The sequence below is a fragment of the Streptomyces sp. A1277 genome (genome assembly GCF_004795015.1).
GTDB lineage: Bacteria > Actinomycetota > Actinomycetes > Streptomycetales > Streptomycetaceae > Streptomyces.
Genome location: NZ_SSBI01000011.1, coordinates 113,304 through 160,845 on the forward strand (window position 1 = coordinate 113,304; position 47,542 = coordinate 160,845).

Annotated in this window: 33 protein-coding genes (1 of these 33 running past the window's edge); 18 read left to right on the forward strand and 15 right to left on the reverse strand. The window is 71.9% G+C overall.

The features are described 5' to 3' along the window. Positions 1-1,679: the 3' portion of a methylmalonyl-CoA mutase family protein gene (locus tag E6R18_RS10175; RefSeq protein ID WP_136316535.1), read on the forward strand. It extends 22 nt beyond the left edge of the window; the window shows 1,679 of its 1,701 coding nt (coding positions 23-1,701); its start codon lies off the left edge, out of view; its stop codon occupies positions 1,677-1,679. A gap of 25 nt (positions 1,680-1,704) precedes the next feature. Here E6R18_RS10175 and E6R18_RS10180 read toward each other — a convergent pair whose 3' ends face one another. Then, entirely contained in the window at positions 1,705-2,334 is a 630-nt protein-coding gene (locus E6R18_RS10180) for a TetR/AcrR family transcriptional regulator (protein ID WP_136316536.1), read from the reverse strand. A 317-nt stretch (positions 2,335-2,651) separates the two neighbouring features. Here E6R18_RS10180 and E6R18_RS10185 point away from each other — a divergent pair, with 317 nt between their 5' ends. The 4 genes from E6R18_RS10185 to E6R18_RS10205 all read left to right on the forward strand — a co-directional run bounded on the left by E6R18_RS10185 (position 2,652) and on the right by E6R18_RS10205 (position 6,960). Beyond that, positions 2,652-3,626, forward strand: coding sequence for a tetratricopeptide repeat protein (locus tag E6R18_RS10185; protein WP_168712314.1), 975 nt, complete (start codon positions 2,652-2,654; stop codon positions 3,624-3,626). Between the two features lie 626 nt (positions 3,627-4,252). Then, positions 4,253-4,885 (forward strand): DUF6230 family protein, encoded by a 633-nt coding sequence (locus E6R18_RS10195; RefSeq protein WP_136316537.1) that lies wholly within the window; start codon positions 4,253-4,255, stop codon positions 4,883-4,885. Positions 4,886-4,976: 91 nt separating this feature from the next. Beyond that, the gene (locus E6R18_RS10200) at positions 4,977-5,600 is read left to right on the forward strand and encodes a DUF6114 domain-containing protein (protein WP_136316538.1); all 624 of its coding nucleotides are present in this window, start codon (positions 4,977-4,979) and stop codon (positions 5,598-5,600) included. Next, a complete protein-coding gene (locus E6R18_RS10205) occupies positions 5,590-6,960 on the forward strand; it encodes a hypothetical protein (protein WP_136316539.1) in 1,371 nt (456 codons plus the stop codon). The genes E6R18_RS10200 and E6R18_RS10205 overlap by 11 nt, the downstream gene beginning before the upstream one ends. A 78-nt stretch (positions 6,961-7,038) precedes the next feature. Here E6R18_RS10205 and pyk read toward each other — a convergent pair whose 3' ends face one another. The 3 genes from pyk to pta all read right to left on the reverse strand — a co-directional run bounded on the left by pyk (position 7,039) and on the right by pta (position 11,920). After that, complete coding sequence (pyk, locus tag E6R18_RS10210) at positions 7,039-8,469, reverse strand: pyruvate kinase (RefSeq protein WP_136316540.1); 1,431 nt, start codon at positions 8,467-8,469, stop codon at positions 7,039-7,041. A 74-nt stretch (positions 8,470-8,543) separates the two neighbouring features. Further along, on the reverse strand, positions 8,544-9,788 hold the full coding sequence (locus E6R18_RS10215) for an acetate kinase (RefSeq protein ID WP_136316541.1): 1,245 nt from the start codon (positions 9,786-9,788) through the stop codon (positions 8,544-8,546). Between the two features lie 5 nt (positions 9,789-9,793). Further along, positions 9,794-11,920: a phosphate acetyltransferase gene (gene pta / locus E6R18_RS10220; RefSeq protein WP_136316542.1), complete on the reverse strand. Its 2,127-nt coding sequence runs from the start codon at positions 11,918-11,920 to the stop codon at positions 9,794-9,796. 263 nt (positions 11,921-12,183) lie between these two features. Here pta and E6R18_RS10225 point away from each other — a divergent pair, with 263 nt between their 5' ends. Beyond that, positions 12,184-13,209 (forward strand): ATP-dependent 6-phosphofructokinase, encoded by a 1,026-nt coding sequence (locus tag E6R18_RS10225; protein WP_136316543.1) that lies wholly within the window; start codon positions 12,184-12,186, stop codon positions 13,207-13,209. A 51-nt stretch (positions 13,210-13,260) separates the two neighbouring features. On the opposite strand, the gene E6R18_RS10230 is transcribed toward E6R18_RS10225, so the two are convergent. The 3 genes from E6R18_RS10230 to E6R18_RS10240 form a co-directional block, all read right to left on the reverse strand. Then, positions 13,261-13,890, reverse strand: coding sequence for an XRE family transcriptional regulator (locus E6R18_RS10230; protein ID WP_136316568.1), 630 nt, complete (start codon positions 13,888-13,890; stop codon positions 13,261-13,263). Positions 13,891-14,062: 172 nt separating this feature from the next. Further along, positions 14,063-14,737 carry a response regulator gene (locus E6R18_RS10235; RefSeq protein ID WP_136316544.1) on the reverse strand — a complete coding sequence of 225 codons (675 nt, stop codon included), beginning with the start codon at positions 14,735-14,737 and terminating at the stop codon, positions 14,063-14,065. After that, positions 14,734-16,395 (reverse strand): ATP-binding protein, encoded by a 1,662-nt coding sequence (locus E6R18_RS10240; protein WP_136316545.1) that lies wholly within the window; start codon positions 16,393-16,395, stop codon positions 14,734-14,736. The genes E6R18_RS10235 and E6R18_RS10240 overlap by 4 nt, the downstream gene beginning before the upstream one ends. 136 nt (positions 16,396-16,531) lie before the next feature. Here E6R18_RS10240 and E6R18_RS10245 point away from each other — a divergent pair, with 136 nt between their 5' ends. Genes E6R18_RS10245 through trxA form a run of 3 tightly spaced genes read left to right on the forward strand, consistent with a single transcriptional unit; the run spans position 16,532 to position 18,726 of the window. After that, positions 16,532-17,926, forward strand: coding sequence for a cation:dicarboxylase symporter family transporter (locus E6R18_RS10245; protein WP_136316569.1), 1,395 nt, complete (start codon positions 16,532-16,534; stop codon positions 17,924-17,926). Between the two features lie 59 nt (positions 17,927-17,985). Then, complete coding sequence (locus E6R18_RS10250) at positions 17,986-18,390, forward strand: MerR family transcriptional regulator (protein ID WP_136316546.1); 405 nt, start codon at positions 17,986-17,988, stop codon at positions 18,388-18,390. A gap of 3 nt (positions 18,391-18,393) precedes the next feature. Beyond that, the gene (trxA, locus tag E6R18_RS10255) at positions 18,394-18,726 is read left to right on the forward strand and encodes a thioredoxin (protein ID WP_136316547.1); all 333 of its coding nucleotides are present in this window, start codon (positions 18,394-18,396) and stop codon (positions 18,724-18,726) included. A gap of 68 nt (positions 18,727-18,794) precedes the next feature. Here trxA and glgB read toward each other — a convergent pair whose 3' ends face one another. The 4 genes from glgB to E6R18_RS10275 form a co-directional block, all read right to left on the reverse strand. After that, complete coding sequence (glgB, locus tag E6R18_RS10260) at positions 18,795-21,275, reverse strand: 1,4-alpha-glucan branching enzyme (protein WP_136316548.1); 2,481 nt, start codon at positions 21,273-21,275, stop codon at positions 18,795-18,797. 50 nt (positions 21,276-21,325) lie between these two features. Then, a complete protein-coding gene (locus tag E6R18_RS10265; protein ID WP_136316549.1) occupies positions 21,326-22,723 on the reverse strand; it encodes a phosphotransferase in 1,398 nt (465 codons plus the stop codon). 240 nt (positions 22,724-22,963) lie between these two features. Further along, on the reverse strand, positions 22,964-24,670 hold the full coding sequence (gene treS, locus E6R18_RS10270; protein ID WP_136316550.1) for a maltose alpha-D-glucosyltransferase: 1,707 nt from the start codon (positions 24,668-24,670) through the stop codon (positions 22,964-22,966). After that, positions 24,667-26,706 carry an alpha-1,4-glucan--maltose-1-phosphate maltosyltransferase gene (locus E6R18_RS10275; RefSeq protein WP_136316551.1) on the reverse strand — a complete coding sequence of 680 codons (2,040 nt, stop codon included), beginning with the start codon at positions 26,704-26,706 and terminating at the stop codon, positions 24,667-24,669. The genes treS and E6R18_RS10275 overlap by 4 nt, the downstream gene beginning before the upstream one ends. Positions 26,707-27,416: 710 nt before the next feature. On the opposite strand from E6R18_RS10275, the gene glgP reads away from it, so the two are divergent. Next, positions 27,417-30,020 (forward strand): alpha-glucan family phosphorylase, encoded by a 2,604-nt coding sequence (glgP, locus tag E6R18_RS10280; RefSeq protein ID WP_206308254.1) that lies wholly within the window; start codon positions 27,417-27,419, stop codon positions 30,018-30,020. Positions 30,021-30,151: 131 nt separating this feature from the next. Here glgP and E6R18_RS10285 read toward each other — a convergent pair whose 3' ends face one another. The 3 genes from E6R18_RS10285 to E6R18_RS10295 form a co-directional block, all read right to left on the reverse strand. Then, complete coding sequence (locus tag E6R18_RS10285; protein ID WP_136316552.1) at positions 30,152-32,197, reverse strand: M4 family metallopeptidase; 2,046 nt, start codon at positions 32,195-32,197, stop codon at positions 30,152-30,154. Positions 32,198-32,600: 403 nt separating this feature from the next. Beyond that, positions 32,601-34,502 (reverse strand): ABC transporter ATP-binding protein, encoded by a 1,902-nt coding sequence (locus E6R18_RS10290; RefSeq protein ID WP_136316553.1) that lies wholly within the window; start codon positions 34,500-34,502, stop codon positions 32,601-32,603. After that, on the reverse strand, positions 34,499-36,385 hold the full coding sequence (locus E6R18_RS10295; protein ID WP_136316554.1) for an ABC transporter ATP-binding protein: 1,887 nt from the start codon (positions 36,383-36,385) through the stop codon (positions 34,499-34,501). The genes E6R18_RS10290 and E6R18_RS10295 overlap by 4 nt, the downstream gene beginning before the upstream one ends. A 176-nt stretch (positions 36,386-36,561) precedes the next feature. Here E6R18_RS10295 and E6R18_RS10300 point away from each other — a divergent pair, with 176 nt between their 5' ends. The 4 genes from E6R18_RS10300 to E6R18_RS10315 are packed head-to-tail and all read left to right on the forward strand — an operon-like array spanning position 36,562 to position 40,276. After that, on the forward strand, positions 36,562-37,500 hold the full coding sequence (locus E6R18_RS10300; RefSeq protein WP_206308255.1) for an ABC transporter ATP-binding protein: 939 nt from the start codon (positions 36,562-36,564) through the stop codon (positions 37,498-37,500). Between the two features lies 1 nt (position 37,501). Beyond that, positions 37,502-38,290, forward strand: coding sequence for an ABC transporter permease (locus tag E6R18_RS10305; RefSeq protein ID WP_136316556.1), 789 nt, complete (start codon positions 37,502-37,504; stop codon positions 38,288-38,290). A 48-nt stretch (positions 38,291-38,338) separates the two neighbouring features. Further along, on the forward strand, positions 38,339-39,601 hold the full coding sequence (locus tag E6R18_RS10310) for a sensor histidine kinase (RefSeq protein ID WP_136316557.1): 1,263 nt from the start codon (positions 38,339-38,341) through the stop codon (positions 39,599-39,601). A gap of 24 nt (positions 39,602-39,625) precedes the next feature. Beyond that, the gene (locus tag E6R18_RS10315; protein ID WP_136316558.1) at positions 39,626-40,276 is read left to right on the forward strand and encodes a response regulator transcription factor; all 651 of its coding nucleotides are present in this window, start codon (positions 39,626-39,628) and stop codon (positions 40,274-40,276) included. Between the two features lie 9 nt (positions 40,277-40,285). Here E6R18_RS10315 and glgX read toward each other — a convergent pair whose 3' ends face one another. Next, positions 40,286-42,532, reverse strand: a complete 2,247-nt coding sequence (glgX, locus tag E6R18_RS10320; RefSeq protein WP_168712315.1) for a glycogen debranching protein GlgX — start codon at positions 42,530-42,532, stop codon at positions 40,286-40,288. 152 nt (positions 42,533-42,684) lie between these two features. On the opposite strand from glgX, the gene E6R18_RS10325 reads away from it, so the two are divergent. The 4 genes from E6R18_RS10325 to E6R18_RS10340 all read left to right on the forward strand — a co-directional run bounded on the left by E6R18_RS10325 (position 42,685) and on the right by E6R18_RS10340 (position 47,004). After that, complete coding sequence (locus tag E6R18_RS10325; RefSeq protein WP_136316560.1) at positions 42,685-43,905, forward strand: Ig-like domain-containing protein; 1,221 nt, start codon at positions 42,685-42,687, stop codon at positions 43,903-43,905. Positions 43,906-44,159: 254 nt separating this feature from the next. Further along, complete coding sequence (locus E6R18_RS10330) at positions 44,160-45,356, forward strand: Ig-like domain-containing protein (RefSeq protein ID WP_136316571.1); 1,197 nt, start codon at positions 44,160-44,162, stop codon at positions 45,354-45,356. A gap of 113 nt (positions 45,357-45,469) precedes the next feature. Next, positions 45,470-46,237 carry an enoyl-CoA hydratase-related protein gene (locus tag E6R18_RS10335; RefSeq protein ID WP_136316561.1) on the forward strand — a complete coding sequence of 256 codons (768 nt, stop codon included), beginning with the start codon at positions 45,470-45,472 and terminating at the stop codon, positions 46,235-46,237. A gap of 251 nt (positions 46,238-46,488) precedes the next feature. Next, positions 46,489-47,004: an ATP-binding protein gene (locus E6R18_RS10340; protein ID WP_136316562.1), complete on the forward strand. Its 516-nt coding sequence runs from the start codon at positions 46,489-46,491 to the stop codon at positions 47,002-47,004. The last annotated feature ends 538 nt before the right edge of the window (positions 47,005-47,542 follow it).

Sequence of the window (47,542 nt, forward strand, 5' to 3'; positions counted from 1 at the left end):
AAGGCCGCCGCCGCTGGCAGGCCCGTTACGACAAGGCCCGCAAGCGTGACGCGGACTTCACCACGCTCTCCGGCGACCCGGTCGAGCCCGTGTACGGCCCCCGCCCCGGGGACGCGTACGAGGGCTTCGAGCGGATCGGCTGGCCCGGTGAGTACCCCTTCACCCGGGGGCTCCACCCGACCGGCTACCGGGGCCGCACCTGGACCATCCGCCAGTTCGCCGGCTTCGGCAACGCCGAGCAGACCAACGAGCGCTACAAGATGATCCTGGCCGCAGGCGGCGGCGGGCTGAGCGTGGCCTTCGACATGCCGACCCTGATGGGCCGGGACTCCGACGACCCGCGCGCGCTCGGCGAGGTCGGCCACTGCGGGGTCGCCATCGACTCCGCCGCCGACATGGAGGTCCTGTTCAAGGACATCCCGCTCGGCGACGTCACCACGTCGATGACGATCAGCGGCCCCGCCGTCCCGGTCTTCTGCATGTACCTGGTCGCCGCCGAGCGCCAGGGCGTCGACCCGGCCGTCCTCAACGGCACGCTCCAGACGGACATCTTCAAGGAGTACATCGCCCAGAAGGAGTGGCTCTTCCAGCCCGAGCCCCACCTGCGCCTCATCGGCGACCTGATGGAGCACTGCGCGAGCTCCATCCCCGCCTACAAGCCGCTCTCCGTCTCCGGCTACCACATCCGCGAGGCCGGGGCGACGGCCGCGCAGGAGCTGGCGTACACCCTCGCCGACGGCTTCGGCTACGTGGAGCTCGGCCTCTCGCGCGGACTCGACGTGGACGCCTTCGCGTCCGGCCTGTCCTTCTTCTTCGACGCGCACCTCGACTTCTTCGAGGAGATCGCCAAGTTCCGCTCCGCCCGCCGCATCTGGGCCCGCTGGATGAAGGAGACGTACGGCGCGAAGACCGACAAGGCGCAGTGGCTGCGCTTCCACACCCAGACCGCCGGTGTCTCGCTCACCGCCCAGCAGCCGTACAACAACGTCGTACGCACGGCCGTCGAGGCGCTGTCCGCCGTCCTCGGAGGCACCAACTCGCTGCACACCAACGCCCTCGACGAAACCCTCGCGCTCCCCTCCGAGCAGGCCGCCGAGATCGCGCTGCGCACCCAGCAGGTGCTGATGGAGGAGACCGGCGTCGCCAACGTGGCCGACCCGCTGGGCGGTTCCTGGTACGTGGAGCAGCTCACCGACCGCATCGAGGCCGACGCCGAGAAGATCTTCGAGCAGATCAAGGAGCGCGGCACCCGCGCCCACCCCGACGGGCGGCACCCGGTCGGGCCGATGACCTCCGGCATCCTGCGCGGCATCGAGGACGGCTGGTTCACCGGCGAGATCGCCGAGTCCGCCTTCCGCTACCAGCAGGCCCTGGAGAAGGGCGAAAAGCGGGTCGTCGGCGTCAACGTCGCGCACGGCTCGGTCACCGGCGACCTGGAGATCCTGCGGGTCAGCCACGAGGTCGAGCGCGAGCAGGTCCGCGAGCTGACCGGCCGCAAGGCGGCCCGCGACGACGCCAGGGTCCGCGCCGCGCTGGACGCCATGCTGGCCGCCGCCCGCGACGGCTCCAACATGATCGCGCCGATGCTCGACGCGGTGCGCGCGGAGGCGAGCCTCGGCGAGATCTGCGGGGTCCTGCGCGACGAGTGGGGCGTCTACACGGAGCCGCCCGGCTTCTGACGTACGTACGGCCGCCGGGCAGGCCCTAACCGGCGGCGGCCGCGCCCAGGCCCGCCAGCAGCAGCAGCGTGAAGCGCCGGGCCCAGTCGGCATCGACGGGCTCGGCGCTAACCAGTGTCCGGTGCACGACCGCGCCGGCGATCACATCGAAGATCAGATCGGCCGTCAGGGCCGCCGTGGCCTCGTCCGGCTCGACGGGCAGCTCGCCGCGCTCCTGCGCCCGTCGCCGCCCCTGGAGCACCAGGCGCTTCTGCCGGTTGACGATCGAGTCGCGGATACGGGTGCGCAGCGCCTCGTCCCGCGTCGACTCGGCGACCACCGCCATCAGCGCGGTCCGGGTCTCCGGCCGGTCCAGCAGCGCGGCGAACTGCAGGACCACCGCCTCCACATCGGCGGCCAGGCTGCCCAGATCCGGCATCTCCAGCTCGTCGAAGAGCACCGCGACCGCGTCCACGACCAGCTCGTTCTTGCCCGCCCAGCGCCGGTACAGGGTCGTCTTGGCGACCCCCGCCCGCGTCGCCACGTCACCCATCGTCAGCTTCGACCAGCCGAGGTCCACCAGGGAGGCTCTGGTCGCTTCGAGGATCGCCTCGTCCGCCGCGGCGCTGCGCGGGCGTCCCGATCGTGCGGGTTTGGGGTGGCTGCGGCTGAGCATGCCGTGACCATACCCGTCAGTAGGTAAATCCGGCCGACCCCTTCGCCCGTGAGACAGATCACCGAACACTCTTGTGCGTGAGGGCCTCCGGCCAGTTACGCTACGGGTCGTAGCGTAAGAACGACGGCCCCGGCCGGCGTCGCGCTGCGAACGAACGACAGCCACAGGCGCCGGGTGGGGACCGGGCGCCGCACCGGGTCTTCAGGGGCCCAGGGGCCGTGTCTGTCCGTGCGCCTCGCACACCGGCGAGGGTTGCGGACGGGCGCGGTTCGCGTATCGCTTTCCGGAACAGCGCGCCGAGGGGGGAGGATGTACGTATGCAGCCTAGGAACATGTCCATGAGCGGCGTCGTCGACCTCGCCGCGGTGAAGGCGGCCGGTGAGGCCAAGGTGAAGGCGGAGCAGGCCCGCGCCGAGTCCGCCCGGCAGGGCGGCCCCGCGGCCGTGCCCGCCTCCTCCCTCGTGATCGACGTCGATGAGGCCGGCTTCGAGAGGGACGTCCTCCAGCGCTCCGCCGAGGTGCCCGTCGTCATCGACTTCTGGGCCGAGTGGTGCGAGCCGTGCAAGCAGCTGGGCCCGCTCCTGGAGCGCCTGGCCCACGAGTACAACGGCCGCTTCCTGCTGGCCAAGGTCGACGTCGACGCCAACCAGATGCTGATGCAGCAGTTCGGCATCCAGGGCATTCCCGCCGTCTTCGCGGTCGTCGCCGGGCAGGCGCTGCCGCTCTTCCAGGGCGCGGCCCCCGAGGCCCAGATCCGCCAGACCCTGGACCAGCTGATCCAGGTCGGCGAGGAGCGCTTCGGGCTCACCGGCATCGCGGTCGACCCCTCGGCGGACGGGGCCGAGGCCCAGGCCGCCGCCCCCGCGCCCCCCGGTCCGTACGACAGCCTGCTGGAGGCGGCCGCGCGGGCGCTGGACGTCAATGACTTCCCTGGCGCGGTCCAGGCGTACAAGAACGTCCTGTCCGACGACCCGGCCAACACCGAGGCCAAGCTCGGCCTCGCCCAGGCCGAGCTGCTGGCCCGGGTCCAGCAGACGGACCCGCAGCAGGTCCGCAAGGACGGCGCCGAGAAGCCGGGCGACGTGGACGCGCAGCTGGCGGCGGCCGACCTCGACCTCGTCGGCGGCCATGTCGAGGACGCCTTCGGCCGGCTCGTGGAGACCGTACGCCGCACGTTCGGCGAGGACCGCGACCGGGTGCGGCTGCGGCTGCTCGACCTCTTCGAGGTGATCGGTCCGGAGGACCCGAGGGTCGGTGCCGCGCGCACCGCGCTCGCGCGCGTCCTGTTCTGAACCGATTGGTCCGACCCGATTGTTCTGATCTGACAACACGGCCGCGGCTCCCTCCGGGAGTTGCGGCCGTTTTCGCGACCAGGCGATAAGAGTAGGCCCTGCTTTACCAAATCTTGATAAAAGCACGGGCTGTTACTCGCAGTAAATCGATCTTTGCGAACTGTCCCGTTTCGCTCATCCTTCCTCCCTTTCGTCCGTCGCCGCGGGGCCACCCTGTGTGGCCGCCCGGTGCCGCCAGGTCGTGGCCCGGTTATCGGGCCGTTACTAGCGAGTAACGAACCCCCTTGTGCGAGGGCCGGGAATGGACCACGATCGGCCACGCTCGGTCCAATAACGCCAGTCCGGCAGCCAGTCGGTGCGGCGGCTCCGTTGGGTCCCCACCGGGCGGGCCGGCGGCAGTGGCGCCGGCTCCGGACAGGGGGGTTCCTGCCGACCGGCAGGGCCTGTCCGATCAGGTCGCGCGAACGCGTGGCCAGTGGTTGTCGCTCGGGGGTGATCGCCGGTGATTCGGACGCGGTACAAGCCTCCGTTTGCGGGCGCTCTCTTTCCGAGGACGTAGCACTTCTCCCCTCCCAGGTCGGGCAGGATGCCAGACCGGAGATGTACGTCCGAGAAGGAGGAAAAGTATGAGTTCCCAGGTTCGCGGTGGCACGAGATGGAAGCGTTTCGCTGTCGTCATGGTGCCGAGCGTCATAGCCACCGCCGCCGTCGGCGTCGGTCTGGCACAGGGCGCGCTCGCCGCGTCCTTCAGCGTGTCGGGCCAGGAGTTCAAGGTCAGCGCGGATGAGCTGATCGGCGAGAACTTCGTCCAGTACGGCAGCGTCGCGACGGGCAAGGACCTCAAGGGCAACGACCAGGCCGCTCCGGTCGCGGTGTCCGGGTTCAGCGAGGCCACCATCAGCAACATGTGCCAGTCGGTCGTCACGCCCGACCTGCCGTTCGGCCTCGGCAACGTCACGCTGCAGCTCAAGGCGGGCACCGGCAAGGACAAGGTCTACGCCAAGGACATCTACCTCGATGTCTCGCAGCTCGACGCCGACGCCGAGTTCACCAACATCGACATCGGCGTGGCCGCGGGTTCGCTGAAGAACCCGGGCATCCAGCCCGGCACGCAGGCCAACCCGTACGGCTTCTCGCAGCGTGCCGAGCACGCCAAGCTGACGAAGGTGCGCCAGCAGGCGTGGGCCACCACGGCAGGAACGTTCAAGCTGCCGGGGCTGTCCCTGAAGCTGCACAAGGGCGTCAAGGAGTGCTACTAAGCACTCGCCCGGGCGGCCGGGGGCACACAGCGGTTCCCGGCCGCCCACCCTTCTCTTTCACAGCAGTACCGGTTCCAGGGAGCTGTTTTCCATGAGCCCCGAATCCCAAGGGCAGAACGAGCACTACCTCTCCGTCACCCGGCGAGGCTTCCGCACCTGGCGGGGTGACCGGCCGTTCTGGGCGGGACTGTTCACCATGCTGGGCGGTGTACCCATCGCGTACTTCCCGTACGCGAACATGCACCTCGGCAACATGACGCTGGCGATGTCGACCACGGCGGGTGCCGGTTCGCTCATCATCGGGGTCCTGCTGATCACGCTGGGCCTGACCATGTGGTTCCACCACATCGTCCGGGTGTTCGCCGGTGTCGCGGCGATCCTGCTGGCCCTCATCTCCATACCCGTCGCCAACATCGGCGGCTTCCTGATCGGCTTCCTGTTCGCCCTGCTCGGCGGCGCGCTCTCCATCTCGTGGGCGCCGGGCGAGGCGTCGGCGGAAGAGGAGGAGCTTGCCCCGCTCGGAGCCCCTGAAGAGCTTCCTCCGCTCGGCGCCGCTCCCGGCGAAGTGGCCCCGGAAACCCACCCGTTCGCCAAGGACGAGCAGGCCGCCGGTTACCCCGGCGGCGCGCTCCACGGCGCGGGCGTCCCCGAGCAGCAGCCGGCCCCCCGCGACACCACGGTCGAGGCCGACGGCGGGAGGCATCGTGCGGGGTGACGACAAGCAGCTGAACCGCGCGGACGACAGCGGGCTCCAGGAGCGAAGAGGGCCGCGCCACGCCGCCCCGAAGAAGTCCCTGCTGACGAAGCTGCACATGCCCGCGGGCAAGAAGGCGTTCGCGCTCGCCGCGATGCCGACGGCGGTGTTCGTCGGGATGGGGCTCACCCCCAGGCTGGCGATGGCCGACGACAATGCGGACATACCCTTCGCGCCCGGCCCCTGTGTGACCCGCTCCGACGAGCCGAGCGAGTCGGCCGACCCGTCGCCCTCGGCGTCGTCGACGCCGTCCCCGTCGGCGAGCGAGAGCAGCGGGCCGACGCCCGGGACGAGCGACCAGGCGAGCTCGAAGCCGGCGGACACCCCGTCGCCGACCGCCGCGGAGCCGGACTCCGGCCCGGCCGAGGACTCGGCCGGGGACTCCGCCGCCGACACCGCGAAGAAGAGCACCGACGTCGCCCCGGCCGAGACCCCGAGCGCCACCCCGTCGCCCACCAAGTCGACCGACCCGCTCGACCCGCTGGGCCTCGGCGACGCGCTCAAGAAGCTCTTCGAGGGCCCGGACAAGGAGACGGCGATCCCGTCCCCGAGCGCCACCACCACGGCCCCGAAGCCGTCGGCGTCCGCCACCGCGGAGACGACCGACAAGGCCGCCGATGAGACCGCGGACGAGACCGCGGACAAGCCCGTCGAGAAGACGGTCGAGAAGGCCGCGGACGCGGCGAAGGGCACGGCCGACAAGACCACCGAAGCCATCCGCGAGGCGGCCGGCAAGGCGGGCAAGACGGTCGAGGAGCTGGACGAGGACGTCAAGGGCACCGACGCCAAGAAGGACGAGGACATCCCGGACGGCGCCAAGCAGCCGTTCCCGTGCCCGACCGCGGACCCGGAGGCCCTGGCCAACGCGAACCTGGAGCAGGGCATCCCGCGCCTGCCCAACGACCCGTGGATCCTGGAGAGTTCGCTCCTCACCCTGAACGGGCTCGACTACAAGGGCATCGTCGAGGTGCAGAAGGGTGACGGCAGCACGAAGAAGGTGCTGAAGTTCACCGCGTCCTCGATCGACATCAAGGACCTGCACCAGCTGACGGTCGGCCCCCAGGCGGGCGTCACCGGCCACGTGAAGGCGCGCAGCGGCTCCACGTCCACCATCAGGAACGGCACGGTGACGATGTACACGGAGGAGCTGAAGGGCAACCTCTTCGGCCTCATCCCGATCACCTTCAGCCCCGAGACCCCGCCCCCGCTGAACGTCCCGTTCGCCTTCTTCACCAAGGTGAAGGTGACCCAGGCGGGCCAGTTCGGCGGCACGCTGACGGTCCCCGGCCTGCAGAACTACTTCACCAAGGCATCCGGCTGACGCCGAAGCCCTCCGCGCGACGGCAACGGGCCGCACCCCTCGGGGTGCGGCCCGTCGTCGTACGCGGTCCGGGCGCGGTCAGCCCTGGCCCTGGCCGCCCACGTGGTGGACGCGGACCATGTTGGTGGTGCCGGGGACGCCGGGGGGCGAGCCGGCCGTGATGACCATGGTGTCGCCGGCGTTGTAGCGGTTGAGCTTCAGCAGCTCCGAGTCGACCAGGTCCACCATCGCGTCCGTGTTGTCCACGTGCGGGACGACGTGGGCCTCGACGCCCCAGCTGAGGGCCAGCTGGTTGCGGGTGGACTCGTCCGTGGTGAAGGCCAGGATCGGCTGGGCGGCGCGGTAGCGGGAGAGACGGCGGGCGGTGTCGCCGGACTGGGTGAAGGCGACCAGCGCCGCGCCGTCCAGGAAGTCCGCGATCTCGGCGGCCGCGCGGGCCACCGAACCGCCCTGGGTGCGGGGCTTCTTGCCCGGGACCAGCGGCTGGAGGCCCTTGGAGAGCAGCTCCTCCTCGGCGGCGACGACGATCTTCGACATCGTCTTGACCGTCTCGATCGGGTACGCGCCGACCGAGGACTCCGCGGAGAGCATGACCGCGTCCGCGCCGTCCAGGATCGCGTTGGCGACGTCGGACGCCTCGGCGCGGGTCGGCCGCGAGTTGGTGATCATGGACTCCATCATCTGGGTCGCCACGATCACCGGCTTGGCGTTGCGCCGGCACAGCTCCACCAGGCGCTTCTGCACCATCGGGACCCGCTCCAGGGGGTACTCGACGGCGAGGTCGCCGCGGGCGACCATCACACCGTCGAACGCCATGACGACGCCCTCCATGTGCTCGACGGCCTGCGGCTTCTCCACCTTGGCGATGACGGGGACCCGGCGGCCCTCCTCGTCCATCACCTTGTGGACGTCCTTGACGTCGTCGGCGTCCCGGACGAAGGAGAGCGCGACCATGTCGGCGCCCATCCTCAGCGCGAAGCGCAGGTCGTCGACGTCCTTCTCGGACAGGGCCGGGACGTTGACCGCGGCGCCCGGCAGGTTGATCCCCTTGTGGTCGGAGATCACCCCGCCCTCGATGACGATGGTGTGGACCCGGGGGCCGTCCACGGAGACGACCTTGAGCTCGACGTTGCCGTCGTTGATCAGGATCGGGTCGCCCTTGGTCACGTCACCGGGCAGGCCCTTGTAGGTCGTGCCGCAGATCGACTTGTCCCCGGGGACGTCCTCGGCGGTGATGACGAACTCGTCCCCGCGGACCAGTTCGACCGGACCCTCGGCGAACTTCGCCAGGCGGATCTTCGGGCCCTGGAGGTCGGCGAGCACGCCGACCGCCCGCCCGGTCTCGGCGGCGGCCTTGCGGACCCGGTCGTAACGACCCTGGTGTTCCGCGTGGGAGCCGTGACTGAAGTTGAAACGGGCCACGCTCATGCCGGCCTCGATCAGAGCGACGAGCTGCTCATGGGAGTCGACGGCGGGGCCGAGGGTGCAGACGATTTTGGAACGGCGCATGAGGCGGATCCTATCGGTTTGTTTCGCTGCGGAATATTCCGGCTGGTGGAAGATACAAAGGGGCGCGGGGGCGCTCAGTTGTCGACCAGTGCGAAGGTCTGGTTGGCGATCTCCAGCTCTTCGTCCGTCGGCACCACGGCGACCGCGACCCGTGCGTAATCCGGCGAGATCAGCCGCGGCACCCCGGACCGTACGGCGTTGAGATCCGCGTCCACCACCAGGCCGAACTCCTCCAGACCGGCGATCGCAGCTTCCCGCACCGGGCCCGAGTTCTCCCCGACCCCCGCCGTGAACACCACCGCGTCCACCCGGCCGAGGACCGCCGAATAGGCGCCGATGTACTTCTTCAGCCGGTGGACGTAGACGTCGAAGGCGAGCGCGGCACGCTCGTCGCCCTCGTCGATCCGGCGCCGGATCTCCCGCATGTCGTTGTCACCGCACAGCCCCACCAGGCCGCTCTTCTTGTTCAGCAGGACGTCGATCTCGTCCGCCGACATCCCCGCCACCCGCTTCAGGTGGAAGGTGACGGCCGGATCGATGTCTCCCGAACGCGTACCCATGACCAGCCCCTCCAAGGGGGTCAGTCCCATCGACGTCTCCACGCACCGCCCGCCCGCGACCGCCGAGGCCGACGCCCCGTTGCCCAGGTGCAGCACGATGACGTTGACCTCCTCCGGCTCCTTGCCCAGCAGTTGGGCCGCCTTGCGGGAGACGTACGCGTGCGAGGTGCCGTGGAAGCCGTAGCGCCGGATGCGGTGCGCGTCGGCCGTCTCCACGTCGATCGCGTACCGCGCCGCGTACTCCGGCATCGTCGTGTGGAACGCCGTGTCGAACACCGCCACCTGCGGCAGGTCGGGGCGCAGCGCCTGGGCGGTGCGGATGCCCGTGATGTTGGCCGGGTTGTGCAGCGGCGCCACCGGGACCAGGCGCTCGATCTCCTTCAGCACCTCGTCGGTGACCACGGTCGGCTCGGTGAACCGCAGCCCGCCGTGCACCACCCGGTGGCCGATCGCCGCCAGATCGGGGGAGTCCAGGCCGAGCCCGTCCGCGGCCAGTTCGTCGGCGGCCGCCCTCAGCGCCTCGTCGTGGTCGGCGATCCGGCCCTCGCGCTCCCGGCGCTCGCCCCCGCCGCCGGTCAGCGGGGTGTGGACGAGCCGGGAGGTCTCCTCGCCGATCCGCTCGACGAGCCCGGACGCGAGCCGGGAGCGGTCGCGCATGTCGAGCAGCTGGTACTTCACGGAGGACGAGCCGGAGTTGAGCACGAGCACCCGGCTCGGGCTCCCGGCCGCCGCCGCGTCTTCGGTGTTCGGGGTGGTCATGCGGGTCACTCCTCGCCCTGCGCCTGGATCGCCGTGATGGCCACGGTGTTGACGATGTCCTGGACGAGCGCGCCCCGGGACAGGTCGTTGACGGGCTTGCGCAGCCCCTGGAGCACCGGGCCGACGGCCACGGCGCCCGCCGAGCGCTGCACGGCCTTGTAGGTGTTGTTGCCGGTGTTCAGATCCGGGAAGATCAGGACCGTCGCCTGGCCCGCGACCTCGGACCCGGGCAGCTTCGTCGCCGCGACGCTCGGCTCGACCGCCGCGTCGTACTGGATGGGGCCCTCGATCCTCAGGTCCGGCCGGCTCTCGCGCACCCGGTCCGTCGCCTCCCGCACCTTGTCGACGTCCGCGCCGCTGCCCGAGGTCCCCGTCGAGTACGAGAGCATCGCGATCCGGGGCTCCACGCCGAAGCGGGCCGCGGTCGCGGCGGACTGGACGGCGATGTCCGCGAGCTGCTCGGCGTCCGGGTCCGGGTTGACCGCGCAGTCCCCGTACACCAGCACCTTGTCGGCGAGGCACATGAAGAAGACCGAGGAGACGATCGAGGCATCGGGCCTGGTCCCCCCATCGCCCGCCGCCACCCTGCCTGACGAGCTCCGCTCGGCCCCCTTCGTCCTGATGATCTCGAACGCGGGGCGGATCGTCGCCGCCGTGGAGTGCACCGCCCCGGAGACCATGCCGTCGGCCAGGCCCTCCTGGACCATCAGGGTGCCGAAGTAGTTGACGTCCGAGACGACGTCGTACGCCAGCTCGACCGTCACCCCGCGGTGGGCCCGCAGCTGTGCGTACCGCTCCGCGAACGCCTGGCGCAGCTCCGAGGTCTGCGGGTCGATGAGCTGGGTGGCGGCCAGGTCGATGCCGAGGTCCGCGGCCTTCTTGCGGATGACGTCGGGGTCGCCGAGCAGGGTGAGGTCGCAGACGTCGCGCCGCATCAGGACGTCGGCCGCCCGCAGCACGCGCTCCTCGGTGCCCTCCGGCAGCACCACCCGGCGGCGGTCCGCGCGGGCCTGCTCCAGCAGCTCGTGCTCGAACATCATCGGCGTGACCCGGCCGCTGCGGGCGACCGAGATCCGGTCGAGGAGGGCGCCGGTGTCCACATGGCGCTCGAAGAGGCCGAGCGCGGTCTCCGCCTTGCGCGGGGTCGCCGCGTTCAGCTTGCCCTCCAGGGCGAAGAGCTCCCCGGCGGTGGGGAAGGAGCCGCCGGCCACCGAGACGACCGGGGTGCCCGGTGCGAGCCGTGCGGCCAGCGTGAGTATCTCCTCGCCGGGCCGCTCGTTCAGCGTCAGCAGCACGCCCGCGATGGGCGGCGTCCCGGCGCTGTGCGCGGCGAGCGAGCCGACCACCAGGTCCGCGCGGTCCCCGGGCGTCACCACCAGGCACCCCGGGGTCAGCGCCTTCAGCAGGTTCGGCAGCATCGCGCCGCCGAAGACGAAGTCCAGCGCGTCCCTCGCCAGACCCGCGTCGTCACCCAGCAGTACCGTGCCGTCCAGCGCCGCGGCGATCTGCGCGACCGTCGGCGCCGCGAGGGCGGGCTCGTCGGGCAGCACCGAGCAGGGCACCGGCAGGGTGGCGGTGAGGCGTTCGGCGACGACCTCGCGGTCGGACGGGGCGACCCGGTTCACGATCATCGCGAGGACGTCGCAGCCGAGCCCCGAGTACGCGCGGTAGGCGTTGCGGGTCTCGGCGCGCACCGACTCCGCGTTCTGGTCCTTGCCGCCGACCACCGCGATCACCGAGGCGCCGAACTCGTTGGCCAGCCGGGCGTTGAGCGCCAGCTCGTCGGGGAGCTGGGTGGCGGCGAAGTCGGTGCCGAGGACGAGCACCACCTCGTAGTCCACGGCCACCCGGTGGAAGCGCTCGACCAGCCGGGAGACCAGTTCGTCGGTGCCCTGCTCGGCCTGGATCGCGGACGCCTCGTGGTAGTCCATCCCGTAGACGGTGCCCGGGTCCTGGGACAGCCGGTAGCGGGCCCGCAGCAGCTCGAACAGCCGGTCGGGGTCGTCGTGGACCAGGGGCCGGAACACCCCGACCCGGTCCACCTGACGCGTCAGGAGCTCCATCACGCCCAGATCGACGACCTGGCGGCCGTCTCCCCGGTCGATCCCGGTCACGTACACGCTGCGCGTCACGCGTGCTCTCCCGTCATCTCTGGTCCGGTACCTTGCCCGGTTCGGGTGGTATCGCCCGTTTGACGATACCCGCGGGGGCCGAGGGGCCGCCCGCCGGACGACTGCCCCCCGAACACCTCCGCAGGCGGCCGGGGAACGACCGGGAGCGCGAGGTGCGCGCCCGGCGTGGGACACTCGTCGTGACTCACGGTACGGGGGAGGCGGACGAAGCCCCCGCCCCGCATGCCGACGGACGGACCCCAGCGAGCAGGAGATACAGCAGGATGCGCATCGGAGTTCTCACCGCAGGCGGCGACTGCCCTGGCCTGAACGCAGTGATCCGCTCGGTCGTGCACCGCGCCGTGGTGGGCCACGGCGACGAGGTCATCGGATTCGAGGACGGCTTCAAGGGCCTTCTCGACGGGCATTTCCGCCCCCTCGACCTCAACGCGGTCAGCGGCATCCTCGCCCGGGGCGGCACGATCCTCGGCTCGGCCCGCCTGGAGCGCGACCGGCTGCGCGAAGCGGCCGAGAACTGCGCCGAGCTGAGCCGGCGTTACGGGATGGACGCGCTGATCCCGATCGGCGGCGAGGGCACGCTCACCGCCGCCCGGATGCTGTCGGACGCCGGGATGCCCGTCGTCGGCGTCCCCAAGACGATCGACAACGACATCTCCTCCACCGACCGCACGTTCGGCTTCGACACCGCGGTGGGCGTCGCGACGGAGGCCATAGACCGTCTGAAGACCACCGCCGAGTCCCACCAGCGCGTGATGGTGGTCGAGGTGATGGGCCGCCACGCGGGCTGGATCGCGCTGGAGTCCGGCATGGCCGGCGGCGCCCACGGCATCTGCCTGCCCGAGCGGAAGTTCCAGGTCGACGACCTGGTCAAGATGGTCGAGGAGCGCTTCGCGCGCGGCAAGAAGTTCGCGGTCATCTGCGTCGCCGAGGGCGCGCACCCGGCCGAGGGCTCCATGCCGTACGCCAAGGGCGAGATCGACCAGTACGGGCACGAGCGCTTCCAGGGCATCGGCAACCGGCTGGCCGTCGAGCTGGAGAAGCGGCTCGGCAAGGAGGCCCGTCCGGTCATCCTCGGCCACGTCCAGCGCGGCGGCACGCCGACCGCGTACGACCGGGTGCTCGCCACCCGCTTCGGCTGGCACGCGGTGGAGGCGGCGCACCGCGGTGACTTCGGCCGGATGACCGCCCTGCGCGGCAACGACATCGCGATGGTGCCGCTCGCCGAGGCGGTCACCCAGCTCAAGACGGTCCCGCTGGACCGGATGCGCGAGGCCGAGTCGGTCTTCTGAGGCACCCGTCGTGCGACGGGAAAGGGGCCCGCGACGCGGGCCCCTTTCCCGTCACCCCTGCGGGTCGGCCGCCTCCCAGAACCGGGGCACGATCCGGGCCAGGAACGCCCGGCCCTCCTCACCCGAGTTGCCCGCCCGGTCCGTGCCCGCGCTGCTCCAGCTGAGCGTGGACACCATCAGCGCCTGGTAGTCGCCGTGCAGCCGCTCCAGCACGACCTGGAGGCGGCGCCGGTCCAGCGGCACCAGCTTGGCCACCGGCCGGGTGTACGCCTGCCAGCGCGTCGTCACCGCGCTGCGCAGCAGCTCGGCCAGCTCCTCCTCGCGCCCGGTCGCCGCCACGAAGTCGGCGGGCGTCAGGCTCAGCGCCTCGCTGAGCGCGGTGGACTGGCGCTCGTTGCCCCGCCACCGCCCCGACTCCTCCATCCGCAGATACGCGGAGGTGGCCATCCCCACCATCGCGGCCAGCTCGTCCGGCGCCAGCTCCCGGGAGACCCGGTGCTCGCGCAGGCTGCGCGCGGCGGTCAGCAGCTCGCCCGGGGCGCACCACAGCACCCCGGCGAGCGCGGTGAGCTCGTACTCGGTGGGGAGGGCGAGCCCGCGCTCCCAGGCGGCCACCGTCTCGGCGGTGATCCGTAGTCCGTACTGGGCGCCGAGGCCGTAGGCGACGTGGCCGGGAGCCATCCCCAGGGCCTCGCGAAGTCTTCGCGCGGCGGGGGCGTTGAAAGGCGGGGAGGGGTGCACGGCCCCACCGTAGGAGGCCGGAGCCGGTCTGACTACGGTGTGTTCGCCCGAGAATACGGCTCATAGGAAGGTCCTAGGCGCAAAAGCCCCAAGAGGGGACCATTGGCACCGGTCAGCGCCCCTCTGCCCGCCACCGGTACTGCAGCTCGGGGCGTCCGACCTGCCCGTACTGCGGACTGCGCACCGCCCGCCCCACCGTCACCAGGTGTTCCAGATAGCGGCGCGCGGTGATGCGGGAGATCCCGAGCCCCTGGCCGGCCGACGCGGCCGTCACCCCGTCCGGGGCCGCCCGCAGCGCACCCGTCACCGCCTCCAGCGTCGGGCCGCTCAGCCCCTTGGGCAGCCGGGCGGGCTCCGGGGCGCGCAGCGTGGCCAGCGCCCGGTCCACCTCGTCCTGCCCGCTCGCCTCCCCGGCCGCCGCCCGGAACTCCGCGTACCGCACCAGCCGGTCCCGCAGGGTCGCGAAGGTGAACGGCTTCAGCACGTACTGGACGACCCCCAGCGACACCCCCTCGCGGACCACCGCCAGATCCCGGGCCGAGGTCACCGCGATCACGTCCGCCGAGTGACCGGCCGCGCGCAGCGAGCGCAGCAGCGTCAGGCCGTGCCCGTCGGGCAGGTAGAGGTCCAGGAGCAGCAGATCGACCGGGGTGCGCTCCAGCGCCCGCACCGCCTCGGCCCGCGAGTGCGCCACGGCGGCCACGGCGAACCCCGGCACCCGGCCCACGTACAGCTGATGGGCGTCGGCGGCGACGGGGTCGTCCTCGACGACCAGGACCCGGATCACGACGTCCCCTCCGCGCCCACACCGCCGCGCTCGGGCAGCGGCAGCCGTACGGTGAACACCGCGCCCCCGTCCGCGCCCTGCTCCAGCGCCACCGTCCCGCCGCTGCGGTGGGCGGCCTGGCGGACCAGGGCCAGGCCGAGTCCGCGCCCGGCGCCGTGCGTCGACCAGCCGCTGCGGAACACCTCGGCGGCGTCCGCCGGGTCGATCCCGGCGCCGTTGTCCGCGACCCGCAGCAGCAGCTCGCCGTCCCCGGCGAGCGCGGTGACCTTGACCCGCCCGCGCCGGGGCAGCGGCTCCGTGCGCTGCGGGGGTACGCCCTCCTCGGAGACGCCCGTGACCGCGTCCACCGCGTTGTCGATCAGGTTGCCGAGGATCGTCACCAGATCGCGGGCGGGCAGCGACGCGGGCAGGGCGCCGTCGTCGATCAGGCTGTCCTCGGCGAGCACCAGCTCCACGCCCCGCTCATTGGCCTGCGCCGCCTTGCCCAGCAGCAGCGCCGCGAGCACCGGTTCGCCGACCGCGCCCACCACCCGGTCGGTGAGGGCCTGGGCCAGCTCCAGCTCCGCCGTGGCGAAGCCCACCGCCTCGTCCGCCCGGCCCAGCTCGATCAGCGAGACCACCGTGTGCAGCCGGTTCGCCGCCTCGTGCGCCTGGGAGCGCAGGGCCCGGGTGAACCCGCGCTCGGAGTCCAGCTCCCCGGACAGCGCCTGGAGCTCGGTGTGGTCGCGCAGGGTCACCACGGTGCCCCGCCGCTCGCCGCCCACCACCGGACGGGTGTTGACGACGATGACCCGGTCCGCCGTCAGGTGCACCTCGTCCACCCGCTCCTCGGAGGCGAGCAGCGCCCCGGTCAGCGGGGCCGGCAGGTCGAGGTCGGCGACCCGGCGGCCGACCGTGCCCGGGGCCAGCCCCAGCAGCTCCCGGCCCGCGTCGTTGACCAGGGCGATCCGGCGCTGCCCGTCCAGCATCAGCAGCCCCTCGCGCACCGCGTGCAGGGTGGCCTCGTGGTAGTCGTGCATCCGGCTCAGCTCCGCCGCGTTCATCCCGTGGGTGTGCCGCCGCAGCCGGGCGTTGATCACGTAGGTGCCGAGGCCGCCGAGCACGAGCGCCGCGCCCGCCGCGAGCGCCAGCGCGCCCAGCTGGGCCCGCACCTGCGAGGAGACCCGGTCCACCGTGATGCCCGCGCTGACCAGCCCGGTGATCCGGCCGCCGTCGCGGACCGGGGTGACCACCCGGATCGAGGGGCCGAGCGTGCCGGTGTACGTCTCCGAGAACGTCTCGCCGCGCAGCGCCCGCGCGGTGTGCCCGAGGAAGGTCTCACCGATCCGGTCGGCGACCGGGTGCGTCCAGCGGACCCGGTCCGGACTCATGATGGTGATGAAGGCGATGCCGGTGTCCTCGCGCACCCGCTCCGCGTAAGGCTGGAGCGCGGCCGACGGGTCCGGGGCGCGGATCGCCTCCCGCACCGACGGCGATCCGGCCACCGCGACGGCCACCGCCCGCGCCTGCCGCGTCGCCGTCTCCTCGGCCTGCCCCCGCCCGGAGACGTACGCGAAGAACGCGCACCCCGCGACCACGGCCGCCACCAGCACCACCTGCATCGCGAACAGCTGACCGGCCAGGCTGCGCGGACGGGCAGTAAGGAGACGGAGGGGCATGGCCCCAGTCTGCCTGGCCGAAATCGTGTGAACGAAATGCACGTAAGGGTGACCGGCGTCACAACGGGCGGGATAGTCGCCGGGGCCCCCAGGGACGGGGGCGGGACAAGGATGACCCGAGGAGACCCCCGTGGCAGTGGCCGCCGCCGAGCCGGACCGTACCGAGCCGGACCGCACCAAGCCGGACCGTACGAAATACCTGTATCTCGCCGTGATCGTGGCGGTGGGCCTCGGCATCCTCGTGGGCTTCGTCGCTCCCGATGCCGCGGTCGAGCTCAAGCCCATCGGCACCGGGTTCGTGAACCTGATCAAGATGATGATCTCGCCCATCATCTTCTGCACGATCGTGCTGGGCGTCGGCTCGGTCCGCAAGGCCGCCAAGGTCGGTGCCGTCGGCGGGCTCGCCCTCGGCTACTTCCTGGTGATGTCGACCGTCGCGCTGGCCATCGGCCTCGTCGTCGGCAACCTCCTGGAGCCCGGTTCCGGCCTCCACATCACCGAGGCGGTCCGGGCCGCCGGCGAGAAGCAGGCGGCGGGGGCCGGCGAGTCCACCACGGACTTCCTGCTGGGCACCATCCCGACCACCATCGTGTCCGCCTTCACCGAGGGCGAGGTCCTCCAGACCCTGCTCATCGCCCTGCTCGCCGGCTTCGCGCTCCAGGCCCTGGGCTCGGCCGGTGAGCCGGTGCTGCGCGGCATCGGGCACATCCAGCGCCTCGTCTTCCGCATCCTCGCCATGATCATGTGGGCGGCCCCGGTCGGCGCGTTCGGCGCGATGGCCGCGGTGGTGGGCGAGACCGGCGTGGACGCGCTGAAGTCCCTCGCGATGATCATGGTCGGCTTCTACGTCACCTGCGCGCTCTTCGTCTTCCTGGTGCTGGGCGCGATCCTGCGCCTGGTGGCCGGGCTCAACATCTTCTCGCTGCTGAAGTACCTCGGCCGCGAGTTCCTGCTGATCCTCTCCACGTCCTCCTCCGAGTCGGCCCTGCCCCGGCTGATTGCGAAGATGGAGCACATGGGCGTCAGCAAGCCCGTCGTCGGCATCACCGTGCCGACCGGCTACTCCTTCAACCTGGACGGCACCGCCATCTACCTCACGATGGCCTCGCTGTTCATCGCCAACGCGACGGGCGACCCGCTGAGCATCGGCGAGCAGATCTCCCTGCTGGTCTTCATGGTGATCGCCTCCAAGGGCGCGGCGGGCGTCACCGGCGCCGGCCTCGCCACCCTCGCCGGCGGCCTCCAGTCGCACCGCCCCGAGCTGGTCGACGGCGTCGGCCTGATCGTCGGCATCGACCGCTTCATGAGCGAGGCCCGCGCCCTGACGAACTTCGCGGGCAACGCGGTGGCCACGGTCCTCGTCGGCACCTGGACCAAGGAGATCGACCGCGAGCGGGTCGACCAGGTGCTCTCCGGCGCGCTCCCCTTCGACGAGAAGATGCTCGACGACGAGGGCCCCGCCGAGCCGCACGCCGTCCCCGAGGCCCGGGACGGCGGCTACGAAGAGGCCCCCGAGCCGGCCAAGGTCTGACGGGCCGCCCCGCCTTCCTCCCTTGCCTTGACGCCGACGTCAAGGATTACGGTCGCGGTATGCGAATCGGGGAGCTGGCCGAACGGGCCGGGACGACGACGCGGACGCTGCGCTACTACGAGTCGCGCGGGCTGCTGCCCGCGCGGCGGGCGGTGAACGGCTACCGCACGTACGACGAGAGCGACCTGCGGCTGATCCAGCAGATCCGGACCCTCCAGGACTTCGGGTTCGACCTGGAGGAGACCCGCCCCTTCGTGGAGTGCCTGCGGGCGGGGCACCCCGCGGGGGACGCCTGCCCCGGCTCGCTCGCCGTCTACCGGCGCAAGCTCGGCGAGCTGGACGCGCTCATCGAGCAGTTGCGGACGGTCCGCGCGGAGGTGGGCGCCCAGCTGGCCCGCGCCGAGCTGGAGGTGTCCGCCGAACTGCCCGGCGGCCCCGAACCACGCTGCGAACTGGGAGGATGACAGATGATCCACATAACGGGTGTCGACGAGGTCACCGATGAGACCTTCGACACCGAGGTGCTGGGGGAGGGGCGGCCCGTCCTGGTGGAGTTCACCGCCGACTGGTGCGGCCCCTGCCGCCAGCTCGCCCCCGTCCTGGGCGCCCTCGCCGAGGAGGAGCGCGAACGGCTGCGGATCGTGCAGATCGACGTCGACCGCAACCCGGGCATCACCACCCGTTACGGCGTCCTGTCGATGCCCACCCTGATGGTGTTCCGCGCGGGCGAACCGGTGAAGTCCATGGTGGGCGCCCGCCCGAAGCGGCGGCTCCACCAGGAGCTGGCGGACGTGCTCTGAGCCCCCGAGGGGCGGGGGCCACCCGGCCCCCGCCCCTCGGTACGTCACCCCGTCACCCCGTCACCCCGTCACGCCGGCTTGAACCACACCGTCGCCAGCGGCGGCAGCGTCAGCGCCACGCTCGACGCCCTGCCGTGGGACGCCACCGCCTCCGGCTTCAGCGGCGCGCCGCTCACCACATCGCTGCCGCCGTAGCGGGCCGCGTCCGTGTTCAGGACCTCCTCCCACGCCCGGGGGCCCTCCGGCACCCCCACCCGGTAGTCGTGCCGCACCACCGGCGAGAAGTTGCAGACGGCCAGCAGCGGCGCCCCCTTCGCGTCGTGGCGCAGGAACGCGAACACGTTGTCCTCGGCCGCGCCGCCGTCCACCCAGGCGAAGCCCTCCGGCAGGGTGTCGCGCTGCCAGAGCGCCGGCGTCGCCCCGTACACCCGGTTCAGATCGCTCACCAGCGTCCGCACCCCGCGGTGATCGCTCTCCGCCGCGTACGAGGGGTCCAGCAGCCACCAGTCCGGGCCGTGCCCCTCCGACCACTCCGCGCCCTGCGCGAACTCCTGGCCCATGAAGAGGAGTTGCTTGCCGGGGTGGGCCCACATGAAGCCGAGGTAGGCCCGGTGGGTGGCGCGCTGCTGCCACCAGTCGCCGGGCATCTTGCTGACCAGCGCGCGCTTGCCGTGCACCACCTCGTCGTGCGAGATCGGCAGCACGTAGTTCTCGCTGTACGCGTACACCATCGAGAACGTCATCTCGTTGTGGTGGTACTTGCGGTGCACCGGCTCCTTGGAGACGTACACCAGCGAGTCGTGCATCCAGCCCATGTTCCACTTCAGGCCGAAGCCCAGACCACCGTGGTCGGTGGCCCGGGTCACCCCGTCCCAGGCGGTCGACTCCTCGGCGATGGTGACCACGCCCGGATTGCGGCGGTAGACCGTGGCGTTCATCTCCTGGAGGAAGGCGACCGCGTCCAGGTTCTCCCGCCCGCCGAACTCGTTCGGCGACCAGTCGCCGTCCTCGCGCGAGTAGTCGAGGTAGAGCATCGAGGCGACCGCGTCCACCCGCAGCCCGTCGATGTGGAACTCCTCGCACCAGTACGTGGCGTTGGCGACCAGGAAGTTGCGGACCTCGGTGCGGCCGTAGTCGAACTCCAGGGTGCCCCAGTCCGGGTGCGCGGCCCGCCTCGGGTCGGAGTGCTCGTACAGCGGGCGGCCGTCGAACTCCGCGAGCGCCCAGTCGTCGCGCGGGAAGTGCGCCGGCACCCAGTCCACGATGACGCCGATCCCGGCCCGGTGCAGCGCGTCGATCAGGAAGCGGAAGTCGTCCGGCGAACCCATCCGGGAGGTCGGGGCGTAGAAACCGGTGACCTGGTAGCCCCAGGAGCCGCCGAAGGGGTGCTCGGCCACCGGCATCAGCTCCACATGCGTGAAGCCCAGATCGCGTACGTAGGCCGGAAGTTGATCGGCGAGCTGCCGGTAGGTCAGACCGGGCCGCCAGGAGGACAGGTGCACCTCGTACACCGAGAACGGCGCCTCGTGCACGGGGACGTTCCCGCGCTTCGCCATCCACTCCTGGTCCTGCCAGACGTGGTGCGAGGCCGTCACGACCGAGGCGTTGGCCGGCGGCACCTCGGTGTGGCGGGCCATCGGGTCGGCGCGCATCGTGTGCGAACCGTCCGGGCGGCAGATGTCGAACTTGTACAGCGCGCCCTCGCCGGTCCCGGGCAGGAACAGCTCCCACACCCCCGACGAGCCGAGCGACCGCATCGGGAAGCCGGTGCCGTTCCAGTAGTTGAAGTCGCCGCAGACCCGGACACCCCGGGCGTTGGGCGCCCACACCGTGAACCGCGTCCCGGCCACGCCCTGGTGCTCCATCGGCCGGGCACCGAGCGCCGTCCACAGCTCCTCGTGCCGGCCCTCCCCGATCAGGTGCAGATCCAGTTCCCCGAGCGCCGGCAGGAAGCGGTACGGGTCGTGGATCTCGATCTCGTTGTCGTCGTAGGCCACCAGCAACCGGTACTCCGGGACCGCCGGCACCGGCAGCAGACCGGAGAACAGGCCGTCCCCGTCGTCGTGCAGCGGCGCCCGCAGCCCCTTGGCGAGCACGGTGACGGACCGGGCGAACGGGCGCAGCACCCGGATCTCCACCCCGCCGCGCACCTGGTGCGCGCCCAGCAGGTCGTGCGGGGCGTGGTGCTCACCCGCCAGGAGCCGGCCCCGGTCGGCCGGGTCCCAGGGAGCGGCCGGGTGAAGGCCCTGGTTGCCGGCGCTGCGGGGGCGGGGCGGGGCCGCTGCCTTCTTGGCGCGCTTGGCCGGGGCGGCGGCCGTGGTCGTGGCGGGCTTCTTCGCGGCCCGGGTCGCGCGCTTCTTCGCCGGTGGCGCGGCCGGCTCCGCCGCTGCCAGGGTCCCGGCCGCCGGTCCGGCGACGGCCTTGGCGTGCTCGGCGGGTGCGGCGGCCTGGGGCGAGGAGAGGGTGGCCGCGATCGGGGTCCCGTCGAGTGGGGCCTCGGGGGCGGGCGCGGCGGGCTCGGGCTTGCGGGACGGCTTGCGGGCGGTCACGGGGACAGCCTCCTCGGGGGTGGTGGGGTGGGGCGGATGGCGGACGGGGCTCAGTCGGCGGTGGCGGAGGCCAGGCGGTGGATCGCGGCCATCGGGACCGGGAGCCAGTCGGGCCGGTGCCGTGCCTCGTACAGCACCTCGTAGACCGCCTTGTCGGTCTCGTGGGCGCGCAGCAGCTCCGGCTCCGCGCGCGGGTCGGCGCCCGCGGCCTCCGCGTAGCCGTCGCAGTAGGCGTCCCGGCAGCGGGCCGCCCACTCGGGCTTCCAGGGCCGGTGCGAGCGGGCCGCGTAGTCGAAGGAGCGGAGCATGCCGGCCACGTCGCGCACCGGGGGCTGCGGGCTGCGGCGCTCCGGGAGCGGCCGGGCCGGCTCGCCCTCGAAGTCGATCAGCGACCAGAAACCGTCGGTGCCGCGCAGGGTCTGGCCGAGGTGGAGGTCGCCGTGCACCCGCTGGGCGGCCCAGCTGCGCCCCCGGTGCCCGAGCGCGGCGACCGCGTCGAAGGCGGTGCGCAGCCCGGGGACGTACGGGACCAGCTCCGGCACCGCGTGGGCGGCCGCCTCAAGACGCTCGACCATGGCGGCGGCCAGCTCGTCGGTCTGGGAGCGGCGGAGCACCGGGGTGGGCAGGGCGGCGGCGAGCGCGGTGTGCACCTCGGCGGTGGCCCGGCCCAGCGCGTGGGCCTCGGCCAGGAAGTCGTGCCCGGTGGCCAGGGCGCGCAGGGCGAGCTGCCAGCCGTCCTGGGCGCCGCGCAGGTAGGGCTGGAGCACCCCGAGCGTCAGCCGCTCCGGCGTCGCGGCTTCGAACCAGGCGACGGGCGCGGGCACCCGGCCGCACCCCTCGCGGGAGAGCGCGAGCGGCAGTTCGAGGTCGGGGTTGGTGCCCGGGAAGACCCGCCGGAAGATCTTCAGGATGTACGCGTTGCCGTACACCAGCGAGGAGTTGGACTGCTCGGTGTCCAGCACGCGCGGCGGCAGGCCCTCGGGGATGGCCTCCGCGCCCCGGTCGAAGCGGACGGCGCCGAGCCGGCCGGGGATGCGCAATCGTTCCAGCAGCAGGGACGCCAGGTGCGGATCGTGCAGGCCGTCGTAGACGGTCAGGCCGGCCAGCGGCCCGTCCGGCACCCGGCCGATGAGGGCGGGCGCCAGGTGCTGCGGCGGCGCGGAGCGCACCCCGAGCAGCAACTGGTAGCAGTCGACGGGGGGCTGGGCCGGCATGGTGGGCTGGTGGACCCGCACCAGCAGGTGCAGGAGCCCGGGTGTGTGTTCGTCGTCGCTGCGGTCCACCGGCAGTATCTCGGTGGCCGAGACGAGCGAGAAGGCGGTGATGGGCCGCCCCTTGCCCGCGAACCACCGCTGCCGGGGCAGCCATTCGTGGAGCAGCGGTCCGAGAGACGGAAGCAGGGCTGTGCTGTTCGCCAGGGTGACCTGAGCGGATGCAGCCTCCGACATGGCATCGCGTCCTTTCCCCGGGCACACCACAGGATGCGAAGAGTGTCCCGGATTGCGGCATTGGCTGTCCGGCTGTGCGGGACGTGTCGGGTCAGGATGATCCGTACGGACTCGACATGAGGGGATCGAAACGCCAGGAGAATCCAGGAAGCTTCCTGAACCACCCGGTATGGGGGGAGGTTGCCCCGTGCGGGGCGGTGGAAACCGCCCCGCCGGTGGCGGCCGGGAACCGGCCGCGGGTCAGTTCGGCGGCGCGTCCTTGCGCAGCCGGAACCAGTAGAAGCCGTGTCCCGCGAGAGTCAGCAGGTAGGGCCACTGACCGATGGCGGGGAAGCGCACCCCGCCGATCAGCTCCACCGGATGACGCCCGTTGAAGGACCTGAGATCGAGCTCGGTGGGCTGCGCGAACCGGGAGAAGTTGTGGACGCACAGCACCAGGTCGTCCCCGTGCTCCCGGGTGAAGGCGAGCACCGCCGGGTTGGACGACGGCAGTTCGTTGTACGTGCCGAGGCCGAACGCCGGGTTCTGCTTGCGGATCTCGATCATCCGCCGCGTCCAGTGCAGCAACGAGGACGGGGAGGCCATCGACGCCTCGACGTTGGTGACCTGGTAGCCGTAGACCGGGTCCATGATCGTGGGGAGGTAGAGCCGCCCCGGGTCGCTGGAGGAGAAGCCGGCGTTGCGGTCGGGCGTCCACTGCATCGGGGTGCGTACGGCGTCCCGGTCGCCCAGCCAGATGTTGTCGCCCATCCCGATCTCGTCCCCGTAGTAGAGGATCGGGGAGCCAGGCAGCGACAGCAGCAGGGCGGTGAACAGCTCGATCTGGTTGCGGTCGTTGTCCAGCAGCGGGGCGAGGCGGCGGCGGATGCCGATGTTGGCGCGCATCCGCGGGTCCTTCGCGTACTCCGCGTACATGTAGTCGCGTTCTTCGTCCGTGACCATTTCGAGCGTCAGCTCGTCGTGGTTGCGCAGGAAGATGCCCCACTGGCAGCCCGAGGGGATCGCCGGTGTCTTGGCCAGGATTTCGGAGACCGGGTAGCGGCTCTCGCGCCGTACGGCCATGAAGATCCGCGGCATCACGGGGAAGTGGAACGCCATGTGGCACTCGTCCCCGCCGCCCTGGTAGTCGCCGAAGTAGTCGACGACGTCCTCCGGCCACTGGTTGGCCTCGGCCAGCAGGACCGTGTCCGGGTAGTTGGCGTCGATCTCCTTGCGGACCCGCTTGAGGAAGTTGTGGGTCTCGGGCAGGTTCTCGCAGTTGGTGCCCTCGCGCTGGTAGAGGTAGGGCACGGCGTCGACCCGGAAGCCGTCGATGCCGAGGTCCAGCCAGAAGCGGAGCGCGGAGATGATCTCCTCCTGCACCGCCGGGTTCTCGTAGTTGAGGTCGGGCTGGTGCGAGAAGAACCGGTGCCAGTAGTACTGCTTGCGCACCGGGTCGAAGGTCCAGTTGGACGTCTCGGTGTCCACGAAGATGATCCGGGCGTCCTGGAACTGCTTGTCGTCGTCGGCCCAGACGTAGTAGTCGCCGTACGGCCCGTCGGGATCGGTCCGGGACTGCTGGAACCAGTCGTGCTGGTCGCTGGTGTGATTCATGACGAAGTCGATGATCACGCGCATGCCGCGCTGGTGGGCGGCGTCGACGAACTCCACGAAGTCGGCGAGGTCGCCGAACTCCGGCAGCACGGCGGTGTAGTCGGAGACGTCGTAACCGCCGTCGCGCAGCGGCGACTTGAAGAACGGCGGCAGCCAGAGGCAGTCGACGCCCAGCCACTGGAGGTAGTCCAGCTTGGCGGTGATCCCCTTCAGGTCTCCGATGCCGTCGCCGTTGGAGTCCTGGAAGGACCGGACGAGGACCTCGTAGAAGACGGCACGCTTGAACCAGTCGGGATCGCGGTCCTTGGCGGGAGTGTCCGCGAACAGGTCGTGGACGGGCTCATTGACGATCATGGTGTGGGTGACCCTCCGGTCGGCGGGGACGGTCGCAGGACGGCGATGTGCGCGGGCGTCACGCCCGGCTCCAGACGCACATAGAAGGTCCTGCCCCAGTGATAGGAAGTGCCGGTGAGCTCGTCGCGCACCGGCACGCTCTCGTGCCGGTCGAGGCCGAGTCGCGGCATGTCCAACGAGACGGTCGCCTCCTGGGTGTGGTGCGGGTCGAGGTTGACGACCATCAGAAGAGTGTTCGAACCGGAGCGCTTGCTGTACACGATCAGGGCGTCGTTGTCGGACGAGTGGAAATGCACGTCACGCAACTGTTGCAGCGCCGGGTGGCGGCGCCTGATCCGGTTGAGCGAGGTGATGAGCGGGGCCAGCGAACGGCCCTCGCGCTCGGCGGCTTCCCAGTCCCTGGGCCGGATCTCGTACTTCTCCGAGTCGAGGTACTCCTCACTGCCGTGGTGGATCGCGGTGTTCTCGCACAGCTCGAACCCCGCGTACACCCCCCATGAGGGGGAGAGGGTCGCCGCGAGCACCGCCCGTGCCTCGAAGGCCGGCCTGCCGCCCTCCTGAAGGTATCCGGGAAGGATGTCGGGGGTGTTCACGAAGAAATTCGGCCTCATGAACGAGGCGGTCTCACCGGCCAGCTCCGTCACGTAGTCCGTGATTTCCTGCCGGCTGTTGCGCCAGGTGAAATACGTGTACGACTGCTGGAATCCGACGGTGGCCAGGGTGCGCATCATCGCGGGCCGGGTGAATGCCTCGGCCAGGAAGATCACATCGGGATCGGTTCCGTTGATCTCGGTGATCACCTTCTCCCAGAAGACCACCGGCTTCGTGTGCGGATTGTCGATCCGGAAGATGCGCACACCCCGGTCCATCCAGAACCGCAGGATGCGCACCGTCTCCGCGACGATTCCGTCCATGTCCCTGTCGAAGGCGATCGGATAGATGTCCTGGTATTTCTTCGGTGGATTCTCCGCATAGGCGATGGTGCCGTCGGCCCGGTGCTGGAACCACTCCGGGTGCTTCTCCACCCACGGATGGTCCGGCGAGCACTGGAGCGCGAAATCCAGGGCCACTTCCATCCGCAGGTTGCGAGCCGTCTCCACGAAATGGGCGAAGTCCTCCAGGGTGCCGAGATCCGGGTGGACCGCGTCGTGGCCGCCCTCCGCCGAACCGATCGCCCACGGCACGCCCACGTCGTGCGGGGCCGGGGTCAGGGAGTTGTTCGGACCCTTGCGGTGGGTCGTGCCGATGGGGTGGACCGGCGGCAGATAGACCACGTCGAACCCCATCGCGGCGACCGCGGGCAGCCGCTCGGCCGCCGTGCGGAAGGTGCCGCTGATGAGCCGGGGCGGCTCCGGCGCGGCGGCGGCCCTGGTCTTGCGCCCCTTGCGCGGCGCCTTCGCGGGTTCGGCCCTCGCCCCCTCGGAGCGCGGGAACATCTCGTACCAGGAGCCGTACAGCGCACGCCGGCGCTCGACCACCAGCGGGTGCGGGCGCGAGGCCGTGACCAGCTCGCGCAGGGGGTGGCGGGCCAGCGCCCGGCCGGCCTCCGGGGAGAGCGCCGCCGCGAGCCGGGCCTCGGCCGGCCGGGACTCGTCGCGCAGCGCGTCGACCGCGGCCAGCACCGCCTCGCGGCCGTCCCGCTTGGGCACGCCCTCGGCGGCCCGCTCGTACAGCTCGGCGCCCTCGGCGAGCACCAGCGCGGTGTCGATGCCCGCCGGGATCTTGATCTGCGCCGCGTGCCGCCAGGTGGCGACCGGATCGCTCCACGCCTCGACCGTGTACGTCCAGCGGCCCTCGGCGTCCGGCGTCACCTCGGCGCCCCAGCGGTCGGTGCCCGGGGCCAGCTCGCGCATCGGCGTCCACGGCCCCGGACGCCCGCTCGGACCGCGCAGCACCACATTGGCCGCGACCGCGTCGTGACCCTCCCGGAAGACGGTCGCGGTGACCTGGAACGTCTCACCGGCAACGGCCTTGGCGGGCCTTCTGCCGCAATCGACGAGCGGATGGACGTCGAGGACGGGAATGCGACCGATCATGGAATCACCTGGGGACTGGGGCTCGGATCCGACGAGGCGGGCAGCGGGCGCAGAAGGCTGAACGCGCGCGCCGCGAGGGTGGGGTTGCGTCCTTTCTAGCCGCTCGGTGGATGGCTGGCGGGGTGTGGGCATGGCCGCTCCTGTCCGCGTTCACTCGAATGGCAGTCGAAACAGGCCGTATACGAACCGGGGGCCGATCACCGGCGGTCTGGGAATGAATCGTGCGCGTGCCGCAGATGAACCCTCGTCGGCTGTCATCCGAATGCATTCGTTCCGGGTACCGGAGAAGCCTTCCCCAGCATCGTGGTGGGCCAATCCGGTGATATGTCGTCTGCTCGGGCGTATGGGGGACGTTCCGAATGCGCCGGGCTCCGCCGCGCGTACGCGGGATTGTGCGGAACCGGCGCACGCGGGTGGGAAAGGCGCCACACGGCAGCTTTCCCCCTGGGGTGGAGGCTCACAAGGCCGCATGAGGGGAAGGAATCGGCCATAACGCCTGTGCCGTATGAGCCCGGTTGTGCGTGCGGTGGCGAAAGGGGCGTACGGGACCGGAGCGCACGGGCGTCCGGACCGCACCGGTCGCACTCCGCCCGGCGCCCGCGCGCCGTGGCTGCCGGACCCGGCCCGCGGCTACCGTCGAGGGTGACGGAGCGGCGCACATGGTGGTGCGTCCCGCTCCGATTCGTACGTCCCCTGTAAAGGTGGAATGCGTGAAGGCCATTCGTCGATTCACCGTGCGTCCCGTCCTGCCCGACTCCCTCCAACCCCTCAGCGACCTGGCGCGCAACCTGCGCTGGTCCTGGCACACCGAGACCCGCGAGCTGTTCCAGGCCGTCGACCCGGCGGCCGGCCCCGCGGCGGAGTGCGACCCCGTACGCCTGCTCGGTTCCGTCTCCGCGGGCCGGCTCGCCGAGCTGGCCCGGGACGAAGCGTTCCTGCGCCGGCTCGCCGAGGCGTCCGCCGACCTCCGGGAGTACCTCCAGGGGCCCCGCTGGTACCAGGAGCAGCGCGCCGAGGGCGCCGCGCTCCCCGCCGCCATCGCCTACTTCTCACCCGAATTCGGGGTCACCGCCGCACTCCCGCAGTACTCCGGCGGGCTCGGCATCCTCGCCGGGGACCACCTCAAGGCCGCCAGCGACCTGGGCGTCCCCCTCGTCGGGGTCGGCCTGCTCTACCGCCACGGCTACTTCCGCCAGAGCCTGTCCAGGGACGGCTGGCAGCAGGAGCACTACCCCGTCCTCGACCCCAACGAGCTGCCGCTCACCCTCCTCCGCGAGGCCGACGGCACCCCCAGCCAGGTCGTCCTGGCCCTGCCCGGCGGCCGCTCCCTGCACGCCCAGATCTGGCAGGCCCACGTCGGCCGGGTGCCGCTGCTGATGCTCGACTCCGGCGTCGAGGAGAACGCCCCCGGCGAACGCGAGGTCACCGACCGGCTGTACGGCGGCGGCAGCGAGCACCGGCTGCTCCAGGAAATGCTGCTGGGCATCGGCGGGGTCCGCGCGGTGCGCACCTACTGCCGGCTCACCGGCCACCCCGCCCCCGAGGTGTTCCACACCAACGAGGGCCACGCCGGCTTCCTCGGCCTCGAACGCATCCGCGAGCTGGCCACCACGGGCCTGGACTTCGACTCCTCGGTGGAGTCCGTCCGCGCCGGCACCGTCTTCACCACCCACACCCCGGTCCCGGCCGGAATCGACCGGTTCGACCGCGAACTCGTCGCCCGCCACTTCGGCGAGGACGGCGAACTGCCCGGCGTACCCGCCGAACGCGTCCTGGAACTCGGCACCGAGACCTACACCGGCGGCGACCCGGGCGTCTTCAACATGGCGGTGATGGGGCTGCGGCTCGCCCAGCGCGCCAACGGCGTCTCCACGCTGCACGGCGCGGTCAGCCGGGAGATGTTCGCCGGGCTCTGGCCGGGCTTCGACGCCCCGGAGGTGCCCATCACCTCCGTCACCAACGGGGTCCACGCGCCCACCTGGGTCGCCCCCGAGGTCTACCGGCTGCGGACCGAGTCCGGCGGCACACCGGGGCGGTGGGACTCCGTCGCCGCCATCCCCGACCGGCGGCTGTGGGACCTGCGCCGGACCCTGCGCGAACAGCTGGTGACCGAGGTGCGGCAGCGGCTGCACGCCTCCTGGCGCACCAGGGGCGCACAACCCGCCGAGCTGGGCTGGATCGACGGCGTGCTGGACCCCGACGTCCTGACGATCGGCTTCGCCCGCCGCGTCCCCTCCTACAAGCGCCTGACGCTGATGCTGCGCGACCGGGACCGGCTGCGCGGGCTGCTGCTGCACCCGGAGCGGCCGATCCAGATCGTCGTCGCGGGCAAGGCGCACCCGGCCGACGACAGCGGGAAGCGGCTGGTCCAGGAGCTGGTCAGGTTCGCCGACGACCCCCGGGTCCGCCACCGCATCGTCTTCCTGCCCGACTACGGGATGGCGATGGCCCAGAAGCTCTACCCGGGCTGCGACGTCTGGCTGAACAACCCGCTGCGCCCGCTGGAGGCGTGCGGGACGAGCGGGATGAAGGCCGCGCTCAACGGCTGCCTCAACCTGTCCGTGCTGGACGGCTGGTGGGACGAGTGGTTCGAGCCGGACTTCGGCTGGGCGATCCCGACGGCCGAGGGCGGCGCCCTGGACGAGGACCGGCGCGACGACCTGGAGGCGGGCGCCCTGTACGAGCTGATCGAGGACCGGGTCGCGCCGCGCTTCTACGACCGCGGGGACGAGGGAATGCCCGGCCGCTGGATCGAGATGGTCCGCCGCACGCTGGGCACGCTGGGGCCCAAGGTGCTCGCCGACCGGATGGTCCGCGAGTACGTGGAGCGGCTGTACACCCCGGCCGCCGTCGCCCAGCGGTCCCTGGAGGTGGAGCAGGCCCGGGAGCTGGCCGGCTGGAAGGCGCGGGTCAGGGCGGCCTGGCCGCGGGTGGCCGTGGACCATGTGGAGGCGGTGACGCCCAGCGCGTCGGGTACGTCGGCGGAGCTGGGTTCCACGCTGGCGCTGCGGGTCCGGGTCAGCCTGGGCGCGCTGGAGCCGGACGACGTGGAGGTGCAGGCGGTGGCCGGGCGGGTCGACTCGGCCGACGCGATCTTCGACGCCCAGGTCTTCCCGCTGAAGCCGGCGGGCGGCCAGGACCTGGAGGGCCGCTGGCTGTACGAGGGCCCGCTCGCCCTGGACCGGACGGGACCCTACGGCTACACCGTGCGGGTGCTGCCCACCCACCGGCTGCTGGCCCACGGGGCGGAACTCGGCCTGGTCGCCCAGCCGATGGGCCGCACGGGTGAGGGCGCGGGCGTGCTGATGCGCTGACGCCCGGAGCCCGGCGGACGCGCGACCGCCCGGGAGGAGAGGTCTCCTCCCGGGCGGTTCGCCGTATCAGCGCCGGGTCATGCGGTGACCCGTGCCGCGGCCCATGCGGTGGGCCGGGCGGTGGGGCCGGATCAGAAGGTCAGCTTGAAGCTGTTGATCTTTCCGCTGTACCCGGAGTAGATGTCCTGGACCTTGAGCTTCCAGGTGCCGTTGGCGGTCTTGGACGAGGCGTTGACGGTGTAGGTCGTCTTGACGTCGTCCGCCGAGTCGCCGATGGAGGCGTTCTTCAGCCGGAAGGTGCCGCCGTCCGGGGCGACGAGGTCGATGACCAGGTCACCGCGCCAGCTGTGGGTGATGTCCACGCCGACCTTGAGGGCGCTGGGCGCCTTGCCGGAGCGGCCGGTGACGTTGACCGAGCTGGTGACGGCCGAGCCGTGGTCGGGGATGGCCACGGTGGTGGTGTTCTGGAAGACCGTGCCGTCACCGGGGTCGGTCGGGTCGGTGCCGCCGCCGGGGCGCGCGCCGACGTTGATCGCGGCCCAGGCGTCGGCCACCGACTTGTACTCGGCGCTGCTGGTGCCGTAGAGGGCACCGGCCACGGCGAGCGTGCCGGTGCGGGCCGCCGCGTAGTTGGTCGTGGAGGTGAACTTGGTGGTGAGCGCCTTGAACCAGATCTGCTCGGCCTTGTCGCGGCCGATGCCGGTCACCGGCAGGCCGTCGGAGGTCGGGGAGTTGTAGCTGACGCCGTTGATGGTCTTGGCGCCGCTGCCCTCCGAGAGGAGGTAGAAGAAGTGGTTGGCCGGGCCCGACGAGTAGTGCACGTCGATGTTGCCGATGCCCGAGTACCAGGAGTCCTTCGATATCCCGTCCCGGCTGGGCTTGTCCTGGTAGCGCAGCGGCGTGCCGTCGCCATTGATGTCGATCTTCTCACCGATGAGGTAGTCGCCCTTGTCGGTGGAGTTGTTCGCGTAGAACTCGACGGCGGTGCCGAAGATGTCGCTGGTCGCCTCGTTGAGGCCGCCGGACTCACCGCTGTAGTTCAGGCCCGCGGTGTTGGAGGTGACGCCGTGGCTCATCTCGTGGGCGGCGACGTCCAGGGCGGTCAGCGGGGCCGCGTTGCCGCTGCCGTCGCCGTACGTCATGCAGAAGCAGCTGTCGTCCCAGAAGGCGTTGACGTAGCTGTTGCCGTAGTGGACGCGGGAGTACGCGCCGACGCCGTTGCCCTTGATGCCGGTCCGGCCGTGGACGTTCTTGTAGTAGTCCCAGGTCTCGGCCGCACCGTAGTGGGCGTCCGCCGCCGCGGTCTCCGGGTTCGAGGCGAGGCCGTTGCCCCAGACGTCGTCGGAGCCGGAGAAGAGGGTGCCCGTGCCGGACGTACCGTGGTTCAGGTTGTACGTCTTGTGGTTGCCGCGGGTGGTGTCGGTCAGGTTGTACGCCCCCGAGGTGTTGAGGGTGACCTGGCCGCTGTACTCGGTGTTGCCGACGCCCGTCTCGATGGCCTGCCACTCGTAGAGCTTCGCTCCGGTGGTGGCGTCCGTGATGACGTGCAGGGCGTTCGGGGTGCCGTCCTCCTGGAGGCCGCCGACGACGGTCTCGTAGGCGAGCTGCGGGGTGCCCGAGGCCATCCAGACGACCTTGCGGGGCGCCTGGTCGGCGACCGCCTTGTCCGAGCCGGCCGCCTTGGCCGCGCCGAGCGCCTGCTTCTGCGCCGCCGCCGGGGCGACGTCCGCCGTCGTGCTGACGGCCTTCAGCTGGGAGGCGGTGGCCGGGGACGCCTTGACGACGCTCTCGGTGGCACCGGCCTTGCTCTCCTGGACGACCAGGTCGCCGCCGAGGACCGGGAGCCCGTCGAAGGTGCGCTCGTAACGCGTGTGCGTGGTGCCGTCGTTGTCCTGGACGACATCGCGGACGACGAGCTTCTCCTGCGGGCCGAGGCCGAGCTTCTCGGCGGTGGCCGCCCGGCTCGCGGTGGCCTCGCGGATCAGCTCGGCGCGCTGCGAGGGCGAGAGCTGCTTGGGCAGGGCGCCGTGGTTCGCCGTGGAGGCGGTGGCGGCCTTGGTGGTACCCGCGTCCGGTGCGGCGGAGGCCGACCCGGTCTGGACTCCTACGGCGAGGAGTGCTGCTGCGGCTATCAGAGCGCCGGTCGCGGTGGTACGACGGCTGGGCGTGGATCTCACGCGGACTCCTTCTGCGAGGGGGGTACCGGCGGCTGGGTTCGCCGTCCGGGCAGAGCAAGCAGTGCGCAGAACGGGGTGAAGAGTGTCAGCCGCGGGCCAGTCCTGTCAGGACCGCGTCAACAACTTGGCCGGAATTCGTCCGTTGCCGGAATGGTCATGTTCGTTAAGCGGACGTTTCGCCGAGCTTCACGCCACGGCCGCCCGGGGGCTTTCGGGACCGAACGTGCAGGGCGCGTCGAGTTCGTGACGTACGTGACCGGATGCTACGGCCGTGTGAAGAACCGGAAAGTTCCCACCTGGCGAGACGGCGGGCAAGTGTGGCTCGTTCCCGGCCGTCCGCCCTCGTACGAAGAGGGCGGACGGCCGGGCGCGGCGGAGGCCGGGCCAGGCTCCGCGGCGGAGGTCAGGCCAGGCTCTCCCGCCAGGCGCGGTGCAGGCCGGCGAACCGGCCGGTGCCGGCGATGAGTTCGGCGGGCGCGCCGTCCTCCACGATCCGGCCGTGCTCCATCACCAGCACCCGGTCCGCGACCTCCACGGTCGACAGCCGGTGCGCGATCACCACCGCGGTGCGGCCGTGCAGCACGGTGTCCATCGCCTGCTGCACCGCCCGCTCGCCGGGGATGTCGAGCGAGCTGGTCGCCTCGTCGAGGATCAGCACCGCCGGGTCCGCGAGCAGCGCACGGGCGAACGCCACCAACTGGCGCTGACCCGCCGAGATCCGGCCGCCCCGCTTGCGCACGTCGGTGTCGTAGCCGTCGGGCAGACCGGTGATGAAGTCGTGGGCGCCGATCGCCTTCGCCGCCCGCTCGATCTCCTCGCGGCTCGCCTCCGGCCGGCCGATCGCGATGTTCTCGGCGACCGTCCCGGAGAACAGGAACGCCTCCTGCGTCACCATCACCACGCCGCGCCGCAGTTCGGGCGTGGCGAGGTCCCGCAGGTCGGTGCCGTCCAGCAGGACCCGGCCCTCGGTCGGGTCGTAGAAGCGGGCCAGCAGCTTGGCGAGCGTCGACTTGCCCGCCCCCGTGGAGCCGACCACCGCCACCGTCTGCCCCGCCGGGACGGTCAGGTCGAAGCGCGGCAGCACCTCACCGCCCGTGCGGTACGCGAAGCTCACCGAGTCGAAGACCACCTCGCGGCCCGGCTGGCCGCCCGTACGGACCGGCAGCTCGCGCGGCGCCAGGGCCTCGGGGACCGTGGGCGTCTGGGCCAGCAGACCGGCGACCTTCTCCAGCGAGGCCGCCGCCGACTCGAAGGAGTTGAGGAACATGCTGAGCCGGTCGATCGGGTCGTAGAGCCGCCGCAGATAGAGCACCATCGCCGCCAGCACACCGAGCGCGAGCCCGCCGGAGGCGACGCGGTAGGCACCCCACAGCACGATTCCGGCCACCGCCGTGTTCGCGACCAGCCGCGAGCCGACGACATAGCGCGCGTTCTCCAGCATCGCGTCGCCGTTGGTGCCCTGGTGGCGCGCGTTCAGCTCCCGGAAGGCCGCGTCGTTGACGGGCTCGCGGCGGAATGCCTGGACGGGCCGGATGCCGTTCATCGTCTCCGCGAACTTCACGATCACCGCGGCGATCGCCGTCGAACGGGCCCCGAAGATCACCGAGGAGCGCCGCCGGTAGAGCTGCACCAGCAGGTACAGCGGTGCGAAGGACGCCACCGCGGCCGCGCCCGTGGCGAGGTCCAGCCAGAGCAGCACCGCCGCGATGGAGACGAACGACAGCAGCACGTGGATCAGCTCCTGGAGCCCCTCGTCCAGCAGCTCCCGCAGCGACTCCAGGTCCGTGGTGGAACGCGAGATCAGCCGCCCCGAGGTGTACCGCTCGTGGAAGTCCACGCTCAGCGCCTGCGCATGGCGGAAGATCCGGCCGCGCAGGTCGAGCAGCACGTCCTGGTTGACCCGCGCGGACATGCGGATGAACGCGTACTGCAGGGCGCCCGCACCGGCCGCGCAGAGCGCGTAGCCCGACGCCACGGCGATCAGCGGCCCGTAGTCGTTCTCCCGGAACGCCGGCACCCCGCTGTCGATGGCGTAGGCGACCAGCAGCGGGCCGGCCTGCACGGCCGCCTGCTGCACCAGCAGGAACAGGGCGGCCGCCGCGACCCGGCCCCGCATCGGCCGCAGCAGCGACCGGAGCAGCTGCCAGGTGGCGCCGCGCGGGGTGGGCAGGTCGTCGCGGTCGAAGGGGTCGCCGTCCGCCTTCGCGGGCGGCTGTTCGGCCGCCGTGGCGGCCGGCGGTGCCTGGCGCTCGTCCTCGTCGTCGCCGCCCGGTTCCGCGGGCCGTCCGGTCGTCGTACTCGTCATCGGGTGCTGCCCTCCTCGGCAGGGGCCATCGCGTCCAGGTGTTCGTCTTCGGCTGTTTCCGTACCGGGCGTTTCGGCCCGGGCCCCGGTGCTCCCGTCCTCGCCGGCCGACAGGCCCGCGCCGGACATCAGCCAGGCGTACTCGGTGCTGGTGCGCAGCAGTTCCTGATGGGTGCCGACCGCGCTGATCCGGCCCTCGGACAGCAGCGCCACCCGGTCCGCGAGCATCACGGTGGACGGCCGGTGCGCGACGACCACCGCCGTGGTCTCCTCCAGGACGCGCCGCAGCGCCGCCTCCACCAGCGCCTCCGTGTGCACGTCGAGCGCCGAGAGCGGGTCGTCCAGCACCAGGAAGCGCGGCCGGCCCACCACGGCCCTGGCCAGGGCGAGGCGCTGGCGCTGGCCGCCGGACAGGCTCAGGCCCTGCTCGCCGACCTGGGTGTCCACGCCGTGCGGCAGCTCGTGGACGAAGTCGGCCTGCGCGACCGAGAGCGCCCGCAGCAACTCCTCCTCGCCCGCCCCGGCCGCGCCCATCAGCACGTTCTCCCCGACGCTCGCCGAGAACAGCGTCGGCTCCTCGAACGCCACCGACACCAGCTCCCGCAGCCGGGCACGCGGCATGGCGGTGATGTCCTCGCCGTCCAGGGTGATCCGCCCCGCGGTGGCCTGGTGCAGCCGGGGCACCAGGGAGGTCAGCGTCGTCTTGCCGGAACCCGTCGCCCCGACCAGGGCCATCGTCTCGCCCGGCCGGATGCGCAGATCGATCCGGGCGAGGACGGGCGCGGAGCCCTCCTCCGCGTCGGGGTAGCGGAACTCGACGCCCTCGAAGACCATGCCGCCCGCCTCCCGGGCCTCGCCGGTGCCGTCACCGGCCGCCCGCGCGGCGTCCTCCTCCTCGGCGACGTCCATCACCTCGAAGAACCGCTCGGTCGCCGTCGCCGACTCCTGGCTCATCGCCAGCAGGAAGCCGATCGACTCGACCGGCCAGCGCAGCGCGAGCGCCGTGGAGAGGAACGCGACCAGGGTGCCCGCCGACAGGCCGCCGTCCGCGACCTCGATCGTGCCGAAGACCAGCGCCGCCCCGATGGCGAGCTCCGGCAGCGTCGTGATGAGGGCCCAGATCCCCGCGAGCAGCCGCGCCTTGCCCAGCTCCGTGGCGCGCAGCCGCTCGGCGAGCACGCGGAAGGCGTGCGCCTGGCTGCGGTGGCGGCCGAAGCCCTTGATGATGCGGATGCCCAGCACGCTCTCCTCGACCACGGTCGTCAGATCACCGACCTGGTCCTGCGCCGCGCGCGCCACCTTCGCGTACTTCGCCTCGAACGCCGAGCAGACGATCACGAGCGGTACGACGGGGGCGAGCAGCACCAGCCCCAGCGTCCACTCCTGCGACAGCAGGATCACGAAACCGACGAGGATCGTGGTGCCGTTGACGAGCAGGAAGGTCAGCGGGAAGGCCAGGAACATCCGCAGCAGCATCAGGTCCGTCGTCCCGCGCGAGAGCAACTGGCCCGAGGGCCACCGGTCGTGGAAGGAGACCGGCAGGCGCTGGAGGTGCCGGTAGAGGTCGGCCCGCATCGACGCCTCGAAGCCGGCCAGCGGACGCGCCACCAGCCACCGCCGCACCCCGAACAGCACCGCCTCCGCGATGCCCAGGAGCAGCAGGTACAGCGCGCCGAGCCAGACCCCGCCCGGGTCCCGGTGGGCGACCGGGCCGTCCACGATCCACTTCAGGACCAGCGGGATCACCAGGCCCAGACAGGAGGCGACGACCGCCACCAGCGCCGCGCTGAACAGCCGGGTCCGTACCGGCTTCACATACGGCCACAACCGCAGCAGCGAACGTACGGCGGACCGGTCCTTGGGCTCTACATGTTCCTGGCGCATCAGGGTGAGCCTACGGTCCGTCCGGATATCGGTCCTGCGGTTTTATCCGGCCGTCCGGTGCCCGGCGGAGGCGGACCGCGCCGGGGGTCGTAGGGCGGCATCAACCGATCGGCTGATGCCGGTCCGAGCGCGATGGCGGATGCCGCCGCGGGCCGCGGGCATGAATGCTCGGTGCCATGGCAATCATCGAAGCGAGCGGGGTGCGCAAGTCCTACGGCGGCCGCCCCGTGGTCGACGGAGTGAGCTTCTCCGTCGACGAGGGGGAGATCTTCGGGATTCTCGGCCCCAACGGCGCGGGCAAGACCACCACCGTCGAGTGCGTCGCGGGGCTGCGGGTCCCCGACGCCGGGACCGTCCGGGTCGCCGGACTCGACCCCGTCGCGGACCGCGACCGGGTGACCCGGCTGCTCGGCGCCCAACTCCAGGAGAGCGAACTCCAGACCAAGATCACCGTGCGTGAGGCCCTGGAGCTGTACAGCGCCTTCTACCCCCGGCCCGCCGACTGGCGGCCGCTCGCAGAACGGCTCGGCCTGGACACCAAGCTGGACACCCGCTTCGGCCGGCTCTCCGGCGGCCAGAAGCAGCGCCTGTCCATCGCGCTCGCCCTCGTCGGCCGGCCCCGCGTCGTCATCCTGGACGAGCTGACCACCGGCCTCGACCCCCGGGCCCGGCGCGACACCTGGCAGCTCATCGAGGACGTGCGCGCGAGCGGCGTCACGGTCGTCCTCGTCACCCACTTCATGGAGGAGGCCCAGCGCCTCTGCGACCGCATCGCCGTCATCGACAAGGGACACGTCGTCGCCCTCGACACCCCCGCCGGGCTGATCGCCGGCGCCGACGGCTCCACCGTCATCTCCTTCACCCCCTCGAAGCCGCTGCCCGAGGCCGAACTCGCGGCGCTGCCCGGAGCCACCTCGTACGAGGACCGGGACGGCCGGGTCCTCATCAACGGCACCGACGAGACCGTCAACGCCGTCATCTCACTGCTGGCCCGGCTCCGCGTCACCGCCCACCGGCTCCGCGTCGCAGAGGCGACCCTGGACGACGCCTTCCTCGACCTCACCGAACACCCCGGCCCCGCCGACGAGCGCGGCCTCACAGAACGGGCAGCCTGAGATGGCCACAGCGCACACCGCCACCACCGCCGCGCCCCGCGCCACCGCCTCCGGCGCGACGCTCGCCGTCCTCAAGTCGGAGACCCGGCTGTTCCTGCGCGAACCGGGCAGCCTGTTCTGGATCGTGGTCTTCCCGACCGTGCTGCTGGTGATCCTGGGCCTGGTCCCGTCCTTCCGGGTGCACGACGACGGGCTCGGCGGCCGGCGCGTCATCGACCTGTACGTGTCCGTCGCGGTGCTGCTCGCTCTGATCATGTCCGGGCTCCAGGCGATGCCGCCCGTCCTGACCGGCTACCGCGAACGCGGCATCCTGCGCCGCATGTCCACCACCCCCGTACGGCCCTCCGCCCTCCTCGGCGCGCAGATCGCGCTGCACGGCGCCGCCGCGCTCGTCTCCGCCCTGCTGGTCACCGCCGTCGGCCGGACCGCCTTCGGAGTCCGGTTGCCCGGCCGGCCGTTCGGCTATCTGCTGGCGCTGCTGCTCGCGGTCGCCTGCGTCCTGGCCCTCGGCTCGCTGATCTGCGCCGTCTCCCGCACGACCAAGATCGCCGCCACCATCGGGTCCGTCGTCTACTTCTCGATGATGTTCACAGCGGGCGTCTGGGTCCCCGTCCAGGCCATGCCCGACGCGCTCCGCCGCATCGTCCAGGCCACCCCCTTCGGCGCGGCCTCCCAGGCGCTCGACCAGGCCGCCCGGGGCGACTGGCCGAGCTGGGCGTACCTCGGAGCGGTCGCCGCCTGGACGGCGGTGGCGGGCTGGGCCGCGACCCGTACGTTCCGGTGGCAGTAGCCGACGCGGGGGCGGACAGCGGCTCCGGGCACGAGGGAGACTTCTCCCATGAGCGCGCACGAGGAGGCCGTGACGGCGGTCGAGCAGTGGTGGGGCCGGTTCTTCCGGTACGGGCCGTACGGGCTGCTCGGCCTCGCCACCGTCATCGCGGTCGTGTCCCGGGACCTCGTCATGTCCGGCGCCGACGAGCGCGGCGCCCTCGTGCTCATCCCGGCTGCGCTCGCCCTCCAGTTCTGGTGGACCCGCGCCGGCATCCGCCCGCAGAGCGGAGCCGCCCAGTGCTACTTCATCACCCGCACCCTGCTGGCCTTCGGGCTGACCTGGTGCAACCCCTTCTACTCGATCTACGCGGTGCTCGGCTACTTCGACGCGGGCCGGGTGCTCCCGTACCGCGGCGTGCGGCCCGGTCTACTGGCCACCGCCGTCATCATGGCGGGCGCGCAGAGCGGCAGCACCCTGCCGCCCGCCACCCTCATGAACTGGATCGTCTTCGGCGTCGTGCTGGCCGTGCACGCGACGCTCGCCATGGCCTTCGCCCAGATCGGCAAGCGGGAGGCCGAGCAGGCCCGTTCGCAGACCGACACCATCGCCGCCCTGGAGTCCGCCAACGCCCGCCTCGAACAGGCCCTTGCGGAGAACGCCGGACTGCATGCCCAGCTCCTCGTCCAGGCCCGCGAGGCCGGGGTGGCCGACGAGCGGCGCCGGCTCGCCGCCGAGATCCACGACACCATCGCCCAGGGCCTCACCGGCATCATCGCCCAGCTCCAGGCCGTCACCTCCACCGCCGAGACCGACCCCGCCCTCGCCAGGGAACACCTCGTGCGGGCCGCCGCCCTGGCCCGGCACAGCCTGGGCGAGGCCCGCCGCTCGGTGCACAACCTGCTGCCGGCCGCCCTGGAACACGACGACCTGCCCGGCGCGCTGAAGAAGACGGTCGCCACCTGGTCGCAGCGCACCGGGGTCCGCGCCGACTTCACGGTCACCGGCACCGTCGAACCGCTCCACGACGAGGTCGGCGCCACCCTGCTGCGGATCGCCGAGGAGGCCCTGGCCAACGCCGGCCGGCACGCCGAGCCCTCCCGGGCCGGGGTCACCCTCTCCTACATGGGCGACGAGATCTCGCTCGACGTCCGCGACGACGGCCGCGGCTTCGACCCGGCCGCGCTGCCGCCGTACCGGGGCGCCGGCGGATTCGGGCTCGGCGGCATGCGGGCCCGCGCCGAACGCATGGCGGGCACCGTCGAGGTCGAGACCGGCCCGGGCCTGGGCACCGCCGTCTGCGCCCGCGTCCCGATGGTCCGGCACGACTGACCCCGTCCCGTACCGTGGTGCGCCATGGACCGGGATCCCGCGCGCGTCATCACGCTGATCGTCGTCGACGACCACCCCGTCGTACGGGACGGGCTGCGTGGCATGTTCGCGTCGGCGCCGGAGTTCCGGGTGCTCGGGGAGGCGGCCGACGGGGTCGAGGGCGTCGAGATGGCCGCCCGGCTCGACCCCGACGTCGTGCTGATGGACCTGCGGATGCCGGGCGGCGGCGGGGTCGCCGCGATCACCGAGCTGACCCGGCGCGGCGCCCGCTCCAAGGTCCTGGTCCTCACCACGTACGACACCGACTCCGACACCCTGCCCGCGATCGAGGCGGGCGCGACCGGCTACCTCCTCAAGGACGCCCCCCGCGAGGAGCTGTTCACCGCCGTGCGGGCCGCCGCCGACGGCCGTACCGTCCTGTCACCGGCCGTCGCCTCCCGGCTCGTCTCCGCGGTCCGCACCCCGGCCGCCCCCGGCAACGAGACCCTGTCCGCCCGCGAACGCGAGGTGCTGGCCCTCGTCGCCAAGGGGACCTCCAACCGGGAGATCGCCGCGGAGCTGTTCATCAGCGAGGCCACCGTGAAGACCCACCTCACCCACCTGTTCGCCAAGCTGGGCGCCAAGGACCGCGCCGCCGCCGTCGCCGTCGCGTACGAGCGCCGCATCCTCGGCTGAACCGCCCGCTCACTCCCGTACCCGCAGCAGCAGCACCGACCGCTCCGGGACCGTCAGCCGCTCGCCGCCCCGGTGGACCGTGCCCGGCGCCTCGGCCTGGTCCTCGCGCGAGGTGTCGAGGAGCACTTCGTACGCCCGCGCCCACGGCGGCCCCGGCAGCAGGAAGTCCACCGGCCGGTGGTCCGCGTGCAGGAGGGCCAGGAAGCTGTCGTCGGTCACCTGCTCGCCGCGCGCGTCCCGGCCCGGGATGTCGCGGCCGGAGAGGTAGAGCCCGACCGTCGCGGCCGGGGCGTACCAGTCGCCCTCCGTCATCTCGGCGCCCTGCGGGGTGAACCACGCCAGGTCCCGCAGCCCGTCCGGGGCCTGCGGGCGGCCGGAGAAGAACGCCCGGCGGCGCAGCACCGGATGGCGGTGGCGCAGCGCGAGGACCCGGGCGGTCAGCGCGGTCAGCTCACGCCACTGCGGCTGATCGAGCAGCGACCAGTCCACCCAGCCGGTCTCGTTGTCCTGGCAGTAGGCGTTGTTGTTGCCGCCCTGGGTGCGGCCCATCTCGTCGCCGGCCACCAGCATCGGCACCCCGGTCGACAGCAGCAGCGTGGTCAGCAGGTTGCGCAGCTGCCGGCGGCGCAGCGCGCTTACGCCCTCGTCGTCCGTCTCGCCCTCGGCCCCGCAGTTCCAGGCCCGGTTGTCCGAGGTGCCGTCCCGGTTGCCCTCGCCGTTGGCCTCGTTGTGCTTGTGCTCGTAGCTCACCAGGTCGCGCAGGGTGAAGCCGTCGTGCGCGGTGACGAAGTTGACCGAGGCGTACGGGCGGCGCCCGCCCCACGCGTACAGGTCGCTGGACCCGGTCAGCCGGTAGCCGAGGTCCCGTACGTCGGGCAGGGCGCCGCGCCAGAAGTCCCGTACGGCGTCCCGGTAGTGGTCGTTCCACTCGGTCCACAGCGGCGGGAAGGCCCCCACCTGGTAGCCGCCGTTGCCGACGTCCCACGGTTCGGCGATGAGCTTGACCCGGCGCAGGACCGGGTCCTGGGCGATGACCGCGAGGAACGGGGAGAGCATGTCGACGTCGTGCATCGAGCGGGCGAGCGCCGCCGCCAGGTCGAAGCGGAAGCCGTCGACGCCCATCTCGGTCACCCAGTACCGCAGCGAGTCGGTGATCAGCCGCAGCACGTTCGGCTGGACGACGTGCAGGGTGTTGCCGCAGCCGGTGTAGTCGGCGTACCGGCGGGCGTCGGCCTGGAGGCGGTAGTAGCCGCGGTTGTCGATGCCGCGCAGCGAGAGCATCGGGCCCAGCTCGCCCGCCTCCGCGGTGTGGTTGTAGACGACGTCGAGGATCACCTCGATGCCCGCGTCGTGCAGGGCGCGGACCATCCGCTTGAACTCGCCGACCTGCTCGCCCGCCGTGCCGCTCGCGGAGTATCCGGCGTGCGGGGCGAAGTAGCCGATGGAGTTGTAGCCCCAGTAGTTGCGCAGCCCGCGCCGCAGCAGGTGGTCCTCGTGGGCGAACTGGTGCACCGGCAGCAGCTCCACCGCCGTCACCCCGAGGTGCTTGAGATGGCCGATGGCCGCGGGGTGGGCGAGCCCGGCGTAGGTGCCGCGCAGCTCCTCGGGGATGCCGGGGTGGCGCTGGGTGAAGCCCCGCACGTGCAGCTCGTAGATGACGGAGTCCGCCCACGGCGTCTTCGGCCTGCGGTCGTCGGCCCAGTCGTCGTCATCGTGGACGACGACCCCCTTGGGCACGTACGGGGCGGAGTCCCGTCCGTCGCGCACGGTGTCGGCGGCGTGCTGCTCGGGCCAGTCCCTCACATGGCCGTACACCTCGGCCGGAAGGGTGAATTCGCCGTCCACCGCCCGGGCGTACGGATCGAGCAGCAGCTTCGCCGCGTTCCACCGGGCGCCCGTCCACGGGTCCCAGCGGCCGTGCACCCGGTAGCCGTAGCGCGTGCCCGGCCGCACCCCGGGTACGAAGCCGTGCCAGATCTCGTGGGTCAGCTCCGTCAGGGGGAGCCGTGTCTCGGTGCCCGCCTCGTCGAACAGGCACAGCTCGACGGCCTCCGCCCCGCCCGCCCACAGCGCGAAGTTGGTGCCCGCGACCCCGTCCGGGCCGGTCCGGAAGCGGGCGCCGAGCGGCGTCGGCGTCCCCGGCCACACCACGGGGTGCCGCCGCTCCGGCCCGGTCGCCGTGTCCCGCTGCGAGGCGGCCCCGGCCGTCCCCGTATCCGTCTTCGGTACTGCCTCCTGCTCGGCTGCGCTCGACACCTGTCCGCCTCCCGCGGCTCGTGGGACCGGCACCGAAAGGGGGCGCGCGGCGTCCCGGCCGCGGCTCCCCGAGTGTGACCGTCCCCTGTGTTCTGCCCACGACGGGCCCCGCACTCACGTTTCCCCCGACCGGCCCCCGTCGTTGGGGGGACGTGAATCACGTAGCGAAGAAGGCAGGGGCGAGCCCGGTGCGGCCGGGACTGCTCGCCGTACTGGTCCTACTGGCCGTGCTGACCGGCTGCTCGGGCACGGACTCGGTCATCGGAGGCAAGCCGAGGTCGCCGCAGGAGGCGATCCGGATCACCCCGGCCGACCGGGCCGAGGACGTCCGGGCGGACAGCCGGGTGGAGGTGAAGGTCCCCGACGGCCGGCTGGAGAGCGTCCGGGTGCGGCGGATCGAGGACGCGCAGGAGGAGGAGGTGCGGGGCGAGATCGCGAAGGACGGCCGCTCCTGGGCGCCGGAGGAAGGGGCGGGGCGGCTCGGGCTCGCCGCCAAGTACAGCGTCGACGCGGTCGCCGTGGACGGCGGCGGCCACCGCTCGGCCCGGCACACCACCTTCACCACGGTGGTCCCGGCCGACCGCTTCATCGGGTACTTCAAGCCGGAGAACCGCTCGACGGTGGGCACCGGCATGATCATCTCCTTCGAGTTCAACCGCCCGGTCACCCGCCGCGCGGCGGTGGAGCGGGCCATCCGGGTCACGGCCGATCCGGCGGTGGAGGTGGCGGGGCACTGGTTCGGCGAGGACCGCCTGGACTTCCGCCCGGCCGGCTACTGGGAGCCGGGCACCGAGGTCACCGTCGACATCGGGCTGCGCGACGTGGAGGGGGCGCCGCAGGTGTACGGCAGCCAGCGCAAGACGGTGCGGTTCACCGTGGGCCGGGAGCAGATCTCCCGGGTCGACGCGGCCGCGCACACGATGGAGGTGCGCCAGGACGGGCGGCTGGTCTCCACCGTCCCCATCACCGCGGGCTCGCCGACGACCACCACGTACAACGGCAAGATGGTGGTCAGCGAGATGCACGACGTGACGCGGATGGACGGGCGGACCGTCGGCTTCGGCGGCGAGTACGACATCAAGGACGTCCCGCACGCCATCCGGCTGACCGAGTCAGGCACCTTCCTGCACGGCAACTACTGGTCCGACGAGGACGTCTTCGGGTCCACCAACGTCAGCCACGGCTGCATCGGGCTGCGCGACGTCCAGGGCGGCAGCGGCTCCACCCCGGCCGGCTGGTTCTTCGACCGGACGCTCATCGGGGACGTGGTGGAGGTCGTCAACTCCGAGGACAAGAAGGTCGCACCGGACAACGGGCTGGGCGGCTGGAACCTCACCTGGAGCCAGTGGCGGGCGGGTTCGGCCCTGCGCTGACGGGGCGCGGCGACCCCGTGCCCCGGGCCCCGCGACCTCCGCCACCACTTGGGACGGAACGGTGACAATTCCGGGGCGATCTGCCCGCAGTCGGTGTGATTATCTCTTTGCTGAGCGCGCATGTGCAGCGCGCGGGGGTGGGAGCCTACGGGTTCCCGGGGCCCAGGCGGGGCCGGGCCGTGCGAGGGGAGACGACCACATTGAACGGGCAGCCGATATCGGGGACATCGGCCGGGGTGCGCGGCAGGCGGCGGATGCGGGGGGCCACCGGCCTGCCGGCCCTGGCGGTGGGTGCGCTGCTGCTGATGGTGACGGCGTGCGGCGGCGGGGACGCGAACGGCGCGGCCGGAGACGCCAAGGCGGGCGGCGTCAAGGCGGACACCAGCGCCTCGCAGGCCGTGGTGACCGTGGCGCCCAAGGACGGGGCCGACTCCGTCGCCACCAGCGGGGCGCTGAAGGTCTCGGCCGAGCAGGGGAAGCTGACCACGGTCAAGGTCTCGGACCCCAAGGGCGGCGAGGTCGAGGGCAAGATCGCGGCGGACGGCGCGAGCTGGGTGCCCGACCAGCACCTGGCATCGGCGACCAAGTACAAGGTCCACGCGGTGGCCGAGGACGCCAAGGGCCGTGAGTCCGCGAAGGACACCACCTTCACCACGCTCGTCCCGCAGAACACCTTCATCGGCCAGTACACCCCCGAGGACGGCTCCACGGTCGGCGTCGGCATGCCGGTCTCCATCCACTTCACCCGGGGCATCACCGACCCGGAGGCCGTGGAGAAGGCGATCAAGGTGACGGCCGAGCCCGCCGTCCCGGTCGAGGGCCACTGGTTCGGCAACGACCGCCTGGACTTCCGCCCCGAGGAGTACTGGGCGGCCGGTACCAAGGTGACCGTGAAGCTCAACCTCGACGGCGTCGAGGGGCGGCCCGGGGTCTACGGCAAGCAGGCCAAGACCATCTCCTTCACCATCGGCCGCAGCCAGGTCAGCACCGTCGACGCGAGCACGCACCGGATGAGGGTCGTCCGCGACGGCAAGCAGATCAAGGACATCCCGATCTCGGCGGGCGCCCCGGCTACCACCACGTACAACGGCCAGATGGTCATCAGCGAGAAGCTCCAGGTGACCCGGATGAACGGCGACACCGTCGGCTTCGGCGGCGAGTACGACATCAAGGACGTGCCGCACGCGATGCGCCTGTCCACCTCGGGCACCTTCATCCACGGCAACTACTGGGGCGGCTCGGGCGTCTTCGGCAATGCCAACACCAGCCACGGCTGCGTCGGCATCCGGGACGCGCGCGGCGGCGGCGACTCGGGCACGCCGGCGGCCTGGTTCTTCAACAACTCGCTCCTCGGCGACGTCGTGGTCGTCAAGAACTCCCACGACAAGACGATCAGCCCGGACAACGGCCTCAACGGCTGGAACATGAGCTGGTCGGAGTGGACCGCGTAGGTCCCCGGCGTACGGACACCGGCGGGCCCGGCACTGCGACCAGCGGTGCCGGGCCCGCCCGCGTCCCGCCCCGGCCGGTGCCACCCGGGTTAGCGGCGGTTAACCTGCATCGCATGACCGTAACCCTCGAAGTGACCGACGGCGTCGGCACCATCCGCCTGGACCGCCCGCCGATGAACGCCCTGGACGTCGCGGTCCAGGACCGGCTGCTCGAACTGGCCGGTGAGGCGTCCCGGCGCGACGACGTGCGAGCCGTGGTGCTCTACGGCGGCGAGAAGGTGTTCGCGGCGGGCGCGGACATCAAGGAGATGCAGACGATGGACCACGCGGCGATGGTCGTACGGTCCCGGGCGCTCCAGGACGCCTTCACCGCCGTCGCCCGCATCCCCAAGCCCGTCGTCGCGGCCGTCACCGGCTACGCCCTCGGCGGCGGCTGCGAGCTGGCACTCTGCGCGGACTTCCGGATCGCCGGCGACAACGCCAAGCTGGGCCAGCCGGAGATCCTGCTCGGCCTCATCCCGGGCGCGGGCGGCACCCAGCGGCTCGCCCGGCTGGTGGGCCCCGCCAAGGCCAAGGACCTCATCTTCACCGGCCGGCACGTCAAGGCCGAAGAGGCCCTGACGATGGGCCTGGTGGACCGCGTCGTGCCCGCCGCCGAGGTGTACGAACAGGCACACGCCTGGGCGGCGAAGCTGGCCAAGGGTCCGGCCCTCGCGCTGCGCGCCGCGAAGGAGGCCGTGGACGCCGGTCTTGAGACGGACATCGACACGGGTCTCACGATCGAGCGAACCTGGTTCGCCGGACTGTTCGCCACGGAGGACCGCGAGCGCGGAATGCGCAGCTTTGTGGAGGAGGGGCCGGGCAAGGCCAAGTTCCTCTGACCGAACGCCGGTTGAGAACGCGGAGCGGCGCGTTCATCCGTGCGGGCGGATTAGCGGAGCCTTAAGGCAACCTTAAGAGCCACCGCGCCCGCCGCCGCGCCGGACCCGGCCGAGGGCGACATCGTCGCAGGTCAGGTGGGGTGTGCGGGGGCGCATACTGCCTCTGGCATATGCCTACCGGTCCTCGGGAAATCACTGGATCAGGGTCGGGGATTCCCCCGGAACGGCCCCGGAAGGCCCGCCGTGCGGCCATGATGGTGTGCATGGCGGGCCTGGAGGGTGTGGAGCAGCCGCGACCGCGCAGCAGCGCGACAGCGGCACGGAGAATGCCGGCCGTCGAAGACGAACAGGCGTTCAAAGCGCTGGAGTTGTTCGGAAATCCGACGGAGGACGAAGTCCGGCTGCCCTCCCGCCCGGAGTCCGCGGCCACCGCCCGCCGGCTCACCTCGTGCGTGGTGCTGCACCACTGGGCGCTCTCCGCGCAGACCGCCGAGCACGCCGTCCTGCTCGTCTCCGAACTCGTCGGCAACGCGGTGCGGCACACCGGGGCCAGGGTCTTCGGGCTGCGCATGCTGCGCCGCCGCGGCTGGATCAGGATCGAGGTGCGCGACCCCTCGCGCGGGCTGCCGTGCCTGATGCCGGTGCGGGAGATGGACATCAGCGGGCGGGGCCTCTTCCTCGTGGACAAGCTGTCCGACCGGTGGGGCGTGGACCTCTTACCCCGCGGCAAGACCACCTGGTTCGAGATGCGCATCTCCGACCGCTGACCCCCGCCCCCGCCGGGCCCCCGGACGTACAGAAGCCCCCGTGTCTGCCGTGGTGCGGCGCCTCGGGGGCTTCTGTGGGGGCCGTGAAATGGGGGGTGTGTTCACGGCCGCTCGTGACGACCTGGCCCGGGTCAATGGGGGTCGTGCCACCGACTATGACAGACGGACGACTCCCTAGCCAAAGCCGCAAAGCGGTCATTACTGAACGTATGTGGACATTTCAGCGAGGAATCGCAGGTGTGCTGAGTCACTTGCCTGGAAATCCACGAATACTCATGAGTATCCACGCATGATCCTTTGATCGTCCAGCATGCGGACGGCGCGCATTCCGAGGGCCTGTCGGGGGAGTCGGCGGAGTCGGTCGGGATGTTCCGGGCACATCGCCCCTACTGTTCTGCCATGAACACCTCCGACGCACCGGTGCCCCGCCGCAGTGCCCTGCGCGCGGGAGCCGCGGCCGCCGTCGCCCTCACCGCCGGCTGCGGCGAGCGGGACACCACCGGGGCCGCCGCCGGGCCCGTCGCCCGCGCGACAGATC

Excerpts from the sequence above, each read along its gene's own strand:
- E6R18_RS10180 (WP_136316536.1), bottom strand. The coding sequence starts at position 2,334 with ATGCTCAGCCGCAGCCACCCCAAACCCGCACGATCGGGACGCCCGCGC.
- E6R18_RS10185 (WP_168712314.1), top strand. The coding sequence starts at position 2,652 with ATGCAGCCTAGGAACATGTCCATGAGCGGCGTCGTCGACCTCGCCGCG.
- E6R18_RS10195 (WP_136316537.1), top strand. The coding sequence starts at position 4,253 with ATGAGTTCCCAGGTTCGCGGTGGCACGAGATGGAAGCGTTTCGCTGTC.
- E6R18_RS10200 (WP_136316538.1), top strand. The coding sequence starts at position 4,977 with ATGAGCCCCGAATCCCAAGGGCAGAACGAGCACTACCTCTCCGTCACC.
- pyk (WP_136316540.1), bottom strand. The coding sequence starts at position 8,469 with ATGCGCCGTTCCAAAATCGTCTGCACCCTCGGCCCCGCCGTCGACTCC.
- E6R18_RS10215 (WP_136316541.1), bottom strand. The coding sequence starts at position 9,788 with ATGACCACCCCGAACACCGAAGACGCGGCGGCGGCCGGGAGCCCGAGC.
- E6R18_RS10225 (WP_136316543.1), top strand. The coding sequence starts at position 12,184 with ATGCGCATCGGAGTTCTCACCGCAGGCGGCGACTGCCCTGGCCTGAAC.
- E6R18_RS10230 (WP_136316568.1), bottom strand. The coding sequence starts at position 13,890 with ATGGCTCCCGGCCACGTCGCCTACGGCCTCGGCGCCCAGTACGGACTA.
- E6R18_RS10240 (WP_136316545.1), bottom strand. The coding sequence starts at position 16,395 with ATGCCCCTCCGTCTCCTTACTGCCCGTCCGCGCAGCCTGGCCGGTCAG.
- E6R18_RS10250 (WP_136316546.1), top strand. The coding sequence starts at position 17,986 with ATGCGAATCGGGGAGCTGGCCGAACGGGCCGGGACGACGACGCGGACG.
- trxA (WP_136316547.1), top strand. The coding sequence starts at position 18,394 with ATGATCCACATAACGGGTGTCGACGAGGTCACCGATGAGACCTTCGAC.
- E6R18_RS10265 (WP_136316549.1), bottom strand. The coding sequence starts at position 22,723 with ATGTCGGAGGCTGCATCCGCTCAGGTCACCCTGGCGAACAGCACAGCC.
- treS (WP_136316550.1), bottom strand. The coding sequence starts at position 24,670 with ATGATCGTCAATGAGCCCGTCCACGACCTGTTCGCGGACACTCCCGCC.
- E6R18_RS10275 (WP_136316551.1), bottom strand. The coding sequence starts at position 26,706 with ATGATCGGTCGCATTCCCGTCCTCGACGTCCATCCGCTCGTCGATTGC.
- E6R18_RS10290 (WP_136316553.1), bottom strand. The coding sequence starts at position 34,502 with ATGACGAGTACGACGACCGGACGGCCCGCGGAACCGGGCGGCGACGAC.
- E6R18_RS10295 (WP_136316554.1), bottom strand. The coding sequence starts at position 36,385 with ATGCGCCAGGAACATGTAGAGCCCAAGGACCGGTCCGCCGTACGTTCG.
- E6R18_RS10300 (WP_206308255.1), top strand. The coding sequence starts at position 36,562 with ATGGCAATCATCGAAGCGAGCGGGGTGCGCAAGTCCTACGGCGGCCGC.
- E6R18_RS10305 (WP_136316556.1), top strand. The coding sequence starts at position 37,502 with ATGGCCACAGCGCACACCGCCACCACCGCCGCGCCCCGCGCCACCGCC.
- E6R18_RS10310 (WP_136316557.1), top strand. The coding sequence starts at position 38,339 with ATGAGCGCGCACGAGGAGGCCGTGACGGCGGTCGAGCAGTGGTGGGGC.
- E6R18_RS10315 (WP_136316558.1), top strand. The coding sequence starts at position 39,626 with ATGGACCGGGATCCCGCGCGCGTCATCACGCTGATCGTCGTCGACGAC.
- E6R18_RS10330 (WP_136316571.1), top strand. The coding sequence starts at position 44,160 with ATGCGGGGGGCCACCGGCCTGCCGGCCCTGGCGGTGGGTGCGCTGCTG.
- E6R18_RS10335 (WP_136316561.1), top strand. The coding sequence starts at position 45,470 with ATGACCGTAACCCTCGAAGTGACCGACGGCGTCGGCACCATCCGCCTG.
- E6R18_RS10340 (WP_136316562.1), top strand. The coding sequence starts at position 46,489 with ATGATGGTGTGCATGGCGGGCCTGGAGGGTGTGGAGCAGCCGCGACCG.